Source organism: Frateuria sp. Soil773 (genome assembly GCF_001428405.1).
Classification (GTDB): Bacteria; Pseudomonadota; Gammaproteobacteria; order Xanthomonadales; family Rhodanobacteraceae; genus LMSL01.
Genome location: NZ_LMSL01000014.1, coordinates 110,341 through 165,639, shown reverse-complemented (window position 1 = coordinate 165,639; position 55,299 = coordinate 110,341). Strand labels below are relative to the sequence as shown.

43 protein-coding genes and 1 CRISPR repeat array (1 of these 44 only partly in view) are annotated in these 55,299 nt (G+C 69.0%); of the genes, 25 read left to right on the top strand and 18 right to left on the bottom strand.

Going from position 1 to position 55,299, the window contains the following annotated elements:
• Positions 1–434 precede the first annotated feature (434 nt).
• Positions 435–1,223: a glutaminyl-peptide cyclotransferase gene (locus ASG87_RS07285; protein ID WP_157510939.1), complete on the bottom strand. Its 789-nt coding sequence runs from the start codon at positions 1,221–1,223 to the stop codon at positions 435–437.
• A gap of 31 nt (positions 1,224–1,254) precedes the next feature.
• Complete coding sequence (gene dbpA / locus ASG87_RS07280) at positions 1,255–2,634, bottom strand: ATP-dependent RNA helicase DbpA (protein ID WP_056003032.1); 1,380 nt, start codon at positions 2,632–2,634, stop codon at positions 1,255–1,257.
• A gap of 481 nt (positions 2,635–3,115) precedes the next feature.
• A CRISPR array of direct repeats spans positions 3,116–6,032; the repeat unit is 28 nt; unit sequence GTTCGCTGCCGCACAGGCAGCTTAGAAA.
• A gap of 247 nt (positions 6,033–6,279) precedes the next feature.
• Between dbpA and lepB the strand changes: the two genes are divergently transcribed.
• On the top strand, positions 6,280–6,972 hold the full coding sequence (gene lepB, locus ASG87_RS07275) for a signal peptidase I (RefSeq protein WP_056003029.1): 693 nt from the start codon (positions 6,280–6,282) through the stop codon (positions 6,970–6,972).
• 16 nt (positions 6,973–6,988) lie between these two features.
• On the opposite strand, the gene ASG87_RS07270 is transcribed toward lepB, so the two are convergent.
• The 3 genes from ASG87_RS07270 to ASG87_RS07260 form a co-directional block, all read right to left on the bottom strand.
• Positions 6,989–7,708: a pseudouridine synthase gene (locus tag ASG87_RS07270; protein ID WP_056003026.1), complete on the bottom strand. Its 720-nt coding sequence runs from the start codon at positions 7,706–7,708 to the stop codon at positions 6,989–6,991.
• A gap of 121 nt (positions 7,709–7,829) precedes the next feature.
• A complete protein-coding gene (locus tag ASG87_RS07265; RefSeq protein WP_056003023.1) occupies positions 7,830–8,609 on the bottom strand; it encodes an ABC transporter permease in 780 nt (259 codons plus the stop codon).
• On the bottom strand, positions 8,606–9,577 hold the full coding sequence (locus ASG87_RS07260; protein WP_056003021.1) for an ABC transporter ATP-binding protein: 972 nt from the start codon (positions 9,575–9,577) through the stop codon (positions 8,606–8,608). The genes ASG87_RS07265 and ASG87_RS07260 overlap by 4 nt, the downstream gene beginning before the upstream one ends.
• 106 nt (positions 9,578–9,683) lie before the next feature.
• On the opposite strand from ASG87_RS07260, the gene ASG87_RS07255 reads away from it, so the two are divergent.
• Entirely contained in the window at positions 9,684–10,430 is a 747-nt protein-coding gene (locus tag ASG87_RS07255; RefSeq protein WP_056003018.1) for an FAD-binding oxidoreductase, read from the top strand.
• A gap of 187 nt (positions 10,431–10,617) precedes the next feature.
• Positions 10,618–10,974 (top strand): hypothetical protein, encoded by a 357-nt coding sequence (locus ASG87_RS07250; RefSeq protein ID WP_157510938.1) that lies wholly within the window; start codon positions 10,618–10,620, stop codon positions 10,972–10,974.
• A gap of 12 nt (positions 10,975–10,986) precedes the next feature.
• On the opposite strand, the gene ASG87_RS07245 is transcribed toward ASG87_RS07250, so the two are convergent.
• From ASG87_RS07245 to ASG87_RS07230, 4 genes are all read right to left on the bottom strand, one after another.
• On the bottom strand, positions 10,987–11,964 hold the full coding sequence (locus ASG87_RS07245; RefSeq protein WP_157510937.1) for a fimbrial protein: 978 nt from the start codon (positions 11,962–11,964) through the stop codon (positions 10,987–10,989).
• The gene (locus tag ASG87_RS07240; RefSeq protein ID WP_056003077.1) at positions 11,961–14,684 is read right to left on the bottom strand and encodes a fimbria/pilus outer membrane usher protein; all 2,724 of its coding nucleotides are present in this window, start codon (positions 14,682–14,684) and stop codon (positions 11,961–11,963) included. The genes ASG87_RS07245 and ASG87_RS07240 overlap by 4 nt, the downstream gene beginning before the upstream one ends.
• Before the next feature lie 14 nt (positions 14,685–14,698).
• Positions 14,699–15,439 (bottom strand): fimbria/pilus periplasmic chaperone, encoded by a 741-nt coding sequence (locus tag ASG87_RS07235; RefSeq protein WP_056003009.1) that lies wholly within the window; start codon positions 15,437–15,439, stop codon positions 14,699–14,701.
• Positions 15,440–15,507: 68 nt separating this feature from the next.
• Positions 15,508–16,065, bottom strand: a complete 558-nt coding sequence (locus ASG87_RS07230) for a fimbrial protein (RefSeq protein WP_056003006.1) — start codon at positions 16,063–16,065, stop codon at positions 15,508–15,510.
• Positions 16,066–16,588: 523 nt separating this feature from the next.
• Between ASG87_RS07230 and ASG87_RS07225 the strand changes: the two genes are divergently transcribed.
• The 8 genes from ASG87_RS07225 (at position 16,589) to ASG87_RS07190 (ending at position 23,565) form a co-directional block, all read left to right on the top strand.
• Entirely contained in the window at positions 16,589–17,182 is a 594-nt protein-coding gene (locus ASG87_RS07225) for a hypothetical protein (RefSeq protein ID WP_056003003.1), read from the top strand.
• 172 nt (positions 17,183–17,354) lie between these two features.
• Positions 17,355–17,549, top strand: coding sequence for a helix-turn-helix transcriptional regulator (locus tag ASG87_RS07220; protein ID WP_200949024.1), 195 nt, complete (start codon positions 17,355–17,357; stop codon positions 17,547–17,549).
• A 14-nt stretch (positions 17,550–17,563) separates the two neighbouring features.
• Positions 17,564–17,959, top strand: coding sequence for a hypothetical protein (locus ASG87_RS07215; RefSeq protein WP_157510935.1), 396 nt, complete (start codon positions 17,564–17,566; stop codon positions 17,957–17,959).
• The gene (locus ASG87_RS07210) at positions 17,956–18,204 is read left to right on the top strand and encodes a hypothetical protein (protein ID WP_056002997.1); all 249 of its coding nucleotides are present in this window, start codon (positions 17,956–17,958) and stop codon (positions 18,202–18,204) included. Before ASG87_RS07215 ends, ASG87_RS07210 begins: the two co-directional genes overlap by 4 nt.
• A gap of 6 nt (positions 18,205–18,210) precedes the next feature.
• Positions 18,211–19,791: an alpha/beta hydrolase gene (locus ASG87_RS07205; protein WP_056002993.1), complete on the top strand. Its 1,581-nt coding sequence runs from the start codon at positions 18,211–18,213 to the stop codon at positions 19,789–19,791.
• The gene (locus ASG87_RS07200) at positions 19,788–20,522 is read left to right on the top strand and encodes an ATP-binding cassette domain-containing protein (RefSeq protein ID WP_056002990.1); all 735 of its coding nucleotides are present in this window, start codon (positions 19,788–19,790) and stop codon (positions 20,520–20,522) included. The genes ASG87_RS07205 and ASG87_RS07200 overlap by 4 nt, the downstream gene beginning before the upstream one ends.
• A complete protein-coding gene (locus tag ASG87_RS07195; protein WP_056002987.1) occupies positions 20,519–21,724 on the top strand; it encodes an ABC transporter permease in 1,206 nt (401 codons plus the stop codon). The genes ASG87_RS07200 and ASG87_RS07195 overlap by 4 nt, the downstream gene beginning before the upstream one ends.
• Positions 21,725–21,798: 74 nt before the next feature.
• The gene (locus ASG87_RS07190; RefSeq protein WP_082582811.1) at positions 21,799–23,565 is read left to right on the top strand and encodes a Zn-dependent hydrolase; all 1,767 of its coding nucleotides are present in this window, start codon (positions 21,799–21,801) and stop codon (positions 23,563–23,565) included.
• 328 nt (positions 23,566–23,893) lie between these two features.
• Here the strand turns inward: ASG87_RS07190 and ASG87_RS07185 are convergent, their stop codons facing one another.
• The 4 genes from ASG87_RS07185 to hemH form a co-directional block, all read right to left on the bottom strand.
• Positions 23,894–25,786, bottom strand: a complete 1,893-nt coding sequence (locus ASG87_RS07185) for an aspartyl protease family protein (RefSeq protein WP_056002984.1) — start codon at positions 25,784–25,786, stop codon at positions 23,894–23,896.
• Between the two features lie 72 nt (positions 25,787–25,858).
• Entirely contained in the window at positions 25,859–26,665 is an 807-nt protein-coding gene (locus ASG87_RS07180) for an AraC family transcriptional regulator (protein ID WP_056002981.1), read from the bottom strand.
• Positions 26,666–26,723: 58 nt separating this feature from the next.
• Complete coding sequence (locus tag ASG87_RS07175) at positions 26,724–27,599, bottom strand: alpha/beta hydrolase (RefSeq protein WP_056002978.1); 876 nt, start codon at positions 27,597–27,599, stop codon at positions 26,724–26,726.
• Positions 27,592–28,683, bottom strand: a complete 1,092-nt coding sequence (gene hemH, locus ASG87_RS07170; protein WP_056003071.1) for a ferrochelatase — start codon at positions 28,681–28,683, stop codon at positions 27,592–27,594. The genes ASG87_RS07175 and hemH overlap by 8 nt, the downstream gene beginning before the upstream one ends.
• A 110-nt stretch (positions 28,684–28,793) precedes the next feature.
• On the opposite strand from hemH, the gene ASG87_RS07165 reads away from it, so the two are divergent.
• From ASG87_RS07165 to ASG87_RS07145, 5 genes are all read left to right on the top strand, one after another.
• The gene (locus ASG87_RS07165) at positions 28,794–29,480 is read left to right on the top strand and encodes a lipid-binding SYLF domain-containing protein (RefSeq protein WP_056002975.1); all 687 of its coding nucleotides are present in this window, start codon (positions 28,794–28,796) and stop codon (positions 29,478–29,480) included.
• A 90-nt stretch (positions 29,481–29,570) separates the two neighbouring features.
• Positions 29,571–29,810 (top strand): twin-arginine translocase TatA/TatE family subunit, encoded by a 240-nt coding sequence (gene tatA / locus ASG87_RS07160; protein ID WP_056002972.1) that lies wholly within the window; start codon positions 29,571–29,573, stop codon positions 29,808–29,810.
• A gap of 27 nt (positions 29,811–29,837) precedes the next feature.
• Entirely contained in the window at positions 29,838–30,341 is a 504-nt protein-coding gene (tatB, locus tag ASG87_RS07155; RefSeq protein ID WP_056002969.1) for a Sec-independent protein translocase protein TatB, read from the top strand.
• Positions 30,328–31,074: a twin-arginine translocase subunit TatC gene (tatC, locus tag ASG87_RS07150; protein WP_056002966.1), complete on the top strand. Its 747-nt coding sequence runs from the start codon at positions 30,328–30,330 to the stop codon at positions 31,072–31,074. The genes tatB and tatC overlap by 14 nt, the downstream gene beginning before the upstream one ends.
• Positions 31,075–31,082: 8 nt before the next feature.
• Entirely contained in the window at positions 31,083–31,637 is a 555-nt protein-coding gene (locus ASG87_RS07145; RefSeq protein ID WP_056002963.1) for a GNAT family protein, read from the top strand.
• A gap of 8 nt (positions 31,638–31,645) precedes the next feature.
• On the opposite strand, the gene ASG87_RS07140 is transcribed toward ASG87_RS07145, so the two are convergent.
• Together ASG87_RS07140 and ASG87_RS07135 are read right to left on the bottom strand one after the other, a co-directional pair.
• Positions 31,646–33,019, bottom strand: coding sequence for a S41 family peptidase (locus tag ASG87_RS07140; protein ID WP_056002960.1), 1,374 nt, complete (start codon positions 33,017–33,019; stop codon positions 31,646–31,648).
• Between the two features lie 113 nt (positions 33,020–33,132).
• Entirely contained in the window at positions 33,133–34,350 is a 1,218-nt protein-coding gene (locus ASG87_RS07135; RefSeq protein WP_056002957.1) for a peptidoglycan DD-metalloendopeptidase family protein, read from the bottom strand.
• Between the two features lie 95 nt (positions 34,351–34,445).
• Between ASG87_RS07135 and ASG87_RS07130 the strand changes: the two genes are divergently transcribed.
• From ASG87_RS07130 to ASG87_RS07110, 5 genes are all read left to right on the top strand, one after another.
• Positions 34,446–36,587 (top strand): TonB-dependent receptor, encoded by a 2,142-nt coding sequence (locus tag ASG87_RS07130; protein ID WP_157510934.1) that lies wholly within the window; start codon positions 34,446–34,448, stop codon positions 36,585–36,587.
• 301 nt (positions 36,588–36,888) lie between these two features.
• Positions 36,889–39,711 carry a TonB-dependent receptor gene (locus tag ASG87_RS07125; protein ID WP_082582808.1) on the top strand — a complete coding sequence of 941 codons (2,823 nt, stop codon included), beginning with the start codon at positions 36,889–36,891 and terminating at the stop codon, positions 39,709–39,711.
• 309 nt (positions 39,712–40,020) lie between these two features.
• Complete coding sequence (gene gltB, locus ASG87_RS07120; protein ID WP_056002952.1) at positions 40,021–44,472, top strand: glutamate synthase large subunit; 4,452 nt, start codon at positions 40,021–40,023, stop codon at positions 44,470–44,472.
• Positions 44,473–44,788: 316 nt separating this feature from the next.
• Complete coding sequence (locus ASG87_RS07115) at positions 44,789–46,231, top strand: FAD-dependent oxidoreductase (RefSeq protein WP_056002949.1); 1,443 nt, start codon at positions 44,789–44,791, stop codon at positions 46,229–46,231.
• Between the two features lie 458 nt (positions 46,232–46,689).
• Positions 46,690–47,451: an NRDE family protein gene (locus ASG87_RS07110; protein WP_056002946.1), complete on the top strand. Its 762-nt coding sequence runs from the start codon at positions 46,690–46,692 to the stop codon at positions 47,449–47,451.
• Between the two features lie 4 nt (positions 47,452–47,455).
• Here the strand turns inward: ASG87_RS07110 and ASG87_RS07105 are convergent, their stop codons facing one another.
• Both ASG87_RS07105 and ASG87_RS07100 read right to left on the bottom strand, forming a co-directional pair.
• The gene (locus tag ASG87_RS07105) at positions 47,456–48,067 is read right to left on the bottom strand and encodes a hypothetical protein (protein WP_056002943.1); all 612 of its coding nucleotides are present in this window, start codon (positions 48,065–48,067) and stop codon (positions 47,456–47,458) included.
• Positions 48,068–48,481: 414 nt separating this feature from the next.
• Positions 48,482–49,996, bottom strand: coding sequence for a M91 family zinc metallopeptidase (locus ASG87_RS07100; RefSeq protein ID WP_056002940.1), 1,515 nt, complete (start codon positions 49,994–49,996; stop codon positions 48,482–48,484).
• A 242-nt stretch (positions 49,997–50,238) separates the two neighbouring features.
• Here ASG87_RS07100 and ASG87_RS20445 point away from each other — a divergent pair, with 242 nt between their 5' ends.
• The 3 genes from ASG87_RS20445 to ASG87_RS19265 all read left to right on the top strand — a co-directional run bounded on the left by ASG87_RS20445 (position 50,239) and on the right by ASG87_RS19265 (position 53,762).
• Positions 50,239–50,607 (top strand): hypothetical protein, encoded by a 369-nt coding sequence (locus ASG87_RS20445; RefSeq protein WP_056002937.1) that lies wholly within the window; start codon positions 50,239–50,241, stop codon positions 50,605–50,607.
• On the top strand, positions 50,607–52,436 hold the full coding sequence (locus tag ASG87_RS07090) for a PAAR domain-containing protein (RefSeq protein ID WP_056002934.1): 1,830 nt from the start codon (positions 50,607–50,609) through the stop codon (positions 52,434–52,436). The genes ASG87_RS20445 and ASG87_RS07090 overlap by 1 nt, the downstream gene beginning before the upstream one ends.
• A 681-nt stretch (positions 52,437–53,117) precedes the next feature.
• Positions 53,118–53,762, top strand: a complete 645-nt coding sequence (locus tag ASG87_RS19265) for a DUF2931 family protein (RefSeq protein WP_235499587.1) — start codon at positions 53,118–53,120, stop codon at positions 53,760–53,762.
• A gap of 841 nt (positions 53,763–54,603) precedes the next feature.
• On the opposite strand, the gene ASG87_RS07075 is transcribed toward ASG87_RS19265, so the two are convergent.
• The gene (locus tag ASG87_RS07075; RefSeq protein ID WP_056002925.1) at positions 54,604–55,002 is read right to left on the bottom strand and encodes a YchJ family metal-binding protein; all 399 of its coding nucleotides are present in this window, start codon (positions 55,000–55,002) and stop codon (positions 54,604–54,606) included.
• Between the two features lie 228 nt (positions 55,003–55,230).
• Here ASG87_RS07075 and ASG87_RS07070 point away from each other — a divergent pair, with 228 nt between their 5' ends.
• A protein-coding gene (locus ASG87_RS07070) for a CocE/NonD family hydrolase (protein ID WP_056002922.1) crosses the window boundary here: on the top strand, positions 55,231–55,299 show its 5' portion. 1,869 nt of this gene lie beyond the right edge of the window; the window shows 69 of its 1,938 coding nt (coding positions 1–69); it begins with the start codon at positions 55,231–55,233; its stop codon lies off the right edge, out of view.

Sequence of the window (55,299 nt, the reverse complement as noted above, 5' to 3'; positions counted from 1 at the left end):
CAATTCATCCACTTGGCGTTCCTTGCCCTCCTCCTCAAAAGATTTTGAACAGGCTCTTAGAGCCTGTTCAAAGTCTCCCTGTCGGATTGGAATCCCCTCACGCTCTCCGCTCGTCATTCCTGCGGAAGCAGGAAGCGCTTTTCAACAGCCGGAGGGCTGGTCGTCCAGTGCCTCTGCTTTCGATCGGGTAAAGGCGCTGGGTCCCAGCTAGACCAGCCCCGCGGGTGTTGAGAGCCGCTGGGACGATGGTTCTTTCCGAGGCTTCCTGCAGCGGCCAGGACAATCGCTGCGCGGCAGGTGCCGGCACGCCTGTCCACAAGGACAGGCACAGCACAAAGGCTGGCTGCGTCACCCATGCCGGATACTCACCCGCCCGTCATTCCTGCGAACCCCGAAAAGGGGGCAAGAGCAGGAATCCAGCGCCTTTGCCTTCCTCAGTGACCGGCCGGCTTCACCAGTTCGATCTCGAACAGCTTCGGCCAGCGCTTGCCAGTGACGAACAGGCGGTCGTGCGCGGCATCGTAGGCGATGCCGTTGAGCACGTCGTTGGACGGGTCGGGCAGGCGATCGACGTCGAGCAGGCCGGTGAGGTCGATCCAGCCCAGCACCTTGCCGCTGGCCGGGTCGATCCGGGCGATGCGGTTAGTCAGCCACACGTTGGCGTAGATTTCGCCCTTGACCCATTCCAGTTCGTTGAGATTGGTCACCGGCACGCCGTCGTCGGTGACCATCAGGCTGCCGGTGCTGGCGAGCGTCTCCGGGTCGAGCACGCGCAGCACGGCCGAGCCGTCGCTCATGTACAGGCGATGGTCGTCGCGTGTCAGCGCCCAGCCTTCGCCGGGATAGGCGAAGTTGCGCTGGAGCCCGAAGCTGGCCAGGTCGTAGACGAAGCCGGTCTGGCTCTGCCAGGTGAGCTGCACCAGCCGGTCCTTCCAGTCCACGATGCCTTCGCCGAAATACTGCGGCGGAAGGTCGTGCCGCTGCAGCACCTTGCCGCTGCGCAGCTCGACCTTGCGCAGGGTCGATTCGCCGGCTTCGCCGGTGCTCTCGTAGAGATAGCCGTCCTTGTAGAACAGGCCCTCGGTATAGGCGCCGGTGTCATGCGGATAGGCATGCACGACGCGGTAGCCGTAGACCGGCGCCGCGGCATGCGCGGCCGTGCCGGGAAACGGCAGGGCGAGGAGAAGGGCAGGGAGGAGAGCGGTGCCGGGCAGGCGGATCATCGGTCGGTTTTCGGCAGGGAGGTCGTGGCGCTCAGCCGAGCGGCCGCACGCGGAAATTGCGCCCCTTGATCCGGCCGGCGCGCAGTCGCTCCAGCGCCTTGCCGGCCAGCGCGCGGCTGATCGCCACGTAGGCGCGGGTGGCGAATACGTCGATCTTGCCGATGTCGGCCGCGTCGAGCCCCGCATCGCCGGTCAGCGCGCCGAGGATGTCGCCGGGGCGCAGCTTGTCCTGCCGGCCGGCGTCGATCACCAGGGTCTTCATCGGCGCCAGGTTCAGCGTCTTCGGGCGCGGCGGTGCCAGCTTCAGCGGCCGCCACGGCAGCGGCGCGCCTAGCGCCTGCTCGATGTTCGCCGCCTTCGGCCGCTCCCGCGGCGAGCACAGCGTGATCGCCAGGCCCGACTGCCCGGCGCGTCCGGTGCGGCCGATGCGGTGGGTATGCGTGTCGGGATCGTGCGCGATGTCGTAGCTGACGACCAGGGGCAGCGCGGCGATGTCGAGCCCGCGCGCGGCGACGTCGGTGGCCACCAGCACCGAGCAACTTCGGTTGGCGAAGCGCACCAGCACCTCGTCGCGGTCGCGCTGCTCCATGTCGCCGTGCAGCGGCAGGGCCGAGAAGCCGCGGCGGTCCAGTTCCTGCGCCACCGCATCGACGTCGCGCCGCATGTTGCAGAACACCAGCGCGTGCTGGCCGCGCTCGCCGGCCAGGAGCTGCGCCAGCGCGTCGGCCTTCTGCACGGGCTCGACCTCGATGAACTGCTGCTCGATCGCCGGTTGTTGTTCGGCCGGGGCATCGACGGTGACCTCGACCGGGTTTTTCTGCACGCGCCGGCTCACCGCGCGGATCTCGTCCGGGTAGGTCGCCGAGAACAGCAGGGTCTGGTGATGCCTGGCGATGCGCCCGACGATGTCGTCGATCGCCTCGCTGAAACCCATGTCCAGCATGCGGTCGGCCTCGTCCAGCACCAGCACCTTGATGCCGCCGCCGTGCAGGCTGCCGCGCTTCAGGTGTTCCTGCACGCGCCCCGGCGTGCCGACCACGATGTGCGGATCGTGCGTGAGCGAGGCGAGCTGCGGGCCCAGCGGCATGCCGCCGCACAGGGTCAGCAGTTTCACGTTCGGGATGTTCGCGGCCAGCCGGCGGATCGCCTTGCTGACCTGGTCGGCCAGTTCGCGGGTCGGGCACAGCACCAGCGCCTGCAGCCGGATCGTGTCCGCGTCCAGCGCCTGCAGCAGGCCCAGGCCGAACGCCGCGGTCTTGCCGCTGCCGGTCTGCGCCTGCGCGATCACGTCGCACCCTTCCAACATTGGCGGCAGGCTCTGCGCCTGCACCGGCGTCATCCCGGCATAGCCGAGGGTTTCGATGCTGGCGAGCAGGGCGGGCTTGAGCGGGAGCGTACTGAAGGAAGTCATGCGACATGATCGCATCTATTGCCGTGCACGCGTGCGCGGGGGCAACCTCGATCCGCGCTGGCTGCCTGGTGGCGCCGCTGTCCGACTGGACTCTCCGAAGCAGGGCAGCGTGCACAAGCGTTGCGCCGTGGCCGCTGCCATCGGTGTGCTTCCTGCTGGATTTCCTGGCGGCGGGGCTTGCTTAGATCGACGATGGATGGGACGCGCGCGATCGCGTGGACAACTCGGAATCGGAGATGGCGCTCATCGCTTCGGTTCACCGTCTTCGGCGTACTGCTCGTGCCGGCCCTCAATCCAGGGCGGCTTCGTCGGCTATGCTCGGATGGAATCGCCACTGCCTCCTGCTCCCACCCCTTTTCCGGTGCTGTATTCTTCTTTTTATATAATTCAAACACTTGCCGGATGACTCCCCAATAGGGGGTTGGCTCTCTTTTTTGCCTATCTTCCATATCGATCAAATACTTGGCTCAATAGGCGTCTAGTTCGCTGCCGCACAGGCAGCTTAGAAATCTTTAGGCAATGCGCCCACCTGCGTAATTGCGTTCGCTGCCGCACAGGCAGCTTAGAAACTGCTGCCGACGGCGCGAATCAGCCTGCTGCGAGTTCGCTGCCGCACAGGCAGCTTAGAAATTGAGCGGCACACGCATTTTCATGTTGTGCGCGTTCGCTGCCGCACAGGCAGCTTAGAAAAGTCGCCCGATCGAAAGAAGGCGACGGCCTGCTGTTCGCTGCCGCACAGGCAGCTTAGAAATGCTGCTATTCGCGGCATCGACACGACGACGCGTTCGCTGCCGCACAGGCAGCTTAGAAAAAGGTGTGCGGTGGTGTCTCGTGCTACGACGCGTTCGCTGCCGCACAGGCAGCTTAGAAAGCCGACCTGGACGTCAGCGGCGGCGTGCCACCGTTGTTCGCTGCCGCACAGGCAGCTTAGAAATGACGCCGAGCCGGCCGCGGCGAACCAACCGTGTTCGCTGCCGCACAGGCAGCTTAGAAAGTTGCGACGCGCTACGACATAGCGATCAGCCGGTTCGCTGCCGCACAGGCAGCTTAGAAAGTCACAAGGCGCAGCAGGATGGATTGATATAGGTTCGCTGCCGCACAGGCAGCTTAGAAATGGCGAAAGACCTGGGCATCAACAACATCGCCGTTCGCTGCCGCACAGGCAGCTTAGAAAAGGTGCGGCCCAGGTAGTTCACCAGGTACTCGGTTCGCTGCCGCACAGGCAGCTTAGAAAAAAACGGATGCGATTACCCAGGCCGAGATCATGTTCGCTGCCGCACAGGCAGCTTAGAAACCGATTCGTTGGTCGTAATTGACGAGTGCCACAGTTCGCTGCCGCACAGGCAGCTTAGAAACTTGACGGTCCGACGGTCAAGGTACTTTACTTGTTCGCTGCCGCACAGGCAGCTTAGAAAGCGCATTCTGCCCCCGAGAATGGCCGCAGTACGTTCGCTGCCGCACAGGCAGCTTAGAAACAGCCACTTACCGCCGCGGAATCGCGTGTTGATGTTCGCTGCCGCACAGGCAGCTTAGAAATGGTCCATGAGCGCACCTTCAACGGTAAAGACGTTCGCTGCCGCACAGGCAGCTTAGAAATGGGCGCCGGCTACGAGCTTCCCTTCCGTGTCGTTCGCTGCCGCACAGGCAGCTTAGAAATGTCGAGCGGCAGTACCTGGTGCCGGACAAGCGTTCGCTGCCGCACAGGCAGCTTAGAAACACCCGTGCCGAACGTTGCTGCGGAGCAGAGCGTTCGCTGCCGCACAGGCAGCTTAGAAATGATCGGCATACACCCACAGCATCCGGCGCCGGTTCGCTGCCGCACAGGTAGCTTAGAAATGCGTTCAGACGCAGTGGGTACAGCCTCCACCGTTCGCTGCCGCACAGGCAGCTTAGAAAAACGGAATACGGCACGGCTGCGGGAAATCGTTGTTCGCTGCCGCACAGGCAGCTTAGAAATCCCACACCTGATCCGCCTAAGGTCTGTGGCGGTTCGCTGCCGCACAGGCAGCTTAGAAAAGCGACAGCGGGCGACCCGTTGCTTTCGGCTGGTTCGCTGCCGCACAGGCAGCTTAGAAATTCTCGCGCTCCGCGGTCTGCTTGATCTCGCTGTTCGCTGCCGCACAGGCAGCTTAGAAAATGAAGTGGACTTTGCCCAACCCCTGGTCGTGGTTCGCTGCCGCACAGGCAGCTTAGAAATGGCAGTAGCACATGCCGTCTGCCTCGGGATGGTTCGCTGCCGCACAGGCAGCTTAGAAAATGCTGAATGGTTCCAGCCGAGCGGCGCTGACGTTCGCTGCCGCACAGGCAGCTTAGAAATGCGAGGACGCCAGTGAGGAAGGCTTCCGCCAGTTCGCTGCCGCACAGGCAGCTTAGAAAGGCAACCGGGGTGCGGCCAGCGCCACCGGCAAGTTCGCTGCCGCACAGGCAGCTTAGAAAGCGCAAGAAGTCCAGCAGCCCGCAAGGTGTGGGTTCGCTGCCGCACAGGCAGCTTAGAAAACCGCAATGCTCGGCGCGATCGACAATGACCTGTTCGCTGCCGCACAGGCAGCTTAGAAAAGCTCAGTGCGAACACCGGCGTGCCGTTCACGGTTCGCTGCCGCACAGGCAGCTTAGAAAGAGTCGGGTTGTACGAGCCGTCACGGGCCAGCGTTCGCTGCCGCACAGGCAGCTTAGAAAAATCCCATTGCGAGCCGCTCTAGTGTTCGCTTGTTCGCTGCCGCACAGGCAGCTTAGAAAAAAAACGAACGTGGTCAAGAGCCAGAACGCAAGTTCGCTGCCGCACAGGCAGCTTAGAAAGTACTGGACGTGCCAAGACGCCCATGTATGCCTGTTCGCTGCCGCACAGGCAGCTTAGAAACGGCCGATCCCGCCGACGACAACTGCCGCTGCATTCGCTGCCGCACAGGCAGCTTAGAAACTTGGGCGTTTAGACGGCTATTTAATGTGAGAGTTCGCTGCCGCACAGGCAGCTTAGAAAGTGGACGGGCTGGCGCATGCGCGGCGCGCACCGTTCGCTGCCGCACAGGCAGCTTAGAAAATCATGAGCGGCGTTGTTCTTCTGTGGGCCAGGTTCGCTGCCGCACAGGCAGCTTAGAAATTATCGCTACAGCGATCAGCAAATGTCGGACATGTTCGCTGCCGCACAGGCAGCTTAGAAATTCGATATCAAGCCCGCCATGGCCGTGCATACGTTCGCTGCCGCACAGGCAGCTTAGAAAGTCGTGACCGGCGAGCTTGCGACCGGCAAGTCGTTCGCTGCCGCACAGGCAGCTTAGAAAACACTTGATCGATCGCGCCCGCATGCTCGGCAGTTCGCTGCCGCACAGGCAGCTTAGAAATTGTCCAGGCGACGCCTGTGATGAACAGCGGCGTTCGCTGCCGCACAGGCAGAAAATACGTCTGACGAGCGACAGCGCTGGCGCCGTGCTCGCGGTCTATCCGGTGGCGACAAGCCTGCCGGTGCGGACCATGCGGTTGCCGATGGAAAGGTGTTCCTGGCCGCAATACGGGACACATGCGATCGGATATCGCCATACCGTGTCGGGTCGGAGGAAACTTCATGCCGCTTCGCCGGTCCGAAGCGGAGGCCGGTGCTCCCGTGTCATGTCATCGACTTCCTGCCCATCGACTTTCAAGGACAAGCACATGAACGCAGTGACGCGGTTTCTGGTGCGCAACCGGGGGTTTTTCGTCTTCATGCTGGGCATGCTGGTGTTCCGCAGCGCCGTCGCCGACTGGAACGTGGTGCCCAGCGGTTCGATGCAGCCGACGATCGCGATCGGCGATCGCATCCTGGTGGACAAGGCGGCGTACGACATCCGCCTGCCCTTTACCCGTGTCTCGCTGCTGCACCTGGCCGATCCGCGGCGTGGCGACATCGTGATCGTCGATTCGGCCGCGGCGCGCGAGCGGCTGGTGAAGCGGGTGATCGGCCTGCCCGGCGACGAGATCGCGCTGCGCGGCAACGTGCTGTTCGTCAACGGTCATGCCGCGCGCTATGCGGCCAGCAGCGCCGATGGCGTCCACGACGACGAGCGGATGCCGGCCAGCTATGCGGTGGAGAGCTACGGCGGCATGCGCCATGCCGTGCGGCTGTCGAAGTACCTGCCGAGCCCGGCCAGCAACTATGGCCCGGTGCGGGTGCCGACGGGTCATTACCTGCTGCTGGGCGACGACCGCGACAACAGCGCGGACTCGCGCTACTTCGGCTTCTTCCCGCGCGGTGAGATCGTTGGGCGCGCGTATCGCGTGCTGGTGTCGCTCGATCCGGAGCGCCACTACCTGCCGCGCGGGCAACGCACCGGCCTGCCGCTGGATGCGTGCTGCGCCCGCCGCTAGGCGCGGGCGATGCGGCTCACCATTGCGTGCGGCCGGGCAGCAGGCCCTTCAGTTCGGCGTCGGTGAGGTTGCGCCACTGCCCCGGCTTCAGGTGGCCGAGCTTCACGTTGACGATGCGCACGCGGCGCAGTTGGGTGACGCGGTAGCCGAACGCGGCGGCCATCAGGCGGATCTGCCGGTTGAGGCCCTGGGTCAGCACGATGGCGAAGCCGAACTTGGCGATCTTGCGCGTGCGGCAGGGCCTGGTCATCTGGTTGTGGATGCGCACGCCCTTGGCCATGCCGGCGAGGAACGCGTCGGTGACCGGCTTGTTCACCGCGACCAGGTATTCCTTCTCGTGGCCGTTCTCGGCGCGCAGGATCTCGTTGACGATGTCGCCGTTGCTGGTCAGCAGGATCAGCCCTTCGGAATCCTTGTCCAGCCGCCCGATCGGGAAGATGCGCTGCGGATGGTCGACGAAGTCGACGATGTTGCCGTCCACGCCCTGGTCGGTGGTGCAGGTGATTCCCACCGGCTTGTTCAGCGCGATGTAGACCGCCTTCTTCGCCGCCGGCATGGCGGCGAGCAGGCGCGGCTTGACGATCTCGCCGTCCACCCGCACCTCGTCGCCGTCCAGCGCCTTGGCGCCGGTCGAGACCACCTCGCCGTTGATGGTGACGCGGCCGGCCAGCAGCAGCTCGTCCGCCTCGCGGCGCGAGCACAGGCCGGCTTCGCTGATGTACTTGTTGACGCGCATGGGTGAAAGCCGGGATTAGGGAGACGGGATTCGGGATTCGTTCGAGCAAGTGCGGGGCGGGAGAGATGCTTGCAGGATCGCTCTTGCCAATCCCGAATCCCCAATGCCGAATCCCGGCTCTTCAGGATCTGAGGCCCACGCCGCGCTTGAGCAACTGCAGCGCCACCACCGACAGCGCCACCACGAAGCCGAGCATCACCGCGAACGCCCAGCCCACGTGCACGTCGCTGACGCCGAGCACGCCGAAGCGGAACGCGTTGACCATGTACAGGATCGGGTTGATCCGCGAGAGCGCCTGCCACGGCTCGGCCAGCATGTTCACCGAGTAGAACACGCCGCCGAGGTAGGTGAGCGGGGTCAGCACGAAGGTGGGCACCAGCGCGATGTCGTCGAACTTCTTGGCGTACACCGCGTTGACGAAGCCGGCCAGCGAGAAGATGGTGGCGCCCAGCAGCACCGAGGCGAAGGTGATCAGCGGATGCACCACCTGCAGGTGGGTGAAGAACAGTGCGATGACGAGCACCAGCACGCCCACTACCAGGCCGCGCGTCACCGCGCCGGTGACGTAGCCGAGCAGGATCACCCAGTTGGGCATCGGCGACACCAGCATCTCCTCCACCGCGCGGCTGAACTTGGCGCCGAAGAACGAGCTGGAGATGTTGCCGTAGCTGTTGGTGATGATGCTCATCATCACCAGGCCGGGCACGATGTACTGCATGTAGCTGAAGCCGCCCTCGATGGTGCCGATGCGGCTGCCGATCAGCTTGCCGAAGATCACGAAGTACAGCGTCATGGTGATCGCCGGCGGGATCAGCGTCTGCGTCCAGATGCGCATGATGCGCACGATCTCGCGGCGCACGATGGTGTTGAGGGCGACCAGGTTGGCGGCGGCGTTGCTCATGCCACTTTCTCCTGGCCGCCGCGGGCCGGTTCGCTGCGGCCGTTCTCCACCAGCCGCACGAACAGTTCTTCCAGCCGGTTGGTCTTGTTGCGCATCGAGGTCACCGTGATGCCGTGGGCGGACAACGCCGCGAACAGCGAGTTGAGGTCGTGCGAGCGGGCCATCTCCGCCTCCAGCGTGTGCTCGTCCACGCGGCGCAGCGACACGCCGGGCAGCGCGGGCAGCTCGGCCGGCACGCGCGCTGCGTCGAGCACGAAGGTCTCCACGTCGAGCGTGGCGAGCAACTGCTTCATCGTGGTGTTCTCCACGATGGTGCCGTGGTCGATGATCGCGATGTTGCGGCACAGTTGCTCGGCTTCCTCCAGGTAGTGCGTGGTGAGGATCACCGTGGTGCCGGCCGCGTTGATGCCGCTGACGAACTGCCACATCGAGCGGCGGATCTCGATGTCCACGCCCGCGGTGGGCTCGTCGAGGATCAGCAGCTTCGGCTCGTTCATCATCGCGCGGGCGATCATCAGGCGGCGCTTCATGCCGCCGGACAGCATGCGTGCCTGGTGCTGCGCCTTGTCCCACAGGCGAAGCTCCTTGAGGTACTTCTCGGCCCGCACGGCGGCGATCCGGCGCGGGATGCCGTAGAAGCCCGCCTCGTTGACGCAGATGTCGAACGGCTTCTCGAACTGGTTGAAGTTGATCTCCTGCGGCACCAGGCCGATCAGTTTCATCGCCTCGTTGCGCTGTTTGTTGACCGACACGCCGAACACCTGCGCATCGCCGCCGGTGGAGTTCACCAGCGAGGACAGGATGCCGATCAGGGTGGACTTGCCGGCGCCGTTGGGGCCGAGCAGGGCGAAGAAGTCGCCGGGCTGCACGGTCAGCGAGACGCCCTTGAGCGCCTCGACGCCGTTGGCGTAGGTCTTGCGCAGGTTGTCGACGACCAGCGCCGGGACGGAGGGGACGTGCGGGGACATGGGCTGCACCGTACTGGGTAAGCCGCTTATTATACGGGGCTTGCCGATGCCGTCCGGAGCCGCCGGGTGCACGCATCGTTTCCGCACGCAGCGCTCCGGGACCCCCATGGCCGACCATTTCCAGCTCCGCCTCGTCGACAGCTTCATGCTCGCGCCGGCGGTGCGCCACCTGATCTTCGAGCGGGTCGACGGCCAGCCGCTGGCGTTCCAGCCGGGCCAGTTCCTGCAGGTGCACTTCAACTACGACGACGGCACCGCGACCAAGCGCAGCTATTCGGTGGCGACGGTGGGCGACGGCAGCTCGCCGGTGCAGCGCATCGAGATCGCGGTGAGCTACGTCGAGGGCGGCGCGGCGACCAGGTTGCTCGGCGGGCTGGAGCACGGCGGGGTGGTCGACGCCAGCGGCCCCTACGGGCGCTTCTGCCTGCAGGCGGCGGACACCCATCCGCGCTACCTGCTGCTCGCCACCGGCACCGGGGTGACCCCGTACCGCGCGATGCTGCCGCAGATCGGCCGGCTGCTGGCGCAGGGCGGCCGCGAGGTGGTGCTGCTGTACGGCGCGCGCAACGAGGCCGAGCTGCTCTACGGCGAGGAGTTCGAGGCGTTCGCCCAGGCCCACCCCGGCTTCGCCTTCCATGCCTGCCTCAGCCGCCAGCCGCGCGCCGTGCCGCGCCCGAACGACCGCCTGGGCCACGTGCAGGCGGCCCTGGCCGAGCTGTCGCCCAGCGCGGAGCGCGACATCGCCTACCTGTGCGGCAATCCCAACATGGTCGATGCGGCCTTCGCCGCGCTGAAGGAATTCGGCCTGCCGGTGCCGCAGATCCGCCGCGAGAAGTACATCTCCTCGCGCTGACGAAGCCCAGGGAAACGGAAGGCCCGCCCGCCCCAAGGCGACCCGGCGGCGGCCATTTGCATCCTAAATGTGAACTGAATCACATTTGGGCGCTTTGACCCCGGCCGAGACTATCAAGCGCGGCCGCAGGCCGCCGACATGCGTCTTGAACGACCCGGAAAGTCCGGGGAGGCCACAGGGGGCTGTCATGGCTGAGTGGGTTCGCATGGTGCTGATGGGCTGCGGTCTGGCCATGGCTCTTGCCGCCGGAACGGCGCGGGCGGACGGTGGACAGATCATCTTCCGCGGCGCCATCGTGGCGCCTACCTGCACGGCGGGCGGCGAACGGCTGGATGTCCTGCCGGCGATGCCCGGATCGAGGCGGCTGGCCTGCGGTGGCCCGGCCAGCGATCCCGCCGGCGATTCAGCCTCGTCCTACGAGCTGGCGGTGATCCCGCTGGGCGATCCCGGTTCCACCGGCGACCGCCTGCTGGACTATTTCGCCGGCTACCTGCCGTCCGCGCTGCGCGCCGAGGCGCGGCTGGTCACCCGCACCTACGAGTGACCGCCCGGCGGCTCACTGGTAGGTGAGGGTATAGGTCGCCGTGGCGCTGACCTTGCCTGCCTTCAGCGTGCCGGTGCTGCGGTAGTAGCGGGCGGCGAAGGGGATGGCGAGTGGCCCGTTGGGTGTGGCGCCGACCCGGATCGACTGCCCGAAGGACACCGGGCTGTTGTTGTTGTTGGGATTGACGATCTGCACGCCGACGCCGCTGGCGTAGCCGGCCCCGGTGGTGGGGCGCAGCACGCCGTTGGCCGTGCTGATCGGGTTGTTCGCGTTCAGCGTGATGGACAGCGTCGATCCAGTCGAGCAGTTGAGCCTGATCGCGAACGGCGTGGTGCCCGTGGTGGTGCCGGAGCCGGACAGGTTGCCGGTGACCGTGGCGGCCATGGTCACCACGGTGGGGTCGGTGGCCACGGTGCAGGCCGGGCCGACGAAGGTGGTCGAGCTGGAGGTCTGGAAGACAATGACGGTTCCCACGCCGCCACCGAAATCCCAGTGCGCGAGCTGCCCCGCAGAGAGCGTGCTGCCGAGGGCGACCGGGCCGCTCACCACGAATTGCAGCGCCGTGTTGTTGGAGAAGGTGGTGGTGCCGGAGGTGAGGTAGTCGGCGGGCGAGGCGACCAGGTAGCTGGACGCGCTGCCGCGCTGCAGGCGGTAACTGACGCCCGGGATGTTGGTCGGGAAGGTGGTGGCACCGGAAGTCACGGCGCTGCCGATGTAGTTGACGATGCCGCCGTACGTCGTGCGGTCGCAATAGACCGCGGTGGTCTGGTCCGCGGGGACCATCGGGGACGTCCACAGCACCGTGCCGACCGCCGCCCCGTTGGGCACCATGATCTGGCTCGGCGGCGCGAACTGCACCCGGGTCCAGCCCGTCCGTCCGGAGAACTCGCAGGACGCGCTGGCGCGGCCGGGCAGGATCGCCAGCAACAGCAGGACGGCCAGGGCGCCGGCGGCGCGCAGCCATTGCGGATGGCGGGAAAGGGAGGTCATGTGCCACTCCTTGACGAGGGGGCCGCCGCGCCGGGCGACGCGCACGTCGCGTCGAGCTGTTCGTAGGCCTGCGCCGGCGCGCCCTTGGCGAGCGGCTTGAGCCGGTAGGGGAAGCTGCAGGATTGCGCGGCGCCGTCCTCGTCCTGCCACTGTACCGTGAGCCGGCCCTCGTCCTGCATGCCGCGCAGCAGCATGCGACCGGCCTGGCCGACCACGCCCAGCGCCTGCTGGCGGGCATCGACCACCTCGGCGCCGAACGGCACCGCCTGCCCGTCGGGCCGGCGCGCGCGGATGATCGCGCCGCGGCCGCCGCTGGTCTTGAACTTCACCATCACCACGGCGCCGGCGTAGGGGGCGACCTGGGTGCTGGTGGAATCCAGCTGCACGTTGAGCGGGAGGCCCTTCGGGTCGAGCTCGATCGCGTTGAGGCTGTACGGCGTCAGGTACGGGATCAGCGCATAGCCGGCGTGGTTCACCCGCACGTTGGGGGCGTTGGTGACGCGCGCGCCGGCGGCGTCCGGCGCGGACACGATCGCCACCGTGTCGCCCATGGCCTGGCCGAAGGTGATGCCGCCGGGGTGCACCACCACGGCGCCGGTCATGCCCACCGAGGCCTGGCTGTAGCCGCTGCCCTTGCCGTAGCTGGCGTTGAGCTGACCGTAGGAGCCGCGGTAGCCGCCGTTGATGCTGGCCGCGTTGCCGTTGCCGCCGGTGTCGTGCGAAGCGGTGGCGCCGTAGGTGAAGCGGCCGTCGTCGCCGGCGCTGCCGTTGACCGTGGCCTGGTCCAGCGTGCGGTTGCCGTCGCGGGTGACGCTGCCGGTGAAGGTCGGCGCCTGCATGGTGCTGCCCAGCGGCAGCGAGAAGCTGGCGAAGAACTGGTTCTCGTTGCGGCCCAGCGGGTCGCGCACGCGGGTGGCGGAGAGGTTGTAGCTCAGCCGGCGGAAGCGGTTGCTGTAGCCGAGCTGGAACTGCGTGTCGGTGCCGTTGCGGTTCCAGTAGTCGCGCGAGGAAACGTTGGCGTAGAGGGAGCCGCCTTGTTCGCCGAGCTGCTGGGACAGGGTGAGGTCGAAGCGGTTGCGCTGGCGGTCGATGCCCGGGCGCAGGGCGAGGCCGGCGTAGCCGCTGTCCAGCAGCGCCTGCTTCTGCGCCGGCGTGAGCAGGCCGGGGATCACGCCGTCGAGCGCGTCGGCGGGCAGCGCCGGCCCGGTGGCGAACACCTGCATGCCGCGCTTGGCGTAGTCGCGCGCCTGCATGGCGTCGCGCAGGCTCAGGTAGCCGCTGGTGGAGTAGCGGTAGGCCGCCACCGTCAGCGAGGTGTCCGTCTGCGGCAGGATCTTGCTGTAGCTCAGGCGCACGCTCTGCCCGGACATGGCGGACATGCCCGGGATGCGCGTGCGCGCGCCGGTCACGTCCAGCGCCATGGCGCCCAGGCGCGTGTTGAGCGCGCCGCCCAGCAGCACGGCGGCATAGCCCTGCGAGCCGGCGACGCCCGCGTAGCCGGTCAGCAGGTTGCTGAAGCCGTGCTGCAGCGTGGCCTGCACCACGTCCGGCTTGTCCGACAGCGCCTGTTCGCGCACCTGGCCGGCAGCCACGTTGAAGCGGGTGATGCCGGGGCGCAGCAGTTGCGCCACCGAGGCGTAGGGCACGGCGAAGGTGTGCACGCGGCCGTTGGCCTCGGTGACGCTCACGTCGAGGTCGCCGCCGTAGCCGGTGGGGAACAGGTCGTCGATCACGAACGGGCCCGGCGCCACCGTGGTCTCGTAGATCACGATGCCGTTCTGGCGCACCGTCACCTTGGCGTTGCTGTCGGCCACGCCGCGAACGGTCGGGGCGTAGCCGCGCAGCGAGTCGGGCAGCATGCGGTCGTCGGTGCCGATCTGCACGCCGCGCAGGCCGACGCTGTCGAACAGTTCGCCGCTGGTGTAGGAGTCGCCCACGGTGAGCTGCGCGCGCAGCGAGGGCAGGTCGCGCTGCACGTAGGTGGCGATGTTCTGCCAGTGGTGCTGCGAGCTGCCCTGCCCGGACAGCACGGTCAGCGTGGAATTCTGGCGGATGTGCCAGGCGCCGAGGTTCAGCCCGGCGTTGAGGCCGAGGTAGGACGAGGTCTGGCTGACGCCACGGCTGCTGCTGCGGTAGCTGTTGAAGTTGTAGTTGAGCAGGGCGGCGTTGACGCCCTCGTCCCAGTACTCCGGGCTCACGTAGCCGCGCGCGGCGCGGCCCATGGACGCCTGCGGCACGCTCAGCTCCAGCCGCAGGTCGGCCTGGTTGAAGCTGGCGCTGGCGCCGGGAATGAGGCTGGCGAAGCTGCCGCAGTCGGCCGCATCTCCGGTCGCCGGCGACTGCGGCTGCGCGGGACGCAGGCCGAACTGCAGCAGCATCTCGCGGCTGATGCAGGGCGTGGCGCTGGACTGGCCGGGCGCGCTCTGGAAGCGCACGTCGCGGCGGCCGACCCAGTTGCCGTTGACGTAGATGTCGGTGTTGTAGGTGCCGGGCAGCACCGGGTTGCCGCGCTCGAAGCGCGAGAGGTCGTCGGTGTTCTGGCCGGCGCCGGAAAGCAGGCTGCGGTCGAAGCTGGCATCCACCGCGGCGTCCACGGCAACCGTCGCCGGCGCCGTCGCGGGCGTGGCGGCATAGGCATGGCTGCCCAGGGCCATGGCGATGGCGAGGCCGAAGGCGGCACGCCGGCAGGCCGCCAGCGCGTGCGGCGGTTGCGACGTCATGGCGCGCCGGGTGCTCACGGCGAGACCGTGCCCTTGAATTCGCTGGCGGCGCCGTAGTCGTTGATGGCGCCGAAGGTGACCGTGGCGCCGGCGGTGGCCTGGGCCAGCCCGGGCACCGCGAGCTTGAGCGTGCCGAACGGCTCGATCATGCCGGTGTCGGCCTTGTAGGCCTTGCCGGCGACGTCCAGGGTGACGGCGTTGAGGGTGATGAAGTAGGGCGACGGGTTGCGCGCCTCCAGGGCGCGGCCCTGGCCGTCGGCCACCAGCTTCCAGCCCACCTGGGCGGGCGCCTTCAGCGGGTCGCCGGGCAGGTTGGCCGGCCGGTAGAACAGCTTCAGCCGCGAACGGATCGCCAGTTGCAGCAGGTTCTTGCCCTCGCTCTCCGGGTCGGTGGGCTTGGGCGGCACTTCCAGCACGTTCAGCCAGAACAGCGACTCGCGGTCGGCCGGCAGCGCCTCGTGGGTGTAGACGATGCGCAGGCTCTGGCCCTTGTGCGCGTCCATGCGGAACAGCGGCGGCGTCAGCAGGAACGGTACGTCGACCTTGTCCGGCGTGGACTGCGGATCCCCGTGGTCGATCCACGCCTGCACCAGCGCGGGCTGGTTGCCCTCGTTGCTCAGGCGCAGGGTGGTCTCGCTGTCGGCGCCGGAAAACACCACGCGGGTACCGCCGATCACGACGGTGGCGTGTGCAGTGGCGAGGCCGAGGCCGAAGGCCATCAGGCCCGCGCCGAGCGCGCGGACTAGCTTTTTCATGGCGGGAATCCGGTTGAAGAAGGGATGCGCCGCGGCCGGCGCGTGCCGGCCGCGGGCGCGGGTGCTGCTTACTGGTAGACCAGGGTGAACTGCACCGAGCTGGTCACCGCGCCCGGGGTCGCGCTGCCCTGCGGGGAGATGTAGCGGGCGACGTAGTTCAGCGTGGCCGCACCGTTGCTCATCGTCACCGGCTTGGAGTTCTGCGCCGTGGCGTCGCCGCCGTTCAGCGTGATCGCAGAGTTGTCGCTGTTGAGGAGCTGGATCTGCACGTTGTTGGCGCCGCCGGAGGTGGTCTGCTTCAGGTAGCCGGTGGTGGTGTCGATGTTGGCGCCGGAGAAGTAGGTCTTCACCGAGGTCAGGGCCGCATCGCAGTCGGTGATGTGGATCGGGAACGCGGTGTCGCCGGTGGTCGAGCCAGCGGCGTTGAGCGTCGGGGCATAGACCCACGGCAGGTGCACGTTGATCGTGGCAGCGGTGCCGTTGGCATTGTTCTCGACCTTGCAGCTCTGTGCCAGCACGCGGCCGTCGATGTTGATGGTGCCGTCGTCCGCGCGGGCGGACTGCGGGGCGAACGCCGCAACGCCGAGGCCGGCGATCAGGGCAGCGGAGAGGAAGCTCTTGATCATGGGTATTCCTTTGGAAAAAAAGTAATGGCTGACAGGCGGAGCGGAGGATCCGTGGCCCACTCGAGCTCGGTTGCCGCCGGACCCATTTGGGATGAGCCGGGATCCTGGGCGGGACATAAGCATCATTCGGGCCAAAGTGTGATGCAAGTCACAAATCGACGCAGAGAGCCCTTTGGCGGGCTGCGCGGTCGTCGGCATTGCGTCGCTGAATGGGGAAGTTTTCGTTAAACGTCACGGGGAGTGACGCATTGCGTCATGTCCTTGACGCGATGAGGAGGGAGTCGATGTAAAGGGTGCTTGACATGCGGTCGTGGCCTGCCTACGCTGCGCGTGTCAAGTACGCTTTACATTCGTTCGATGGATCGGGAGGGGCCATGGGAAAGCTTCACGGATCGGATAGCTGTGCCAAGGGGGCCGGACACATCAGGGCGGCTTCGGCCGGCCCCGTCTGGCGGGCCGCGATGACGGGCCGGCCGGAGCCGGCCGGTTGCCCGCAGGCGCCCGGGTCGGAGTGGGTGCTGCGATGACTCCCGTCCAGCGCCGCTACATGCGCGAATTCTGGCCGCCAATGGCGGCCTACATGCTGATCATGCTCCTGGCCTGGCCCTTGGTCGGTCGCGTGCAGGACGCCTGGCTGCGGGTCGCGCTGGCGTTGCTGCCGGTGTTGCCGGTGCTGTTCGTGACGCGCGCGATCGTCCGGTTCGTGCTGGGCAGCGACGAGCTGGAGCAGCGCCTGCACCTGATCGGCCTGGCGATCGCCGGCACCGTCGTGGGCACGCTCTGCCTGGCCGGCGGCTTCCTGGTCGCGGCGAAGGTGATTCGGCTCGACGGCACCGTGCTGATCTGGGTATGGCCGGCCATGGTGGTGCTGCATGCGCTGGGGCGGAGCTGGGCGGGGCACCGCTACGGCGGCGGCTGGGCCTGCGGCAGCGATGGCCTGGCCCGGCACTGGCAGCTATGGATCGTGTCGGCGTCGCTCGGTTTCATCGCGCTGGCGGGCTGGAGCCAGTTTGGCGACTGGCAGCGGGGCGTGCTGTGCGGCATCAGCGGGGTGCTGGCCGGATGGGCGCTGGTGCTGACGATCCGCTGGCACCGCAAGCCGGAGCGCAGGGCATGAAGGGCTGGCGCGACGCCGCGCTGGGCCGGCCGGCGCGCGGCATGCGGGAGGCCGCGGCGCGGCGCGGGGGCGCAGGTCGTCGCATGGTCCCCGGCGAGGCGCCGCCGCCGAACCCTGTCGGCGGGGTGGCGCCGTATCCCGTTGCGCGACGCCGCCCGGGCGGCCGCTACGCATGAACAACCAGGTGCGCGAGCTGCGCGGCGAGCAGGGCTGGTCGCAGGCCGACCTGGCCGAGCGGCTGGAGGTGTCGCGGCAGACCGTCAACGCGATCGAGACGGGGAAGTACGACCCCAGCCTGCCGCTGGCGTTCCGGATCGCAAAACTTTTTGGCCGTCCGATCGAAGCGATCTTCGAGCCGGGCGAGTGAGTCGGGAGGACACGATGAAAAATCCCTTGATGAAGCGCTACCTGCGCGAGATGCTGCCGCCGTTGTTCCTGCTGCTGGCGGTCACCGTGGCAATGGCGGTTTTCGCCAGGCACCTGGGCACGGCCGCGCGCGTGGGTCTGCTGGCCGTGCTGGCCTGCGACTACGGCTGGCTCGGATGGGTCGAGTTCCGCCACGTGAGGCGCTGCGACGAATTGCGCCAGCGGCTGGAACTGGAGTCGATGATGCTGGCCTTCATCGCCTCGCTCGGCATGGTCTTCCTGCTTTTCCTGGCGAACAGCCTGAAGCTGGCGGCGGTGCCGTTCAGGGTGGCGCCGCTGGTGATGGTGGGCTGCTACCTGGTGTGCAATGCGCTGGCGCGGCTGCGCTACCGCTACTGGGTGCTGGCATGAGCGGGCCACGCCGCGCGGTGCGATTCTGCGGCACGGTCGCGCTGTTGCTCGGGCTGACCGTTGCCGCGGCGATGCCGCCCGGCAAGGTGTTGCCCGTCCCGTCCCATCCCGTCCCGTCCGATGGCACGGCGCATGCCGTGGCGCTGGGCGATGCCGGCGGTGCGGTCAGCCTGCGCATCGAATGGAAGCTGGCCCCGCCGTGGAGCTGGCTGGTCTCGACCTTTTTCGCCTGCACCGAGGAGTAACCGCACATGAGAGTCAACGGGCGCACCGTGTTGCGCATCGCCATCGTCGCCGTGGGCCTGGGCGCGCTCGCCTGGAACCAGTTGCGCACCCGGCAGGTGCCAGCGGCCGACGCATCGGCGCCGGCGCCGGCTGCGGCCACGACGCCGGATCGGCCGGTGCAGGCGGCCAAGCCGGCCACCTGGAAGGTCGGCCGGCTCACCCTGACGGCCTGCGAGCTGGGCCAGCCGAACAGCGCGCTGACCACCGCCGCGTGGTGCGCGCCGTTCGAGGTGCCGGAGAACCGCGACGACCCGCACAGCCGCAAGATCGCCCTGAAGCTGGCGCTGATCCGCGCCGAGGCCCAGGTGCCGGAGAAGGACATGCTGGTGCTGCTGGCCGGCGGCCCCGGCCAGGCGGCGACCGAGTCGTGGCCGGCGGTGGCGTCGGCGCTCGGTCCGCTGCAGGCGCATCGCAGCGTGCTGCTGCTGGACCAGCGCGGCACCGGCGGCTCGCATCCGCTGTCGTGCAAGTCGCCGGAAGAGGAGGTGGCCGACGATACCGCCGACTACAGCGCCGACAAGCTGCGCGCGCAGGCCGCCGAATGCCTGCGCCAGATCCAGGCGCAGGCCGACCCGCGCTACTACACCACCAGCGTCGCCGTGCAGGACCTGGAGGACGTGCGCCAGGCCCTGGGCGCGCCGACCTTCGACCTGGTCGGCGTGTCGTACGGCACGCGCATGGCGCAGCAGTACCTGCGGCGCCATCCCGACGCCGTGCGCAGCATGGTGCTGGACGGCGTGGTGCCCAATCCGCTGGTGCTGGGCGAGGATTTCGCACAGAACCTGGACGAGGCGCTGAAGGCCCAGTTCGCCCGCTGCACCGCCGACGCGGCCTGCCGGCAGCGTTTCGGCGACCCCTACCAGACCCTGTTCCAGTTGCGCGACGCGCTGCGCGCCAACCCGCACCAGGTCAGCTTCCGCGACCCGCAGACCTACCAGAGCGTGAAGCGCATGCTCAGCGAATACTCGCTGGCCAGCGTGGTGCGCATGTTCGCCTATTCGCCGGTGACCGCCGCGCTGCTGCCGCTGTCGATCGATGCCGCCGCGCACGGCGACGTCGGCCCGCTGCTGGGCCAGGCCAAGCTGCTGTCGGGCGACCTGGACGACAGCATGAACGGCGGCATGCAGTACGCGGTGATCTGCAGCGAGGACGCCGACCTGCTCAGCGCGCGGCCGCAGGACGCGCAGACCATCTTGGGCACGCGGATGATCGAGGCGTTCCAGGCGGTGTGCGCGATCTGGCCCAAGGGCACGCGACCGGCCGACTTCCACCGGCCGCTGCACACCGACAAGCCGGTGCTGCTGCTGTCCGGCGAGTACGACCCGGTGACCCCGCCGCGCTACGGCGACGAGGTGGCCAAGGGGCTGCCGAACGCGCGCCACCTGGTGCTCAAGGGCCAGGGCCACAACGTGATGGCCGCCGGCTGCGCGCCGCAACTGCTGCGGCACTTCGTGGAGGACCTGCAACCGAAGCAGCTCGACGCGGGCTGCCTGGACCGGCTGCGCCCCACGCCGCAATTCATCGATTTCAATGGAGCCGCCCCGTGATCGAAGTGAAGGATCTGCACAAGGCATTCGGCGCGGTGAAGGCCGTGGACGGCGTCAGCTTCGCCGCCCGCGACGGCCAGATCACTGGCCTGCTCGGCCCCAACGGCGCCGGCAAGACCACCACGCTGCGCATGCTCTACACGCTGATGGCGCCCGATCGCGGCCAGGTGCTGGTGGATGGCATCGACGCCGCTTCCGACCCGCTGGCGGTGCGCCGCCAGCTCGGCGTGCTGCCGGACGCGCGCGGCCTCTACAAGCGGCTCACCGCGCGCGAGAACATCGACTACTTCGGGCGCCTGCAGGGCCTGCCGGAGCGGGACCTGCTCGCGCGCCGCGAGGTGCTGGTCAAGGCGCTGGAGATGGAGGCGATCGCCGACCGCCGCACCGAGGGCTTCTCGCAGGGCCAGCGGGTGAAGACCGCGATCGCCCGCGCGCTGGTGCACGATCCGCGCAACGTGATCCTCGACGAGCCGACCAACGGGCTGGACGTGATGGCCACGCGCGCGCTGCGCCAGTTCATGCTCAAGCTGCGGGCGGAGGGCCGATGCGTGCTGTTCTCCAGCCACATCATGCAGGAGGTCGGCGCCCTGTGCGACCGCATCGTGGTGATCGCGCACGGCCGCGTGGTGGCCGACGACACGCCGGACGCGCTGCGCGCGCAGACCGGCGAGGCGAACCTGGAAGACGCCTTCGTGAAACTGATCGGCAGCGAGGAGGGCCTGGCCGCATGAATGCCCAAGCCATGCCCATGCGCCGCGCGCGCGCCTTCCTCACGGTGTTCCTGAAGGAGGTGAAGGAGAACCTGCGCGACCGCCGCACCCTGATGAGCGCCCTGTTCACCGGGCCGCTGCTGGGGCCGATCATGTTCGTGTTCATCATCAACGCCTCGATCAACCGGCAGTTCGAGAAGGCCGACAAGCCGATGCCGGTGCCGGTGATCGGCGCCGCCGTCGCGCCCAACCTGGTCGATGCGCTGAAGGCCGGCGGCATCGTGCCGCTGCCGGCGGTCGCCGATCCCGAGAAGGCGGTGCGCGACCAGGACGCCGATGTGGTCGTGCGGATCGCCCCCGGCTACGCGGACGGGTGGCGCAAGGGCGAGCCGGTGCAGGTGGAGCTGATCTACGACTCTTCGCGGCAGGACGCCGACCCGGCCGTGCAGCGCGTCGGCAAGCTGGTCGAGGGCTACGCGCGCCAGCAGGGCGCGATGCGGCTGGTGGCGCGCGGCCTGTCGCCCGGCACCGCCTGGCCGGTGGTGGTGGCCAAGCGCGACCAGGCCAGCGCGCAGGCGCGCGGCGTGCTGATGTTCTCGATGCTGCCGTACTTCCTGGTGTTCAGCATGTTCATGGGCGGCATGTACCTGTCGATCGACCTCACCGCCGGCGAGCGCGAGCGGCAGTCGCTGGAGCCGCTGTTCGCCAACCCGGTGCCGCGCTGGAAGATCCTGGCCGGCAAGCTGGCCGCGATCTGCGCGTTCTCGGCGCTGAGCCTGCTGATCTGCCTGGTCGCGTTCGCCGTGGTCGGCCAGTTCATCCCCGCCGAGAAGCTCGGCATGGAGCTGGACCTGGGCCTGCACTTCGGCGCCAACGTGCTGCTGCTGATGCTGCCGATGGTGCTGCTGCTGGCGGCGCTGCAGTCGATGGTGGCCGCGTTCGCCAAGAGCTACCGCGAGGCACAGACCTACCTTTCGCTGCTGATGTTCGTGCCGATCATCCCGAGCATGATGCTGGCCTTCATGCAGCTTAAGGCGCAGGCGTGGATGTACGCGGTGCCGCTGCTCGGCCAGCACCTGGGCATCATGCGGCTGCTGCGCGGCGACGGCCTGGACGGGCAGCAACTGGCGATGTGCCTGGCCGGCAGCTTCGGCGCGGCCCTGCTGGCCGTGCTGGTGACCGCCCTGCTGTACCGCTCGGAGAAACTGGCGATCTCGGCCTGAACCGGCGGCGCGCGCCGCCGCGGCGCGCGCCGTCCCGCGATACCATGGACGCTTTCACCGAGAGGAAAGCGCCCATGCCCCGTCGACTGCTCCCGTTGTGCCTGCTGCTGGCGCTGGCCGGCTGCTCTTCCCGCCAGGACGAGGCGCCCGCGCCCACGCCGGCCTCGAAGGAGGAACTGGCGCCCGCGCCTGCCGCCAGCGCGGCGGCGGTCGAGCCGGTCTCGGAAGTGGACAGGCACCTGGCCGACTACGCGACGGTGAAGCTCGGCGCCGACCTTTCCGCGTTCGATGCGCGGCAGAAGAAGATGATCGCGCTGCTGATTGAGGCCGCCGACGTCACCAACGGCATCTACTGGCAGCAGTCGTGGGGCGACAAGGCCACGCTGATGCAGAAGATCGCCGACCCCTCGCTGCGCCGGTTCGCCGAGATCAACTACGGCCCGTGGGACCGCCTGGACAACGACAAGCCGTTCGTGGACGGCGTGGGGCCGCGGCCGGCCGGCGCGCAGTTCTACCCGGCCGACATGGGCAAGGACGAGTTCGAGAAGTCCACGTTGAAGGACAAGGCCTCGCTGTACACCGTGCTGCGCCGCGACGCGCAGGGGCAACTGGTCAGCGTGCCCTACCACGAGGCGTACAAGGCCGACCTGGACAAGGCCGCCGGCCTGCTGCGCGAGGCGGCGAAGCTGTCGGATGATGCCGGCTTCCGCAAGTACCTGTCGCTGCGCGCCGATGCGCTGCAGAGCGACGACTACCAGCCCAGCGACTTCGCCTGGATGGCGATGAAGAACAACCCGGTCGACATCGTGATCGGCCCGATCGAGACCTACGAGGACCAGCTCTACGGCTACAAGGCCAGCTACGAATCCTACGTGCTGGTGAAGGACCAGGCGTGGAGCGCCCGGCTCGCGCGCTTCGTGAAATACCTGCCCGAGCTGCAGCGCGGCCTGCCGGTGGACGACAAGTACAAGGCCGAGACGCCCGGCTCGGATGCCGACCTCAACGCCTACTTCGCGGTGTACTACGCCGGCGACGCCAACGTCGGCGCCAAGACCATCGCGATCAACCTGCCCAACGACGAGCAGGTGCAGTTGAAGAAGGGCACCCGCCGCCTGCAACTGGAGAACGTGATGCAGGCGAAGTTCGACCAGATCATGCTGCCGATCGCGAAGGAGCTGATCGCCGAGGACCAGCAGAAGAACCTCAGCTTCGACGCGTTCTTCCAGAACACCATGTTCCACGAGGTGGCGCACGGCCTGGGCATCAAGAACACCCTGGACGGCAAGGGCACCGTGCGCGCGGCGCTGAAGGACCAGGCCTCCAGCTTCGAGGAAGGCAAGGCCGACATCCTCGGTCTGTACATGGTCGCCCGGCTGGCCGACAAGGGCGAGATGGACAAGGCGAAGCTGATGGACAACTACGTCACCTTCCTCGCCGGCATCCTGCGCTCGGTGCGCTTCGGCGCCAGCGACGCGCACGCCAAGGCGAACATGGTGCGCTTCAACTTCTTCAAGCAGCAGGGCGCGTTCTCGCGCGACGCCGCCACCGGGCGCTACCGCGTGGATTTCGACAAGATGACCGCGGCGATGAACGCGCTGTCGGCCAAGCTGCTGACCATCCAGGGCGACGGCGACTACGCCGCGGCGAAGCAGCTCACCGACCAGATGGGCGCGGTGGACGCCGAACTGGCCGGCGACCTGAAGCGGCTGGAGCGCGCGCACATCCCGGTCGACATCCGTTTCGAGCAGGGCCTGGACGTGCTGGGGCTGGACAAGCCAGATGCTGACAAGCCGGGTGCGGACAAGGCTGGTTCGGGCAAGGCCGTTCCGGACAAGGCGTAACTGCGGACGGCCGCGGCACACGTTGTGCCGCGGCCATCGCCGTCGCGAGCCATTCATGGCGCCTGCCGTGGCTGTAGCGCCTTCCGTGGCCGAGGCGTCTCCCGCGGCATGGTGGCGAAGGCGCGCTGGAGAGTCCTTGGAGCCTGTTCAAATTCTCCAGGCATTTCCAATCGAAACGTCGTCCCCTGCGAAAGCAGGGATCCAGCGCCTTTGCTTTCGAGGCACTCAAGTCGCTGGATTCCTGCTTTCGCAGGAATGACGAGCATGTAGCCGACGCTGGAAGGACGAGCATGTAGCCCGGCCCGGCGCATGGGTTTCGACCTGGCATTCAATGCGGAGCAATGTCGCGCATCCGGATACGCAGATTGCGCCCATCCGCGAGCTTCAACTCCAGCACGGTATCCTCGGCCTGGGCATTGCTGGCCTGGCGGAAGGCGTCGCTGCCCATCGCCCGCACCGGCTTGCCGTCGACCGCCACGATTTCGTCGCCCTTGCGCAGCCCGGCTTCCGCCGCGGGGCCGCCGGGTACCACCCAGCTCACCTCGAAGCGGTCGGCGTGCCGCGCGTCGGCCTTGGCCGCGCGCAGCCCGGCGGTGGCGAACCGGCGCGGCGGCAGCGGCTTGCGCGGCAGCAGGGTCATCGTCTGGCGGCGGTAGTCGAAATGCACGTTGAAGCGCGACAGCACGTCCTGGCCGATATTGCCGGCTTCGGTCGGATTGCCGGTGGCGCCGGCGTCGGCGCGGGTCAGCTGGGCCAGCGGATTGCCGACCGCCGCATCACCCAGTTGCATCGAACGCATGTGCGCGATGTGCGAGAGAAACGCCCCGCCGACGCCACCGGTCGTCTGCGGGTAGCCCTTGGCATAGTGCGCCAACAGGCCCTCGCGTTCGACCCACTGCGGAAACAGCAGCGTGAAGCCGGAGTTGCCGGTGTCGATGCCGAACACGCCGCGCTTGCCGTCCACGCTGGCGTCGACCACCGGCATGTCGAAGGTGAAGCGCAGCGGCAACGTATTGCCCTTCACCGCGGGCGGCGGCGCGCCGTGGTCGTACGGCTGCAGCACCAGTTGCCCGCGGTCGTAGTCGAAGGTCACCGCGAAACGCTCGAAGACCTCCAGGCCGAGGATGCCGGCGATCGGCGGCTGGTCGCCGCGCTCGGCGAAGCCGTAGCCGTAGGGCATCACCAGGAACACCTGGTCGCGGAGGTCCGCCTTGCCCATCGTCAGCCGCGCGACCTTGGTGTAGGCGGTGCTCATCGAGCCCGGCCCGGAGCCGGTGCTGACGCCCTTGCCCTGGCTGGCCAGGCCCAGCTGCTTCGCCGCCTCCTCGGTGAGGATGGCGTGCCCGCCGGTGTCGAGGATGAAGGGCAGCGGCCGGCTGCCGTTGATGCTGGCTTCCACCAGCAGCACGTTGCCCTGGAAGTGCATGGGTGTGGTGGTGCGCTTCGCATCGTCGCGCATGGCGACGTCGCGGACTGTGCCGTCGGGCCGGTCGAGCGCATCGCCCGGCAGGGTCGCCAGCGCCTGGTAGCGTTCGACCCGGTCGACGCTTTCGCCATCGGAAGTGCCGATCGCAGTGGCGGCCGAATCCTCGATCCGGAACGGCAGTTGCAGGCCCTCGACGGGGCGGTAGTCGGCATAGCGCCGGGTCATGATTAGGAATGAGCTGGGCCACACCGCGCGATTGAGCCGATGCGTGGCTTGGTCGATCCACAGCGTGGCGGGGTGGCCGCCCTGCGGCGTCGCCTCGACGCGCGCGAAGCGGCGGCCGTTTTCGCTCGCGTCCGGCAGGGCGCGGTAGCTGGCCGCCGCGGGCGCGGTGAGCACGCCGAAGCGCTCGACCCAACTCTCGGTGATGGTCATCGCCCTGGCTTCGGCGGAGTCGAAGGGATGGATCAGCCCCGACATGTCCTGGTGCCAGCGGCCCTGCGCATCGAGCCCGTCGGCGCGCGGATAGACCGGGTTGCGCGCGCGAATGGCGAAATGGCCGCTGCGCAGGTCGACCGCGGCATGCATGGCACCGCTCAGGCCGTCGCTGCTTTCCTGGCCGTCGGCGAGCAGGCCGCCGATGCCGTTCCAGCGGTCGCCGCCGTGGGCCTGGCGCAACTGCTGCAACAGCGCGGCGGTGGCATCTCCGGCCGGCATGGCCGGCAACGCGACGGGCAGGAGCAGCCCGGCCAGCAGCAACAGGCGGACACGCAACGACGGTGGGCGATGGGGCATGGCCGGAATCTCCGTGGGGATGCCGCATGCTGGCGCGGCGACGCAAAAGCCGTCTAGGACGTGCGTGACCGATCAGGACGCGTTTTGCATGCCCTGGCGGAAGTCGCGCGGGGTCTGTCCGGTCATCCGCTTGAACACGCGGGCGAAATGGCTCTGGTCGGTGAAGCCGGCCTCGGCGGCCACGGCGGCGATCGGGCGGCGGCCCTCGGCCAGCGCCTTGCGGGCGAGGCCGATGCGCAGTCCGCGCTGGTACTCGCCCACCGAAACCCCCTGCGCCTGCTGGAAGCGCCGCGCCAGATGGGCCGGATGCACTCCGGCCAGCGTCGCCAGTTCCCGCAGCGACGGCGTGGCGAGCGGGTCGTCGTGCAGGCGTTCCAGCACGCGCCCGAGCCAGAGCGGGCGGCCTGCCGGACGATCCAGCCGGCAGGCCTGCGCGACCAGGTCGAGCACGGCCGCGTGCAGCGCGAGCGCCGCCGCGTCGTCGCTGGCGGCCAGCTCGCGTTCGAGCCGGCGCAGCAGTCGTTCGGCACCGGGCAGTTGCAGCACGCGGTGGTCGTCGAGCAGCCGGCGCACGCCGGCCTCGGCGGCCAGTTCGGCCGACAGGAACACGCTCAGGCAGCGCGCGCCCTCGCCGGCGAAACGGTTGGCATGGCGGTGGCCGCGCGGATGCACCAGCAGCAGGCCGTGGCGGCAGTCGGTATCGCGGCCGCTGCTTTGCTGGGTGTAGCCGCCGGCGGCGACGAGGCAGAGGTAGGCGTCGTCGTGCTCGTGCAAGGGCAGGGCGGAGCCGCCGGCGTAGTTGGTCACCGATACGCGCAGGCCGTGGCTCGTGTGCAGCCGCTCGGGCGAGCCGAAGTTGGTGCGTTCCAGGCGTTGCATGGCGGCAGTGTACGGTTTCGCGCCGCGGGCGGATGTGCCGGCGGTAACGGCGCGAGGGTCAGTGCCGCCCGGTGCCTTCCAGGTGGACCAGCGCCCAGTCGGCGACGGCCTGCGGATGTTCCAGGTGCAGGTGGTGGCCGCCGTCCATGTGGGCGACGCGGATGCCGGCGATGCAGGCGGCGCGCACCTGCATCGGGTGGCTGGGCAGGTAGGCCGTGGCCGGCTCGGCCAGCAGCAGGGCGGTGGGCATGTCGAGGCCGCGCAGCAGGGCGTGGACCTGGCTTTCGGCGAGCCGCAGCGGCGTCGCGCGGGTCAACCGCGGATCGCTGCGCCAGTGCCAGCCATCGGTGATCCCGAGCAGGCCGCGCTCGACGATCGGCCGCGCGAGGTCCGCGCGCAGGCCGCTGGCGATGGCGCGGGCGCTCACCGCCTGTTCGACGTCGCGGAACACGCGCAGCGGCCGGGCGGCGCCGGCCTGCGGCGCGAGGCCGGCGCGGAAACGCGGCAGCGTCTGCGAGCCGTCGTCGCCGAGCGGGCCGAGGCCCTCGATCAGCAGCAGCCGCCCGATCCGCCGCGGCGCGGCGGCGGCGACCAGGCTGGCGATGCCGGCGCCTAGCGAATGCCCCAGCAGGTCGAGGCGCTCCAGGCCGAGCGCGTCGATGGCGGCCAGTACGGTGCGCACGTAGTCCACGAAGTGGTAGTGCGCGCCGGGCGGCAGGTGGCCGGAATGGCCGTGGCCGGGCAGTTCCAGCGCGATCACGTGCCGGCGGCCGGCCAGCCGAGGCGCCAGCAAGGCGAAGCTGCCCGCGTTGTCGAGCCAGCCGTGCAGCGCCAGCAGCGGCGGCAGGGCCGGATCGCCCCAGGCCTGCGCGCGCAGGCTCAGCGACGGCAGCGCGATCGACAGCTCGGCGGGTGTGGCGGCCGCGTCAGGCATCGGCGGACGGCCGCGCCGCCTGCGGCTGCCGCGGGCCCGCCGCGTCGCATTCGGGCCAGCCCTGGGTATGGCGCCAGACCAGTGCGGCCAGGCTGTCCACCTGTGCGGGGCTGTCGTTGAGCGCCGGGATGTAGCGCAGCGCCTCGCCGCCGGCGGCGACGAAGAAGTCGCGGTTCTGCATGGCGATCTCCTCCAGCGTCTCCAGGCAGTCCACCGCGAAGCCGGGGCAGGCGACGTCGAGCCGCTTCACGCCGGCGGCGGCCAGCTCGCGCACGGTGGCGTCGGTGTAGGGATGCAGCCAGCGTTCGCGGCCGACCCGCGACTGGAAACTCACCAGCAGTTGCGACACGTCCAGCCCCAGCCGCTCGCGCAGCAGGCGCGCGGTGGCCTGGCACTGGCGGAAATACGGATCGCCCGCGTCCGCGTAGCGCTCGGGGATGCCGTGGAACGACAGCAGCAGCTTCTCGCCGCGGCCGTGCGCGGCCCACCAGCGCTCGATGCTGGACGCGAGCGCCTCGATGTGCGCGGGATCGTCGTGGTAGTCGTTGACGATGCGCAGCTCCGGCGGCCAGCGCAGCCGCTTGATCGCGTCGGCGACGGCGTCGAGCACCGAGCCGGTGGAGGTGGCCGAGTACTGCGGGTACAGCGGCAGCACCAGCAGGCGGCGCACGCCTTCGCGCTGCAACCGCCCGATCTGCCGCTCCACCGACGGCTCGCCGTAGCGCATCGCCAGCGCCACCCGCACCGGGCCCGGCCGCTGCCGCCGCAGCTCGGCCTGCAGCGCGCCGGCCAGCGCCTCGCTGCCGACCCGCAGCGGGGAACCTTCGGCGCTCCAGATGCGTCCATACGCATGCGCCGACCGCGCGGGGCGGATGCGCAGGATCACTCCGTGCAGGATGAGCCACCACAGCCAGCGCGGCATCTCGATCACGCGCGGATCGGCGAGGAACTGGGCCAGGTACGGGCGCACCGCCTTCGCGGTTGGCGCATCCGGTGTGCCCAGGTTCACCAGCAGTACGCCAGCCTGAACCGGCTGGTCATCGGAATGCCCGGCCGGGCCGGTATAGTGGCTGCTGCGTGGCATCGTGGCGGTCGTGAGCGGGTCAGCCGTGGAGTCTGCCACAAGCCAGCCGGCGCGCTGCGTGACGCGAATGTCGCAGCGGGCCACCGTCTTCCGTTCCCATGGAGCTACCCATGTTCAAAGCATCGCTGCGTCGTGTGTTGGTGGTCGCGCTGGCCCTGCTGCCGCTGGCAGCCGTGCAGGCCGAGGATCCGCCGCTGGTGCGCGCCAAGAATTCGGTGCGCGTGCTCAACGAGATCATGCAGGCGCCCGACAAGGCGGTGCCGCAGGACCTGCTGCGCGACGCCAAGGCGATCGCGGTGATCCCGGACATGATCAAGGCCGGCTTCATCTTCGGCGGCCGCCGCGGCGAGGGGCTGATCTCGGTGAAGACCCGGGAAGGCACCTGGTCCAACCCCAGCTTCATCACCATGACCGGCGGCAGCATCGGCTTCCAGGCCGGCGTGTCGTCCACCGACGTGATCCTGGTGTTCCGCACCCAGCGCGGGGTGGACTCGATCGTCAACGGCAAGTTCACCCTCGGCGCGGACGCCTCGGCCGCGGCCGGCCCGGTCGGGCGCACCGCCACGGCGGCCACCGACGCCCAGATGCGCGCCGAGATCTACTCCTACTCGCGCTCGCGCGGCCTGTTCGCGGGCGTCGCGCTGGACGGCTCGGCGCTGCGCATCGACTATGATGCGAACGCCGCGGTCTACGGCGCCGGGATCACCCCGCGGCGCATCTTCGACGGCGGCGTCAGCAACGTGCCGGGGCCGGTGGTCGACTTCCGCGACCGCCTGGAGGAGTACACTTCCCGCTGACGCGGACGCACTGATCGGACGCACCGACCGCGCTGGGCCGGCGCGCCCGGCGCGATGCGTTTCCGGTTCCATCCGTTTTCGAGGTAGGCAATGAGTATCTGGCACCTGATTATCCTGCTGGTGGTGGTCGTCGTGATCTTCGGCACCGGCAAGCTGCGCAACATCGGCTCCGACCTGGGCGGCGCCATGCGCGATTTCAAGAAGGGCCTCAACGGCGACGAGGAAGAGGCCAGGCGCAAGGCCGAGGACGAGCGCCTGCGCGCCGACCCGCCGACATCCTCCGGCAGCAACGCCACGCAGAGTCAGCGCGACTCCAGCGATCCGAAGTAAGCCCGCGGCGACGGGCGGGTTGCGGCGATGATCGAGATCAGCTTCGGCAAGCTGGTGCTGCTCGCGTTGATCGCGCTGATCGTGCTCGGGCCGGAAAAGCTGCCCGGCGCCGCGCGCACCCTCGGCGCCCTGCTGCGCCGCGTGCGCAACGGCTGGGACAGCGTCCGCGCCGAGGTGGAGCGCGAACTGCAGATCGAGGAGATCAAGCGCGCCGCGCGCGAGGCGGCCGAGCGCGCGGACGCGGCGCAGGCGGAGCTGGACGCCACCTTGCGCCAGGTGCGCGATCCGCAGTCCTACCTCGCGGACGGCGAGCGCGCGGCCAAGGGCGAGGGCGCCGGCGAGGCGGCAGCGGACGCGCCGGCCCGGGTCACGGCCGATGCCCCGCCGGCCGCCGCGGCGACCGGCCACGGCGACACCGCGGCCGAAGAAGCGCCGGCGGCCACCGGCGACCTGTTCGCCGGGAACGCCGGCCGGCCGGGCCAGGCCGTTCCCGCCACGGCCACCAGGGAAATGCCGCATGGCGACGCCTGAACCCGAAGTCGACCTGCAGCAGGGGCTGTTCTCGCACCTGATCGAGCTGCGCTCGCGCCTGCTGAAGGCCAGCGCCACCGTGCTGGTGGTGCTGCTGGCGCTGGTGCCGTTCGCCAACCGGCTGTACTCGGAGCTGGCCGCGCCGCTGGTCGCGCGCCTGCCCGAAGGCGCGCACCTGATCGCCACCGAGGTCGCCAGCCCGTTCGTGACGCCGCTGAAGCTGGCGTTCTACGCCGCGCTGTTCATCAGCATGCCGATGATCCTGTACCAGTTGTGGGCCTTCGTCAGCCCCGGCCTGTACCGGCACGAGAAACGCCTGGCGCGGCCGCTGCTCGCCGCGGCGCTGCTGCTGTTCTACGCCGGCTGCGCGTTCGCCTACTTCCTGGTGCTGCCGGCGGCGTTCCGCTTCCTCACCGCGATCACCCCCTCGGGCGTGGAGATGATGACCGACATCACCCACTACCTCGACTTCGTGATGCTGATGTTCTTCGCCTTCGGGCTGTGCTTCGAGGTGCCGGTGGCGGTGGTGATCCTCGCCGCGATCGGCGTGGTGGACGTGGACAAGCTGCGCCGGAGCCGTCGCTACGCGATCGTCGGCGCCTTCGCCATCGCCGCCTTCATCACGCCGCCGGACATCACCTCGATGATCATGCTGGCGGTGCCGATGTGCCTGCTCTACGAGCTGGGCGTGGTGGCGGTGCGCTGGCTGGTGAAGCCGGCCGGCCAGGGCTGAGCGCCGGCGTGGAGTTGCGCGCCATCGACCTGGACCTGGGCGACGGGCTGGCCGCGCGCGCGGCGTCGCGTGCGGACGGCGCGGCCTTCCTCGCGCTGGTCCGGCGCAACGTCGAGCATATCGGGCGCTATCTGCCGGGGCCGGCCGCGGTCGTCACCGAGGCGGCCCTGGCCGCGCATTTCGATCGCCTGGAAGCGCGCGTCGCCGCGCGCGAATTGCTGGAATGGCACCTGTTCCAGCACGGCGAGCTGGTCGGCAGCCTGCGCCTGAACTTCATCGAGGAAGCGAACCGCAAGGCCTCGGTCGCCTACCTGCTCGACGCCGCCTGGCAAGGGCGCGGCATCGTCACCCGCGCCCTGCGCGGCGTGCTGGCGCATGCGTTCGGCACGCTGGGCTTCAATCGCGTGGAGTTGCGCTGCGTCACCGGCAACCGGGCGAGCCGGCGCGTCGCCGAGCGGCTGGGCTTCACGCACGAGGGTCGCCTGCGCCAGGCCGAGGTGCTCGGCGGCCTGGCGCAGGATTGCGACGTGTACGGCCTGCTGGCGGACGAATTCGCCGCCTAGGCGGCCCGCTACTTGCCGCCGGCGGTGCCGCGGTTGAGCGCCAGTCCCTTCAGCACGTTCAGCGCCTGCGACAGGGCGTAGTCGGAGGTGGCGAGCTTGGCGTTCTCGGCGCTGCCGTCGTTGTCGATGTCGCTGCTGGCCCGGCTGTCCTCGTTGGCGAGGTGGTTGGGCAGGTCGGCTTCCGAGCCGATCAGCATCGGCGGGCTGTCGGCCTTGTTCACCGCCAGGTCGGCCAGGGCGATGTCGGGCTTGATGCCCTCGGCCTGGATCGAGATGCCCTTGGGCGTGTAGTAGCGGGCGGTGGTGATCTTCACCGCATGCTCGGCGTCCAGCGGCAGCACGGTCTGCACCACGCCCTTGCCGAAGGTGCGGCGGCCGATGATCAGCGCGCGCTGGTTGTCCTTCAGCGCACCGGCGACGATCTCGGCGGCCGAGGCGGTGCCGTTGTCGGTCAGCAGCACCATCGGTGCGCCGTGCAGCAGGTCGCCGGGGTGGGCGGTGAACTTCATGTTGGCGTCGGCCAGGCGGCCGCGGGTGCTGACGATGGTGCCGGAGTCGAGGAAGTCGTCGCTGACGCCGACCGCCGCGGTCAGCAGGCCGCCGGGATTGGAGCGCAGGTCGAGCACGGCGCCCTTCGGCGCGCCGTTCTTGCGGATGTAGTCGGCGAGCTTCTTCTCCAGGTCGCTGGCGGTGTCTTCCTGGAACTGGCTGATGCGGATGTAGACGTAGCCCGGCTCGAGCTGGCGCAGCTTCACGCTGGTGATCGAGATCTGCTCGCGCACCAGCGGCACGTCCACCGGCTTGTCGTTCTTCTCGTGCACGATGGTCAGGGTGATCTTGCTGCCGGGCGCGCCGCGCAACTGCTTGAACATCTCGTCGACGTTCTCCTGGTCGACCAGCTTGCCGTCGATCTTCACGATGGTGTCGCCGGGCTTGATGCCGGCGCGCGCGGCCGGGGTGTCGTCGATCGGCGCGACGATCTTCAGGCTGCCGTCCACCTGCAGCACCTCGATGCCGAGCCCGCTGTACTGGCCGGTGGTGTCCTCGCTGAGCTGGGCCAGGCCGTCCTTGTCGAGGTACTCGCTGTGCGGGTCGAGGCCGCTCAGCATGCCGCTGATCGCGGCCTTCATCAGGGTCTTGTTGTCGACCTTTTCCACGTAGGCCTGGCGCACCACTTCGTAGACGCGGCTGAAATTGCGCACGTCGTCCAGGTCGACGCGGTCGACCGCCGCGCCGTCGGGCGCCTTGGCGTCCTGGCCGGCGCTGGCCGCCGGCGGCGCGGCGGCGCTGCCGGACGCGGCCGGCGCGTCCTGCGCGTACGCTGCGGGAGCGCCGATCAGCAGGGCGGCGAGGCAGGCCAGGCGGGGGTGGTAAAGACGCATGCGCGGGACTCCGGGAAACCGAGGCGTCGCGGGGCGGCGCCGACAGGAAAGGCGAGGGGGATCATCCTACGACAGTCGGCCGCCGGCGGAATTCACCGCCGGCGCGCGGCGCCTCAGCGCCGGCTCAGCCAACTGCGCGGATCGACCGGCTTGTTGTTCTGGCGCAGCTCGAAATACACCCCGGTGTTCACCCCGGTGGGCGGGCTGGCGGTGCCCACCGCCTGGCCGGCGTCGACCTGGTCGCCGACGCCGTGCAGCAGGCTTTCGTTGTTGCCGTACATGCTCATCCAGCCGTTGCCGTGGTTGACGATGATCAGCATGCCGTAGCCGCGCAGGAACGCCGCGTAGACCACCTTGCCGCGTGCCACCGCGTGCACCTCGCTGCCGCCCGGCGCCTTGATCAGCACGCCGTTGCCGTAGCTGTTGACCACGCCGCTGGCCGGCCACGGCAGGTTGCCGCGGATGTTCGCCGCGGCGGTGCCGGTCGGCGGGCTGGGCGTGGTGACGCGGCCGGGATGCCGGCGCTGGCGGGCCGCCTCGCGCTCGGCTTCGCGGGCCGCCTCGCGCGCGGCCTCGTCGATCGCCTTCTGCAGCTTGTCGACCAGCGCGGTCAGCGACTGCGCGTTCTGCTTCAGCGCGGACAGGCGCTCGCCCTGGTCCTTGTATTGCGCGTCGGCCTGGGCGGCGAGCTTCTGCTGCTCGGCGCGCTGCCGGGCGAGCGCCTTGGCCTGCTTCTCCCGTTCGGCGCGGGTGGCCTGCAGTGCCTGCTGCTCGGCGGCGATGGCGGTTTCCAGTTCCTGCAGGTGGCCGAGGTCGGACATCAGTTGCTGCACGCGCTGCGCACGGTCCTGCTGGAAATAGCGGGAGTAGGCCAGGGCGCGCGAGATCTGCGCGAGGTCCTGGTCGCCGAGCAGCAGGCGCAGGTCCGAACCGCGGCCCAGCGTGTAGGTGGCGCGCAGCAGGTCGGCGATGGCGGCGCGCTGGCCGTCCAGGCGTTTCTGCAGTTCGGCGCGCTGGTCCTGCAATTGCGCCAGGTCGCGCTGCTTGGCGGCGAGGGCGGTATCGGTGTCGCGCACGGCGCGCGCGGCGACGGCCAGCGCGTTGGCCTGCCTGGCCAGCGCCGCGTTGAGGCTGTCGCGCTGCTCGGCGGTCTCGGCCTGCCGTTTGGCCAGCTCCTCCATCTTGCTGCGCACGTCGGCGAGCTTCTTCTTCGCCTCGGCCTGCTGCTTGCTCTGGGCGTGCGCCGGCGCGGGCGGCAGGCCGGCGGCCAGCACGAGGGCGGCCAGCAGGCCGCAGACGGGGAGACGGGCGGAGCGGACGGAAAGGGGCATCGGCCGATTATCGCCGAGCCGGCTGGGCGGGGCGAGCCGGTTTCGCGGCCGCCGCGGTTAGGATGACCATTGCAATGGACAGATCCCCGGCCGCGATGAAGAACAGGCGTAAGCGCCGCCATGTCGCTGCGGCGCTGGCGATGGAGGCGCTGCTGTGCGGCGGGCCGCCGTCGGCCGCGGCGGCCGATACGCCTTCCGCGGTCGTGCTGCCGGCGGTGAAGGTCGAGGCGGCGCGCCTGGAGATTCCGCCGTTCGACCTGCCGTTGTCGTTCAGCGCGGTCGGCGTGGCGCCGGGCGACAGCGGCAAGCCGGGCGTGAATCTTTCCGAGGCGCTGGTCGGCGTGCCCGGGGTGCTGGCGCGCGACCGGCAGAACTATGCGCAGGACGAGCAGCTTTCGATCCGCGGCTTCGGCGCCCGCGCCACCTTCGGCGTGCGCGGCGTGCGGCTGTACGCGGACGGCATTCCGGCGACGATGCCGGACGGGCAGGGCCAGTTGTCGCATTTCAGCCTCGGCGCGGCGGACCGGCTGGAGGTGCTGCGCGGCCCGTTCTCCGCGCTCTACGGCAACTCCTCCGGCGGCGTGGTGCAGTTGTGGAGCGCGCCCGGCGAAGCGACCCCGCACAGCACGCTGGACGTGTCCGGCGGCAGCGACGGCGCCTTGCGCCTGGGCGCGGACACGCACGGCATCGCCGGCCCGGTGAACTACAGCCTGGCCCTGTCGCATTTCCGGACAGACGGCTACCGCGCGCACAGCCGCGCGCAGCGCGAATCGGGCAATGCCCGGTTCGGCTTCGACCTGGGCCAGGGACGGCAGCTCGTGCTGGTGGTGAACACGCTGGCGGTGCCGGGCGCGCAGGATCCGCTCGGCCTCACCGCCGCGCAGTGGCATGCCGATCCGCGGCAGGCGCCGGCGGTGGCTCGCCAGTACGACACGCGCAAGAGCGTGCACCAGAGCCAGGCCGGAGCGGTCTACGAGCAGCCGCTGGGCGGGCACGACGAGCTGCGCGCGATGGCCTATGCCGGCCGGCGCGGCGTGCGGCAGGTGCTGTCGATCCCGCCGGGCGCGCAGGCCAGCCCGCTCAGCGCGGGCGGCGTGGTGGACCTGGCGGGCGGCTACGGCGGCCTGGACCTGCGCTGGACGCATCGCGGCCGCTGGCTGGGCCGGCCGCTGCAATTCGTGCTGGGCGGCAGCTTCGATGCGCAGGACCAGCAGCGCCGCGGCTACGAGAACTTCGTGGGCGACGCGCTCGGCGTGCGCGGCCGCCTGCGCCGCGACGAGGACGACCGGGTGGCCAATGCCGACCAGTACGCGCAAGGGTACTGGCGCGTCGCCGACCGCTGGACCGTGCTGCTCGGCGCGCGCCGCAGCCGGGTGCGGTTCCGCGTGCGCGACCGCTACGCGGCGGCAGGCAATCCGGACGACAGCGGCCGCACAAGCTTCGGCGCGACCACGCCGGTGGCCGGCGTGCAGTACCGGCCAGGCCCGCATTGGCGCCTGCACGCCAGCGTGGGCGAGGGCTTCGAGACGCCGACCTTCGCCGAACTGGGCTACCGCGCCGACGGCGGCGCCGGCCTCGCGCTGGGGCTGCATCCCGCGCGCAGCCGCAATGCCGAGCTGGGCCTGAAATGGCGGCCCGCGCCGGCGCTGGAACTGGATGCCGCGCTGTTCCGCGCCGACAGCCGCAACGAACTGGGCGTGGCGAGCAACCTGGGCGGACGCTCCACCTACCGCAACATCGGCCGCACCCGGCGCCAGGGCGCCGAACTGGAACTGCGCGGCGAACTCGGCCGCGGCTGGCGCCTCGCGCTCGGCCTCACCCGGCTGCAGGCCACGGTGCGCAGCGCGTTCCTGACCTGCGCCGCCACGCCGTGCCCGCTGCCGGACGTGCCGGTACGCGCCGGCGCAAGGATTCCCGGCGTGCCGCAAGCCTACGGCTCGCTGCGGCTGGAGCGCGGGACGGCGCTCGGCTGGCGCGGCGGGCTCGAGCTGGACGGCGCCGGCAGCGTGATCGCGGACGACCGCAACAGCGCCCGCGCGCCAGGCTACCTGCGCACCGCCGTGGACATCGCCTACGGTTTTGCGCTGCACGGCACAACGCTGCGCCTGAGCGCGCGCATCGACAACCTGTTCGACCGCCGCATCGTCGGTTCAGTCATCGTCAACGACGGCAACGGCCGCTACTACGAACCGGCGCCGGGACGCGGCGCGACGCTGGGCGTGCGGCTCGACTTCTGAGCGATGCCGCGGTCGCGTCAGGGGCTTTCCGTGCCGCGTTTTCGATGATCGTATGGACGTCCAAACGTATGGATGTTTTGTTGCAAAGCCGCATCGCGGCATGCATCCGACGTGCCAGATCCCGGTCCGGAAGCCGAAAAAACTTTCGTAAAGTTAAGTACTTGTAGACGGGTCGCGAAAGTGGAAGACTCGGGTTGCAACTTCCCCGCTCATTCGTTGTCGCGCGGCCTCCGGCCTTCCCCTCGACAGCGGGCTTCGATGAGCACGTTGCGTAGCAGCACCCCACAATGAGGACACGTCGATGAAGCCTAACAAGCTCGCTTTTGCGTTGGCTGGGTTATTGCTTTCTCCGGCCGTCGCGACCTATGCCCAAACCGCGCCGCCCGCCGGCAACGACGCTGGCCAGCCGCCGCCGCAATCGCAGAACGCACAGGAATTGCAGACCATCACGGTCACCGGATCGGCACTGCCGCGCGTCGACGTGGAGACGCCCTCGCCGGTGGTGCAGATCAGCGCGGCGCAGATCGAGCGCAGCGGACTGAAGACCATCTCCGACGTGATCCGCGCCATCTCGGCGGACAACAGCGGCTCGATTCCCAACGCCTTCACCGCCGGCTTCGCCGCCGGCTCGTCCGGCGTCGCGCTGCGCGGCCTCACGGTCAACTCCACGCTGGTGCTGATCGACGGCCGCCGCTCGGCCAGCTACGGCCTCGCGGACGACGGCCAGCGTTCGTTCGTCGATCTCAATTCGATCCCGGTGAACGCGATCGAGCGCATCGAAGTGCTGAAGGACGGCGCCTCGTCCCTCTATGGCGCGGACGCCATCGCCGGCGTGGTCAACATCATCCTGAAGCACGACTTCAAGGGGCTGCAGGCGAGCGCCGACGTCGGCACCTCGCAGAAAGGCGGCGGCACCATGCGGCGGGCGACCTTCCTGTTCGGCGGCGGCGACCTGAACAAGGACGGCTACAACGCCTACCTCAGCATCGAGGCGCAGAAGGACGATCCGATCAAGGTGTCCGACCGCGGCTTCCCCTTCGATTCGGCCGACCTGTCCAGCGTCGGCGGCGACAACGCGATCGGCGGCCAGCCCAGCCTGCGCTCCGGGTCGATCTACGGCACGGTGCGGCCGGGCACCCTGGGCGTACCGGGCGACATCACCACGGGCGTCGCCGACCCGGGCAGCGTGTACCAGCCGCTGCGTCCGTGCGGCCCCGGGACGAGCCTGGTCAGCGGCGACGCCAACAATCCCGGAAGCTATTGCGCGCAGAACTTCGCGCGGCTCGGCCAGATCCAGCCCGAGTCCAAGCGCCTGGGCGTCTACGGCCGGCTCACCGTGAAGGTCGGCGAAACCAGCGAGGCCTACATCGGCGCCAGCTACTACCAGAACGAGACGCAGACGACCGGCGCGCCCGCGCAGATCCAGACCAGCTTCCCGAACAACACCAACAGCCTGGCGCTGCCGGTGTACCTGAGCAACGGCCAGCTCAACCCGAACAACCCGTTCGCCGCGCAGGGCAAGGTGGCGCTCATCAACTACGCCTTCCCGGAGCTGGACAACAACGGCGCCATCGACAACACCAACCACAACCTGCGCGTGGTGGGCGGCATCCACGGCACCTTCGGCGAGTGGAACTACGACAGCGCGCTGGTGATCAACCACACCTCGCTGGACGTCAACAACTACCAGTTCCTCAACTACGCGCAACTGCTCAGCGACATCCGGGACGGCAGCTACAACTTCATCGATCCGTCGAAGAACTCGCGGGCCACCGTCGCCGCGCTCGCGCCGACCCTCAACAAGACCTCCACCACCGACCTGCAGTCGCTCGACTTCCACGTCTCGCGCGCCCTGATGGACCTGAAGGGCGGCTCGCTCGGCTTCGCCACCGGCGTGGACCTGCGCCACGAGGAGCAGTCCGATCCGGATCTCAACCCGGGCAACGCCGCGCAGGGCATCGGCGTCGCGCATACCTTCGGCAAGCGCACGGTGGGCGGCCTCTACGCGGAGTTCGACGCGCCGCTGCTGGAGTCGCTGGAGGTCGACGTGTCCGGCCGCTACGACCATTACTCCGACTTCGGCAGCAACATCTCGCCCAAGGTCGGCTTCAAGTGGAAGCCGTTCGATTCGCTGGCGATCCGCGGCACCTACTCCAAGGGCTTCCGCGCCCCGAGCTTCGCCGAGAACGGTTCCAGCGAGGCGGTGGGCTTCGCCGGCTACACGGTGCCGGACGATTTCGCCGCCGCGCACGGCAACGACTTCTACACCCGCCGCTACGTGATCGGCTACGACTCCATCGGCAACGACAAGGTGAAGCCGGAGAAGTCGCGCAGCTACACCTTCGGCGTGGTCTACCAGCCGATCGACCAGTTGAGCGCGTCGGTCGACTACTACGACATCAAGAAGACCGGGGTGATCGCGCAGGCGGATACCAGCGCGGTGCTGGCCGCCTACTACGCCGGCCTGCCGCTGCCGCCGGGAACCGGCGTCACCGTCGACAAGCCCGATCCGCTGTATCCGGACGCGATGGCGCGCCCGGCCATCGTGGCGGCGCCCTACGTGAACCAGAACGCGCTGCGCACGAAGGGCGTGGACGTCGACCTGATCGGGCGGTTCGACCTGGGCGCGAGCGCCAAGCTCACCAGCGAACTGACCGCGACCAAGATCATCCGCTGGGACCTGACCCTGCAGGACGGCAGCACGGAGCACTTCGTGGGCACGCACGGGCCGTACGGCCTGTCCTCGGGCGCCGGCACGCCGCGCTACCGCGCCTCGTGGGCGAACAGCGTGAGCTTCGGGCCGGCCACCATCACCGGCACGCTGTACTACACCAGCGGCCTGAAGCTGACCGCGCCCGACCAGGGCGAAGGCTGCCTGTCGACCAATGCGGACGGCGACAACCTGCCGGCCTCCTGCCGGATGGCCTCGTTCACCACGTTCGACCTGACCGGCAGCTACGCGATCACCGACCACTTCTCGGTGAACGCCTCGGTGCTCAACGCGTTCGGCCGCAAGGCGCCGTTCGATCCGTTCAACTACGCCGCCTTGAACTACAACCCGACCTACGCACAGTCGGGAGCGGTCGGCCGTTTCTACACCCTCGGGGTGAAGTTCAAGCTGTAGCCTGGCCGATCTGCGTCGTCCGACATGGCGCGCCGCTGCCGGCGCGCCATTTTTTTTGCGCGGGAGCCTTGCGGGGCATCGTCCAGGCGCGATTGGGGAAGGTTTCACATGCAACGATAAATGGACGGTTCGACGTCCAGACGGCGCCAGGCGGTCGATTGCGGCAAGCCGGGGTTTGGCCGTCCATTCGCTTTTTGACGCATAGCAACAAATGTGCTTTAGTCGAGCCGTATCCATGCATACGGCATCGCTGTCTCCGACGGCGAGGGTCGCTTGCACCCTGGCGGATTTCGATCGCGGAGGCGGGAGATGGTGCAGGCAGACACGACGCTCTACGACGCAGCCTACGAGCACGACAGCTGCGGATTCGGACTGATCGCACAGATCGACGGGCGCGCCAGCGCCGCCCTGGTCGATACCGCGTTTTCCGCGCTGGCGAAGCTTTCCCATCGCGGCGGCGTGAACGCCGACGGCATCAGCGGCGACGGCTGCGGCGTGCTGATCCGTCGCCCGCTGGCCTGGCTGCGTGTACTGGCGGCCGAAGCCGGCATCGCGCCGGCGCCGCAGTTCGCCGCCGGCCTGGTGTTCCTCGATCCCGCCGGCGGCGAAGCGGCCGTGGCCGCGTTCGAGCGCCACCTGGCCGAGGCCGGCCTGGGCGTGGCCGGCTGGCGCGAGGTGGCGGTGGACCGCGAAGCCTGCGGCCCGCTTGCCGCCGCGGCCTGTCCGCGCGTGCGCCAGGTGTTCGTGGACGCCGGCGAAGGGATGGACGACGAGACGTTCGAGCGCGCGCTGTTCCGCGCCCGCCGGCGCGCCGAGGCGGCATTGGCGGACGACCCGCACTTCTACGTGGTGAGCCTGTCGGCCCAGGTGGTCGGCTACAAGGCGATGGCCGCGCCGGGGCGGCTGCGCGAGGTCTACGCCGACCTGCGCCACCCGGCGCTGGCGAGCGACGCAGTGGTGTTCCACCAGCGCTTCTCCACCAACACCATGCCGCAGTGGCGGCTGGCGCAGCCGTTCCGCCTGCTCGCGCACAACGGCGAGATCAACACGATCCGCGCCAACCGGCGCTGGATGCAGGCGCGCGAGGCGGTGCTGCGCTCGCCGCTGGTCGACCTCACCGGCATCGGCCCGCTGGTGCGCCAGGCCGGCTCGGATTCGGAAAGCCTGGACAACGCGGTGGAGGTGCTGCTGGCCGGCGGCCTCGACCTGCTCGGCGCGATGCGCGTGCTGGTGCCGCCGGCGTTCGGCGCGCGCGAGGACATCGACGAAGGGCTCGCCGCGTTCTACGAGTACTACGCGCTGCACACCGAGCCGTGGGACGGCCCGGCCGGGCTGGTGATGTGCGACGGCCGCCATGCCGCCTGCACGCTCGACCGCAATGGCCTGCGCCCGGCGCGCTGGGCGCTGTCGGACGACAACCACCTGATCGTCGCCTCCGAGGTGGGCCTGTGGGACGTGCCCGCCGCGCGCACCGTGGCGAAGGGCCGGCTCGGCCCGGGCGAGATGATCGCGGTGGACTTCGCCGCGGGCCGCCTGCTGCGCGACGCCGACATCGACGAGATCAACCGCCAGCGCGCGCCGTTCCGCGACTGGCTGCGCGCCGGCGTCAGCTACCTCGAATCGGACCTGATCGATCCCAGCCTGGCCGCCGAGCCGCTGCCCGCCGCCGAGCTGCGCCGCTTCCAGAAGCTGTACGGGCTCACCCGCGAGGAGCGCGAGAGCGTGCTCAAGGTGCTGGCCGAGACCGAGGCCGAGGCGACCGGCTCGATGGGCGACGACACCCCGGTCGCGGCGCTGTCGCGGCAGTGGCGGCCGCTGTACGACCGCTTCCGCCAGGGCTTCGCGCAGGTCACCAACCCGCCGATCGACCCGCTGCGCGAGCGGCTGGTGATGTCGCTGGTGACCCAGATCGGCCGCGAGGGCAACGTGTTCGAGCTGGGCCCGGACAATGCGAGGCAGGTCCTGCTCAACTCGCCCGTGCTGTCGCAGCGCAAGCTGCGGCAGATCCTCGCGCTGCCGCAGCATCGCGACGCCACCGTGCAGATCGACCTGTGCTTTCCCGCCGACGAGGGCCTGGAGGCGGCGCTGCGCCGATGTTGCCGCGAGGCCGAGGACGGCGTGCGCAACGGCGCCGCGATCGTCTTCATCACCGACCGCTACCCGCAGCCCGACACGTTGTCCGCGCATGCCCTTCTGGCCGTGGGCGCGATCCATGCGCACCTGATCGACCGCGGCCTGCGCTGCCAGTGCAACCTGCTGGTGGAAACCGCCACCGCGCGCGACCCGCACCACTTCGCCTGCCTGGTCGGCTTCGGCGCCACCGCGATCTACCCGTGGCTGGCCTACCAGAGCCTGTTCGAGCTGGGCCGCGACGGCTTCCTCAAGCGCGGCGACGGCGCGCCGCGCGAGATCGGCCGCAGCTACCGCCGCGGCATCCGCAAGGGGTTGCTGAAGATCCTGTCCAAGATGGGCATCTCCACCATCGCCGGCTACCGCGGCGCGCAACTGTTCGAGATCGTCGGGCTGGCGCCGGAGGTGGTCGAGCTGTGCTTCCCCGGCACGCCGTCGCGGATCGGCGGCGCCGGCTTCGCCGAGCTGGAGCACGACGCGCGCCTGCTCGCCGCCGAGGCGCGCGACGAGGCGCTGCCGCTGCACGCCGGCGGCCTGTACAAGTTCGTGCACGGCGGCGAATACCACATGTACAACCCGGACGTGATCGCCACGTTGCAGCGGGCGGTGCGCAGCGGCGACCCGGCCGACTACCGCGCCTATGCCGACCACGTCGACCGCCGCCCGCCGTCGGCCCTGCGCGACCTGCTCGCGGCGCAGCCGCTGGGCGCGCCGGTGCCGCTGGACGAGGTGGAGCCGGTCGAGGCGATCCTGCGCCGCTTCGATTCGGCCGGCATGTCGCTGGGCGCGCTGTCGCCGGAGGCGCACGAGGCGCTGGCGGTGGCGATGAACCGGCTCGGCGCGCGCAGCAATTCCGGCGAAGGCGGGGAGGATCCGGCGCGCTACGGCACCGAGAAGATGTCGAAGATCAAGCAGGTCGCCTCCGGCCGCTTCGGCGTCACCCCCGCCTACCTGGTCAACGCCGAGGTGCTGCAGATCAAGATCGCGCAGGGCGCCAAGCCCGGCGAAGGCGGCCAGCTGCCCGGCCACAAGGTCGACGCGACGATCGCGCGGCTGCGCTACGCCAAGCCGGGCATCGGCCTGATCTCGCCACCGCCGCATCACGACATCTATTCGATCGAGGATCTGGCCGAGCTGATCCACGACCTCAAGGAAGTGAACCCGCAGGCGCTGGTGTCGGTGAAGCTGGTGTCGCACGCTGGCGTCGGCACGGTGGCCGCCGGCGTGGTCAAGGCCGGGGCTGACCTGATCACGGTCTCCGGCCACGACGGCGGCACCGGCGCCAGCCCGCTCAGCTCGATCAAGTACGCCGGCTCGCCGTGGGAGCTGGGCCTGGCCGAGACCCAGCAGACCCTGCGCCGCAACGGTCTGCGCGGCCGCGTGCGGCTGCAGACCGACGGCGGCCTGAAGACCGGCCTGGACGTGGTCAAGGCGGCCCTGCTCGGCGCCGAGAGCTTCGGCTTCGGCACCGGGCCGATGGTGGCGCTGGGCTGCAAGTACCTGCGCATCTGCCACCTCAACAACTGCGCCACCGGCGTCGCCACCCAGCACGAGGTGCTGCGCTCGCAGCACTTCACCGGCCTGCCGGACATGGTGATGAACTACTTCCGCTTCGTCGCCGAGGACGTGCGCCAGCACCTGGCGCGGCTGGGCGCGCGCAGCCTGGGCGAACTGGTCGGCCGCGCCGACCTGCTGGCCCGGCGCGAAGGCGCCACGCCGGTGCAGCGGCGGCTCGACCTGTCGCGGCTGGTCGCTGGCGACGGGCTCGGCGCCGGGGTGGACAGCGCCTGCACGCTGCCGCGCAACCCGATGCGCGACGAGGCGGAGCTGGCCGCGCGCATCGCCGGCGACGCCGCGCCGCTGGTCGAGCTGGGCAGCGGCGGCGCGTTCCGCTACGCGATCGCCAACACCGACCGCGCGATCGGCGCGCGGCTGTCCGGCGCGGTGGCGCGGCGCTGGGGCGACGCCGGCATGCCCGAGCCGATCACCCTGCACCTGCATGGCAGCGCCGGCCAGAGCCTGGGCGCGTGGAACGCCGGCGGCGTGCACATCGAGCTGGAGGGCGAGGCGAACGACGGCGTCGGCAAGGGCATGGCCGGCGGGCGCATCGTGCTGCGGCCGCCGCCGGATGCCGGCTACGCCAGCCAGGACGCGGCGATCATCGGCAATACCTGCCTGTACGGCGCCACCGGCGGCGAGCTGTACGCCGCCGGCCGCGCCGGCGAGCGCTTCGGCGTGCGCAACTCCGGCGCGCTGGCGGTGATCGAGGGCGCCGGCGACCACTGCTGCGAATACATGACCGGCGGCGTGGTCGCCGTGCTCGGCGCCTGCGGCCTCAACTTCGGCGCCGGCATGACCGGCGGCTTCGCCTACGTGCTCGACCTGGAGCGCCGCTTCGTCGATTGCTACAACCACGAGCTGGTGGACATCGTGCGCATCTCGCCCGAAGGCATGGAACACCACATGCAGCACCTGCGCGGCTTGATCGCGCGGCATGCCGAACTCACCGGCAGCGCGTGGGCGCAGCGGCTGCTGGGCGATTTCCGCGGCCTGCTGCAGCGTTTCTGGCTGGTCAAGCCGAAGGCGGCCAGCCTCGACGCGCTGGCCGAGGAACTGCGGAGGGCGGCATGAGGATTTCCGCTGCCCTGGGTTTATCGATGGCGTCGCGTGCTGTTGGGAAGGTCGCAAGCGGCCCCCTCCCCAGCCCTCCCCCGCAAGCAGGGAAGGAAGCCATCGCTTGCGACCGTGCGCAGCGCTCTCCGAGTTCAGGCAATCAACGCCACCCCCTGCGTGCACGGGGTGGCTGGGAGGAGGGTGTTTGTGCCGGCGGGAAGATCACAGGGAATTCCCTCTCTCCCAAAGAGGGGATTGCCTTCGGTCACGCCCCTCTGCTGCAAGCGGCAGAGGGAATGTTCCGCGGTGACCATGGCTGCGCGCGAGGTGACGCATGAGCGACAAGCTGTTCCAGTTCCTCGACCTGCCGCGCCAGCCGCCGCGCGCGGTGCCGGTGGCGATCCGCGTGCTCGGCTACGGCGAGATCGCCGGTGACTTCGCGGCGCCCGACGCCGCCGCCCAGGCCGGACGCTGCATCGACTGCGGCAACCCGTACTGCGAGCACGCCTGCCCGGTGCACAACTACATCCCGAACTGGCTGAAGCTGGTGCAGGAAGGCCGCTTGTTCGAAGCCGCCACGCTGATGCACGAGACCAACCCGCTGCCGGAGATCTGCGGCCGCGTCTGCCCGCAGGACCGCCTGTGCGAAGGCGCCTGCACGCTGGAGCAGGGCGACTTCGGCGCGGTGACGATCGGCAGCATCGAGCGCTCGATCACCGACGAGGCGTTCCGCCAGGGCTGGCGGCCGGACCTCTCGGCGGTGCGCGAGACCGGCCACCGCGTCGCCGTGGTCGGCGCCGGCCCGGCCGGGCTGGCCTGCGCCGATCGGCTGCGCCATGCCGGCGTCGCGGTGGACGTGTTCGACCGCCAGCGCGAGATCGGCGGCCTGCTCACCTTCGGCATCCCGCCGTTCAAGCTGGACAAGGCGGTGGTGCGCACGCGCCGCGCGGTGCTCGAAGGCATGGGGGTGAGGTTCCATCTCGGCGTGGAGATCGGCCGCGACATCCGTTTCGAGGCCCTGCTGGCCGACTACGACGCGGTATTCATCGGCACCGGCGCCTACCGCTACGTGGACGGCGCGCTGCCCGGCCGCGAGCTGGACGGCGTGCACGACGCGCTGCCGTTCCTGGTCGCCAATGTGGACCGCTTGCTCGACGGCGCGCGCCTGCCGCCGGTGCTCGATCTCGCCGGCAAGCACGTGGTGGTGCTCGGCGGCGGCGATACCGGCATGGACTGCAATCGCACCGCGATCCGCCTCGGCGCGGCGTCGGTCACCTGCGTATACCGCCGCGACGAGGCGAGCATGCCCGGCTCGTGCCGCGAGGTCGGCTACAGCCGCGAGGAAGGCGTGCGCTTCCTGTTCCACCGGCAGCCGCTGGAACTGCTCGGCAGCGAGGGCAGGGTGCGTGCGGTGCGCGTGATCGGCACCGCGCTGGCCGACGACGGCACCGGCCGCGTGACGCTGCAGCATGTCGAGGGCAGCGAGAGCGAGCTGCGCGCCGACGTGGTGATCCAGGCGTTCGGTTTCCGCCCGAGCCCGCCGGCCTGGTGCGCGCAGCACGGCATCGCGCTGGACGCCGCCGGCCGCGTGCTCGCCGGGCAGGACGGGCGCCTGCCGTTCCAGACCGGCCACCCGAAGGTGTTCGCCGGCGGCGACAACGTGCGCGGCGCCGACCTGGTGGTGCGCGCGGTGCACGACGGCCGCGAGGCGGCGGCCTCGATCGTCCGCAGCCTGGGCGAGGCCCGCGTAGGCAGGGCGGCGCAGGACGCGGCGTGAGCCGTTGCGCCGCGGTCGCCGGAGCGCGGCCGCTAGCTGTGATGTTTCAAGAGGTTGTTTCGCCGCGCCACAACCGATGGTGTAGATGAGAGCCTGTTCAAAATTTCCCTGTCGGACTGGAATCCCTTCATGTTCCCCTGCTCGTCATTCCTGCGGCCGTTGAGAGCCGCTGGGATGACGTTTCATAGGGAATGCCCAGGGGATTTTGAACAGCTTCTGAGGCCAGNNNNAGGCAGCCATGAACCCAGGGCTTGCCCCTTTTGTTCTCACCCGCTGTCCCTCTTTTACGCGACGACCGAGCGTCAGCCTTGTCTCGATTCCGAAACAACGTGTTGATAATCGACAGCTAGCGCCGCGCCGGTGCCGGCCGGCATCGCGCGGCGCCTGGCGATGCCGGCGTGCTTTGCATCGCGGCGATGGCGGGCGATGATGCCCGATCCTCAGTGCCGAGTGCCGCCATGTGCCTGATCGCCTTTGCCTGGAACGCGCATCCGCGCTGGCGGTTGCTGCTGGCGGGCAACCGCGACGAATTCCATGCGCGCCCGAGCGCGCCGCTGGCGCGCTGGCGCGACCGGCCGATCGTCGGCGGACGCGATCTCGAAGCCGGCGGCACCTGGCTCGGCGCCGACGACCGCGGCCGCTGCGCGGTGGTCACCAACGTGCGCGATCCGCGCGATCCCCAGCGCGGCGCCTCGCGCGGCCTGCTCGCCAGCGACTACCTGGCCGGCACGCCGGATGCGGCGGAGCATGCCCGGGCCCTGCTCGCGGTGGCGGCGGACTACCGGCCGTTCAACCTGCTCACCTTCGACGCGCGCGATGCGTTCTACCTCGGCAACCGCCCGGAGTCCCGCGCGCAGGCCGTGACGGCCGGCGTGCACGGCCTGTCGAATGCCGACTTCAACACGCCATGGCCCAAGACGCGCGCCCTGATGCGGCGGATGCGGCATTGGCTCGACCATGGCGGCGAAGAGGATTTCGCGCCGCTGTTCGCGGCATTGGCCGACGAGAGGCCGGCACCCGACGCCGAGCTGCCCGATACCGGCGTGGGGCTGGAGCGCGAGCGCCTGCTGTCGCCCGCCTTCATCCGCGGCGAACGCTACGGCACGCGCGCCAGCACGGTGGTGGCGATCGGCCACGACGGGCGCGGCATGATCGTGGAGCGTCGGTTCGGCCCGGACGGCCGTCCGGAAGGCGAGAGCGCCGAGGCGCTCGGCGCCTGATCCCTCACGCCTGCGGATCGGCGAAGCGGGCCGTGGCCAGGTCGAGCCATGGCGTGCACAGCAGGGTCTGCTGGTCGACGATACGGTAGCTCGCTTGCCACACCCCGTCGCCGGCGCCGGTCGCCGGCCGGAAGCCCTCGGCGGGGAAGGGCGCCACCCCGAGGCAGTAGCGCACGCGCCCGACGCCGGGCGGCACGTCGACGGTGAACGTGTCGGCGCGGCTCGCGCCGGCATCGAGCCGGCCGGCCAGCGGGATGTGCGGCACGATCGGCGGCGGCTTGCGCAGCGGCATCGCTCGGTGGCTGAAGGTGAGGCCGCCGTCGTCGTCCGCCTGCAGCGGCGGAGCGGGCTTGCCCGGTTCGAGCTGATGCGTGCGCAATTGCATGCTGTCGCCGCGGTCGAACACCGCCAGCGGCTCCGTGCCGGTGTTGTGCAACCGGTAACGCACCGCCAGCTTGCGCGTGGCGGCGTCGTAGCGGGCCTCGACGTCGAGCGACGCCGGGGCGCTGCGGACCGTGGTGGTGCTGGCGGCTGGCGGCATGGCGCGACTCGTCGGGGCGATCGCGGCGGCCAGCACCGCGATCGGGAACAGCGGACGGAACGGCTGAAAGGGCATGGGCTGAGCCTAGCGCAGGGCAGGTGCGCAACGGAACCTGCCGGGACGGAATTTGCCGGAACGAAAAGCGGGATGCCCACCAAGGTACGCATCCCGCTTCGGTCTACGTATCCCGCTCCGGTCGTCGATCCCTGAAGCTGGTTCACGATCTATCCGGCGGTCCGGCCGCCTCGTCGTCATTCCTGCGAGGCGCTTTTCAACAGCCGAAGGGTTGGCCAGGCAGGACAAAAGCGAGCCTTGCGAGCGTCGAACAGCCGAAGGCTGGCCCCGAAGGGGCGAGCGCAGCGAGTCATCCAGCGACCGTTTCCTCGAAAGGCCAAAGACGCTGGACCCCAGCTCTTACCCCCTTTTCGGGGTTCGCTTGGATGACGTTTCATAGGGGACGCCTGGGGATCGGTGGGCAACCCCGAGAACCTAGAGGGCGTAGTGCAGGCGCGGGTCCAGGCCCATCTCCGCGCGCAAACCGTTCTCGGTCAGCGCGAAGGGGTTGGCCGTGGTCCTGGGCGTGGACGGGTCGCCGTCGAAATCGTAAGGCGTGCCGGTGTTGTCCAGGCCCACGGCCTGGCGCTCGGAGTTGGGCACGCCGGCATCGGCATCCTGCCGGTCCGGGCCATCGTAGGTGCCCGGCTGGAAGACGCCGTTCACCGCGTCGTAGGCATGCGACATCTCGTGGTACAGCACGCCCACCGGCGCCGGGAATTCGGGAATGCGGAACGACGGGTTGTAGGCGATCACCGCATCGTCGCCCTTGCCGGCGCGGCCGTTCACCAGCTCGGTGTCGGCCCAGCCGTTGCCGGTCTCGGACGGCATGGTGTAGCCGTTGTCCTCGTTCTGCAGTTCGCGGATGGTCACCGTGTTGCCCTTGGCGGCGGCCTTGTCGTATTCGGCCAGCATCTGCTGGCCGGCGGGCGAGGCGCGCAGGAAGGCGATGTCGGCCTCCACGCGCTGGCGGAAGGCGTCGGAGCCTTCCACCTTCAGGCCTTTGGCACCCAGCGAGGGATCGATCGCCACGTTCACCACGCGGGCACCGTCGGCGCCGCCGAGGTCGTCCGTCTTCTTCGCGTACACGGTGTCGGCCTTGCCGCCGCTGACGCTGTCCTTGCCCGCGCCGGCGTAGATCGCGCTGGTGCCGCCATGGCTGTCGATGGCGTCGTCGCCGTCGCCGCCGCTGAGGATGTTCTTGCCGGTGCCGCCGGCGATCGTGTCGTTGCCCGCGCCGCCGTCGATGAAGTTGCCGCCGTTTCCGCCGGCCAGCTCGTCGTTGCCGTCGCCGCCGTAGATGATGTTGTGGCCGCTGCCGCCGGTGACCTTGTCGTCGCCGTCGCCGGCCTCGACGTAGTTGTCGCCGCTGCCGGTGACGATGGCGTCCTTGCCGTCGCCGCCGAACACCGTGGACATGCCCGCGCCGGTGCTCACCGTGTCGTCGCCCGCGCCGGCGTCGACGATCAGGTTCACCTTCACGTCGGAGGCGACGGCGACGGTGTCGTTGCCGTCGCCGGTGCGGAAGGTCAGGGTCTGGCCCTGGGCCAGCTCGACCTGGTAGTCCTCGCCGTTGACCTTGACGCTGACGCTGCCGTCGCGGTTGTTCGCCACCTGTACCTGGTCGTCGGCGCCGCCGGTGGTGAACACCAGCTGGTCGGAGCTGACGTAGCGCTGGCCGCGGCCGGCGTCGGCCAGGGTGCGCTCGCGCTGGATCGACACGTTGGCGTTCTGCTGGAACGGATCGACCTGGATGGTCTTGCCGTCGGTGGTCTGGCGCGTGGTCTGCCGGCCGCCGTTGGTGGCGTTGCCGTCGATGCGGGTGGCCTCGCCGTTGCCGGGAAGCGGCCGGGTCGCCAGCCGCAGGTCCGATCCCGTGCCTTCCGTCGCCGGTAGCGGGTTCCAGTAGCCCTGGCTGGCGCCGTTGGTGGTTTGCGCGATGGTCGTCATGGTGCCGCCTCGTCGTGTTAAAACGATTGTTTGAATCTAGGCGCGTGCGGCGGCGGCGTCATGCTGGGGCGATCCCCAGCTAGGGATATCCCGAGGTCGGAAGCGAGGTTCCACAGGAGTGTGGCAGCAGGGCATGACCGCTCGCGTCCGGAAATAAACCAGTTCGTTTTTGCAACATGTGCCACTTAAAATTGTGATGGCAAGAGCTAGGCTGCCAAAGCCAATCGACCAGGGAGGTCACCATGGACGGCAGTCATGGAAGCAAGAAGCCTCGTCGCCCCATTCGCATCGTCGCGTTCGCAGCACCCGGCGCCAGAACCCATCTCGGCGACGAAGTCGTCAGCGCCAGCGGCACGGTGGGGAACCTGGGGCGGCGCATCGCGCTGGCGGGCGGCGTTGTCCGGCACCCGGAACTCGGCGATGCCCTCATCACGACAAGCGAGTCGCCCGTGCGAAGCAAAGGCCGGCCGCTTGCCCCTGTTGGCAGCCTCGCCAGCCGGGAAGGCGAATTCGTCCTGGATGGCGGGCAGCGCTGCTTCGCGCTTCTCGAATACGAAGACGGGTGGATCGAGGGGCGCGGCCTCAACTCCAACCAGGATCGGGTGCCCTGATGGCCGGGCGCGGCGTCATCCGGTTGGGCGACCCCACGACCGGCGGCGGCAAGGTCATCAGTTGCGCCTTGGGCAGCTTCTATACGGTCATGAATATCCCGGGAGCTGTTTATGGCGACATGGCTACCTGCCTCAAGCACAAGGGCGTCTTTCCCTTTGTTGAATGCGACAACAGCACCACCTTCAACGATCGCGGCGTGGTGCTGGAAGGGCACAAGCTGGCCTGCGGCTGCTCGGCCATTTCCACCGTTTCGGTGACCCACACCGTAGCGCCTTCCGCGCCGCAGTTCGCGCCTGCGGCCGCGGCTGCATCCATGCCGGCGATGGCCGGCGACGGCAACCTCGCGCAGGCGGCTTACGGCGATCCGCGGGAATGGACGGCGGATACCGGCGACGGCTCCGCCACGCCAAGGCACGTGCTGGTGACCTTGCGCATCGGGGTGTTCTTCGACGGCACCGGGAACAATGCCGACAATGCGTTCATCGGCGAGCAGTGCCGCGCGCGAGCGCGCAACGAGGCGGAACACACCGTACTGCTGGCCGGTTGCGAACACAGCCGGGACATCAGCTACAACAACAGCCAGACCAATATCGTCAAGCTGTTCAACCTGTACCCTAACGATGCCGACAAAATCGTCTTGGACCACAGCGGCGACTACTTCTTGCGAGTGTATGTCGAGGGCATCGGCACCTACAGCGGCAAGGGTGACAGCTTGTCCGACGCCGCGACCGGTGCTGGTGGCGACAGCGGCATGTACGAGCGCGTGGAGCAGGCCTTCCACCGTTTGTTGAAGAGGGTGTTGGGACAGTTCTCCAAGACACACGGTGATGCCTACGTAGGAGGCATCGAACTGGACGTCTTCGGCTTTTCGCGCGGCGCCGCTGCCGCGAGGCACTTCCTGCACGAGGTCAACAGGAAGGCGATGGGGCCGCTGGGCACGGTGATTCCCGGCAGCAACCTCAAGCTCAAGCCGGGGTTCCAATGGGCCAGCGATCTGCGGGCCGGATTCGTGGGGCTCTACGAAAGCGTGGCCCACCTGGGCATCGGGCCCGACCGCCCGGTCAAGGATCAAGCCACGCGCGGGCTCTATCTCGGCCTTCCCGAGGGATGCGCAAGCCGTGGCGTCGTGCACCTGACCGCGCGCGACGAGCACCGGCTCAATTTCCCGCTCACCTCGGCCGCGCTGCCCTACAGGGACATTCCGTTGCCCGGGGTGCATTCCGACCTGGGCGGCGGCTATCTGGACGAGGCGCGCGAATTGGTCTACCTGACCGAGCCGGTGCTGTCACGCGAGCCGCTGATTGGCCCGCTCCAGGCCAGCCGCGCCTACCGGCAAGCCAGCAGGCAACTGCTTGTCGAACGCGCCAGGGACCCTGCCAACGCGGCATCCATGCACGTGCACGCATGGGACGCGCCGGATGGATCGGCGCAGATGGAGCGTTTCGGCATCCGGACCGTCGCCGCAAGCGTGCGCATGGAGCGCACGCTATCTAGTGCCTATGCAAACGTGACGTTGAGGGTCATGCACCAACTCGCGGCGGAAGCGGGCATACCATGGAAGCAGTCGCCGGACGATCTGCCGAGCCTGCGTCTTCCCGAAGAACTCAAGCCCATTGCTGCAAAGTTGCTTGCGTACGCGCATAACGGAGGCGATATGGGTCTTACACCTAGCGAGGATCGATTGTTGCGACAGCGCTACCTGCACTGCTCCGCACACTGGAATCTGGCCCAGGACGAGGCGGTTTCCGGGCTGACCGTGCTCTACATCAACCGCCCCACGGCCAACGGCAAGCGCGTCGTCTTTCCCAATGACGGAGACGTCGTATGAGGCCTGGCTGGTCGATGCTGCTTGGCTGCCTGCTGGTGCTGGGCGGCTGCGTCAATGAGGAACATCTGCCTTACCCGTCGTGGTATCTGGCCTTCAGGGCTGCACCAAACACGCAGGTATGGATGGAATCGGCCCAGGTCGAGGATGTGGCCGGCCGGCATTTCAGCGGCTACGAGGTAGGTGCCCTGGGGAGTGACGAGTTCAATCCCGCCTGGAAAGGCTGGCCGTCAGGTTATGTTTTTGGCTCGGGTAAAGATGTGGTCGGCGCTGCGCTGCCGACGCGTATCTACGTGCGCTGGCAATCGCTGGTGGAGCCGCAGACCTATAGCGTGACGCTGGAGATACCCGATGTGGTGCGCAGGAAGATGCTTACCAAGGGCCCTCTCGGCCCGCCAAGTACTCCCGGCTCCTCGCAAACCGAGCCCGATAGTGAATGGCGTTACTACAACAACGTCGTCATCGAGNGCCGGGCGGCATGGTCAAGGTCTGGCTGACCGGGACCGCGACCACGGCCGTACCCGTGATGTGTGTGAAGGCCCATGTGGAGCCATTGGGGCCGGACCTTGGAAAATACGGCGGGGAATACGTAACCCTGTCGCCAAAACTGAAGGAGTACCTCAAGCAACATCCCATCCCCTACGACTCATGGAAATGCGACAAGCCGTGAGACGTGGATGGCTGATGCTGCTTGGCTGCCTGCTGGCACTGGGCGGCTGCGCCAGCGAGAAACGCTTGCCCTACGAGGCCTGGCGACTTGGTTTCATCGCGCCGGTGCACATGGAGGTGTGGGTGGAGTCGGGCGAAGTAGACGATGTCGCCGGACGGCATTTCAGCGGATATGAAACCGGCACGGCAGCCATTGGCTACGAAGGCGATCCGGCGGGATGGACAGCAAACCCAAGTGAAGGGAAGGGCCGCTTTGTTGTCGGTGCTGCCTTGCCGAAGCGAATCGAGGTGCGTTGGCAATCACTGGTGGAGCCACAGGCCTACCGGGTCACGCTTGATATTCCCGATGCCATGCGCCGACAGATGCTCACGCAAGGCCCGCCCGACCCAACGCATGCCATGCTGCCGGAGGATCGCTATTACAACTTGGTCACGATCGGTCTTGCACCGGGAGGCTGGGTGAAAGTGTGGGTAAGCGGCGGGGTCGAAAAGGCCATCCCGATGATGTGCGTGAAGGCCGATGTGGTACAGGGTGGGCCACATGAAGGAAAGCTCACATTTGGCAAAAGGTCAAAATATTGGCCACTTTCGGAACATACCAAGAGCTATCTAGAGACCCATCCGGTTCCTTACGACTCATGGAAGTGCGACAAGCCATGAAATGTGGATGGTCGATGCTGCTTGGCTGCCTGCTGATGCTCTGCGGCTGCGTCAGCGAAGAACATTTGCCCTACCGGTCGTGGCATCTGGCTTTCCGGACCGAGCCCAATGTCCAGGTATGGATGGAATCGGCCCAGATCGAGGATGTGGCCGGTCGGCATTTCAGTGGCTACGAGGTGGGAGCGATCGGGGATGACGAGTTCGATCCCGCCGCAAAAGGCTGGCCCTCGGGCTACGTACATGGATCAGGCAAGTATGTCGCCGGGGCAGCATTGCCGGCGCGCATCTACGTGCGCTGGCAATCGCTGGTGGAGCCGCAGACCTACAGCGTGACGCTGGACATACCCGATACCGTGCGCAGGAAGATGCTCACGGAGGGGCCGCCTGACCCTAACCCGGGGCAAGGCAGGCCCAACAGCGACTGGCGCTACTACAACAATATGGTCATCAGTNGCCGGGCGGCATGGTCAAGGTCTGGCTGACCGGGACCGCGACCACGGCCGTACCCGTGATGTGCGTGAAGGCCCATGTAGAACCCGTGGGACCCTATGGTGGCCGGTCGAATGGCAAGTACCGCCCGCTCACTCAAGCGGCAAAAGCCTACTACCAGACGCATTCCATCCCTTACGATTCATGGAAATGCGACAAGCTGTGAGGCGTGGCCGGTCGATGCTGCTTGGTTGTTTGCTGGTGCTGGGTAGTTGCACCAGCGAAGGGCCATTTGCCTATTCATCACGGCGTCCGCCCCAAGAACGAGTCTGATCTTGCTCGTCATTCCGGCTTTCGACGGGATGGCGGGCAAGAAGCCTCAGGATTGGCCCTGCGCCGTGCCGTGTATCGCTCAGGCCCTGATCTCGCCGTCGAGGTAGTACCAGCGGCCGTCCTCGCGCACGAACTGGCTGACCTCGTGCATGCGCTGCGCCTTGCCGCCGCCGTAGCGCAGGCGCGCCACGAACTCGACCGTGGCGTGCCCGTCGCGTTCCTCGTGCCGCTTCACGTCCAGCCCCAGCCAGCTTGGCGCGGGCTGCTGTGCGGCCAGCTTGAGATGGTCCGGCCGCGTGCTGGCGTGCCAGGTGGCAAGCAGGTAGTCCTCGCGCTTGAGCACGTAGGCGCTGTAGCGCGAGCGCATCAGCGCCTCCGCGGTGGCGGCGGCGGCGCCGTCGTGCAGCGGCCCGCAGCAATGCGTGTAGCCGGCGCGGTTGCCGCAGGGGCAGGGGGTGAGGGTGTCGATGGCTTGCACGTTCGGAAGGTCGGGAGCGGCGCGCCGCGCGCCGCGATGGCCCCATCCTGACGGCTTGGCCGGAAATTGCAACGCACCGCACGGCCGACGGACCCTGCGGGAAGTCATGGTAGGAAGGCGGCGCCCCCGTCGCTACAGTCGAAAGGCTGCGCGGAGCCGCACGCCTCGCCCATCCCGGACTTCGTCACGGCCGCCGCGGCAACGGCGCGCCCGCCCTGGAGGTTTTCCATGCGTATCGCCCGATCCCTGTCGTCCGCCACGGTGCTGGCCGCCGCGCTCGCCGCGTGCCTCGGCGCC

What these genes read in the sequence shown, in the direction of transcription:
- ASG87_RS07090 (WP_056002934.1), top strand. Translation starts at nt 50,607, where the DNA reads ATGGCCGGGCGCGGCGTCATCCGGTTGGGCGACCCCACGACCGGCGGC.
- ASG87_RS07270 (WP_056003026.1), bottom strand. Translation starts at nt 7,708, where the DNA reads ATGCGCGTCAACAAGTACATCAGCGAAGCCGGCCTGTGCTCGCGCCGC.
- ASG87_RS07285 (WP_157510939.1), bottom strand. Translation starts at nt 1,223, where the DNA reads ATGATCCGCCTGCCCGGCACCGCTCTCCTCCCTGCCCTTCTCCTCGCC.
- ASG87_RS07190 (WP_082582811.1), top strand. Translation starts at nt 21,799, where the DNA reads ATGCCCCGTCGACTGCTCCCGTTGTGCCTGCTGCTGGCGCTGGCCGGC.
- ASG87_RS07210 (WP_056002997.1), top strand. Translation starts at nt 17,956, where the DNA reads ATGAGCGGGCCACGCCGCGCGGTGCGATTCTGCGGCACGGTCGCGCTG.
- ASG87_RS07220 (WP_200949024.1), top strand. Translation starts at nt 17,355, where the DNA reads ATGAACAACCAGGTGCGCGAGCTGCGCGGCGAGCAGGGCTGGTCGCAG.
- ASG87_RS07260 (WP_056003021.1), bottom strand. Translation starts at nt 9,577, where the DNA reads ATGTCCCCGCACGTCCCCTCCGTCCCGGCGCTGGTCGTCGACAACCTG.
- gltB (WP_056002952.1), top strand. Translation starts at nt 40,021, where the DNA reads ATGGTGCAGGCAGACACGACGCTCTACGACGCAGCCTACGAGCACGAC.
- ASG87_RS07265 (WP_056003023.1), bottom strand. Translation starts at nt 8,609, where the DNA reads ATGAGCAACGCCGCCGCCAACCTGGTCGCCCTCAACACCATCGTGCGC.
- dbpA (WP_056003032.1), bottom strand. Translation starts at nt 2,634, where the DNA reads ATGACTTCCTTCAGTACGCTCCCGCTCAAGCCCGCCCTGCTCGCCAGC.
- ASG87_RS07180 (WP_056002981.1), bottom strand. Translation starts at nt 26,665, where the DNA reads ATGCAACGCCTGGAACGCACCAACTTCGGCTCGCCCGAGCGGCTGCAC.
- ASG87_RS07255 (WP_056003018.1), top strand. Translation starts at nt 9,684, where the DNA reads ATGGCCGACCATTTCCAGCTCCGCCTCGTCGACAGCTTCATGCTCGCG.
- tatA (WP_056002972.1), top strand. Translation starts at nt 29,571, where the DNA reads ATGAGTATCTGGCACCTGATTATCCTGCTGGTGGTGGTCGTCGTGATC.
- ASG87_RS07165 (WP_056002975.1), top strand. Translation starts at nt 28,794, where the DNA reads ATGTTCAAAGCATCGCTGCGTCGTGTGTTGGTGGTCGCGCTGGCCCTG.
- ASG87_RS07205 (WP_056002993.1), top strand. Translation starts at nt 18,211, where the DNA reads ATGAGAGTCAACGGGCGCACCGTGTTGCGCATCGCCATCGTCGCCGTG.
- ASG87_RS07100 (WP_056002940.1), bottom strand. Translation starts at nt 49,996, where the DNA reads ATGACGACCATCGCGCAAACCACCAACGGCGCCAGCCAGGGCTACTGG.
- hemH (WP_056003071.1), bottom strand. Translation starts at nt 28,683, where the DNA reads ATGCCACGCAGCAGCCACTATACCGGCCCGGCCGGGCATTCCGATGAC.
- ASG87_RS19265 (WP_235499587.1), top strand. Translation starts at nt 53,118, where the DNA reads ATGCTGCTTGGCTGCCTGCTGGCACTGGGCGGCTGCGCCAGCGAGAAA.
- ASG87_RS07115 (WP_056002949.1), top strand. Translation starts at nt 44,789, where the DNA reads ATGAGCGACAAGCTGTTCCAGTTCCTCGACCTGCCGCGCCAGCCGCCG.
- ASG87_RS07185 (WP_056002984.1), bottom strand. Translation starts at nt 25,786, where the DNA reads ATGCCCCATCGCCCACCGTCGTTGCGTGTCCGCCTGTTGCTGCTGGCC.
- ASG87_RS07130 (WP_157510934.1), top strand. Translation starts at nt 34,446, where the DNA reads ATGAAGAACAGGCGTAAGCGCCGCCATGTCGCTGCGGCGCTGGCGATG.
- ASG87_RS07110 (WP_056002946.1), top strand. Translation starts at nt 46,690, where the DNA reads ATGTGCCTGATCGCCTTTGCCTGGAACGCGCATCCGCGCTGGCGGTTG.
- ASG87_RS07230 (WP_056003006.1), bottom strand. Translation starts at nt 16,065, where the DNA reads ATGATCAAGAGCTTCCTCTCCGCTGCCCTGATCGCCGGCCTCGGCGTT.
- ASG87_RS07175 (WP_056002978.1), bottom strand. Translation starts at nt 27,599, where the DNA reads ATGCCTGACGCGGCCGCCACACCCGCCGAGCTGTCGATCGCGCTGCCG.
- ASG87_RS20445 (WP_056002937.1), top strand. Translation starts at nt 50,239, where the DNA reads ATGGACGGCAGTCATGGAAGCAAGAAGCCTCGTCGCCCCATTCGCATC.
- ASG87_RS07235 (WP_056003009.1), bottom strand. Translation starts at nt 15,439, where the DNA reads ATGAAAAAGCTAGTCCGCGCGCTCGGCGCGGGCCTGATGGCCTTCGGC.
- ASG87_RS07215 (WP_157510935.1), top strand. Translation starts at nt 17,564, where the DNA reads ATGAAAAATCCCTTGATGAAGCGCTACCTGCGCGAGATGCTGCCGCCG.
- lepB (WP_056003029.1), top strand. Translation starts at nt 6,280, where the DNA reads ATGAACGCAGTGACGCGGTTTCTGGTGCGCAACCGGGGGTTTTTCGTC.
- ASG87_RS07225 (WP_056003003.1), top strand. Translation starts at nt 16,589, where the DNA reads ATGACTCCCGTCCAGCGCCGCTACATGCGCGAATTCTGGCCGCCAATG.
- tatB (WP_056002969.1), top strand. Translation starts at nt 29,838, where the DNA reads ATGATCGAGATCAGCTTCGGCAAGCTGGTGCTGCTCGCGTTGATCGCG.
- ASG87_RS07195 (WP_056002987.1), top strand. Translation starts at nt 20,519, where the DNA reads ATGAATGCCCAAGCCATGCCCATGCGCCGCGCGCGCGCCTTCCTCACG.
- ASG87_RS07105 (WP_056002943.1), bottom strand. Translation starts at nt 48,067, where the DNA reads ATGCCCTTTCAGCCGTTCCGTCCGCTGTTCCCGATCGCGGTGCTGGCC.
- ASG87_RS07135 (WP_056002957.1), bottom strand. Translation starts at nt 34,350, where the DNA reads ATGCCCCTTTCCGTCCGCTCCGCCCGTCTCCCCGTCTGCGGCCTGCTG.
- ASG87_RS07125 (WP_082582808.1), top strand. Translation starts at nt 36,889, where the DNA reads ATGAAGCCTAACAAGCTCGCTTTTGCGTTGGCTGGGTTATTGCTTTCT.
- tatC (WP_056002966.1), top strand. Translation starts at nt 30,328, where the DNA reads ATGGCGACGCCTGAACCCGAAGTCGACCTGCAGCAGGGGCTGTTCTCG.
- ASG87_RS07245 (WP_157510937.1), bottom strand. Translation starts at nt 11,964, where the DNA reads ATGACCTCCCTTTCCCGCCATCCGCAATGGCTGCGCGCCGCCGGCGCC.
- ASG87_RS07240 (WP_056003077.1), bottom strand. Translation starts at nt 14,684, where the DNA reads ATGACGTCGCAACCGCCGCACGCGCTGGCGGCCTGCCGGCGTGCCGCC.
- ASG87_RS07140 (WP_056002960.1), bottom strand. Translation starts at nt 33,019, where the DNA reads ATGCGTCTTTACCACCCCCGCCTGGCCTGCCTCGCCGCCCTGCTGATC.
- ASG87_RS07250 (WP_157510938.1), top strand. Translation starts at nt 10,618, where the DNA reads ATGGCTGAGTGGGTTCGCATGGTGCTGATGGGCTGCGGTCTGGCCATG.